The organism is Marinobacter sp. DS40M6, assembly GCF_028581595.1.
GTDB classification, from domain to species: domain Bacteria; phylum Pseudomonadota; class Gammaproteobacteria; order Pseudomonadales; family Oleiphilaceae; genus Marinobacter; species Marinobacter salarius.
Genome location: NZ_JAFCAE010000010.1, coordinates 18,430 through 76,100, shown reverse-complemented (window position 1 = coordinate 76,100; position 57,671 = coordinate 18,430). Strand labels below are relative to the sequence as shown.

51 protein-coding genes and 2 tRNA genes (1 of these 53 running past the window's edge) are annotated in these 57,671 nt (G+C 57.8%); 36 read left to right on the top strand and 17 right to left on the bottom strand.

Annotated features, from left to right (window positions below; translation table 11 throughout):
* From dnaE to JJO78_RS19975, 16 genes are all read left to right on the top strand, one after another.
* A protein-coding gene (gene dnaE, locus JJO78_RS20050) for a DNA polymerase III subunit alpha (RefSeq protein ID WP_127400938.1) crosses the window boundary here: on the top strand, positions 1–2,836 show its 3' portion. Its footprint begins 647 nt before the window's first position; the window shows 2,836 of its 3,483 coding nt (coding positions 648–3,483); its start codon lies off the left edge, out of view; its stop codon occupies positions 2,834–2,836.
* A gap of 176 nt (positions 2,837–3,012) precedes the next feature.
* A complete protein-coding gene (gene accA / locus JJO78_RS20045; protein ID WP_085681118.1) occupies positions 3,013–3,966 on the top strand; it encodes an acetyl-CoA carboxylase carboxyl transferase subunit alpha in 954 nt (317 codons plus the stop codon).
* Positions 3,950–5,314, top strand: a complete 1,365-nt coding sequence (gene tilS, locus JJO78_RS20040; protein WP_085681116.1) for a tRNA lysidine(34) synthetase TilS — start codon at positions 3,950–3,952, stop codon at positions 5,312–5,314. The genes accA and tilS overlap by 17 nt, the downstream gene beginning before the upstream one ends.
* Positions 5,315–5,402: 88 nt before the next feature.
* Positions 5,403–7,031 (top strand): CTP synthase, encoded by a 1,629-nt coding sequence (locus JJO78_RS20035; RefSeq protein ID WP_036206623.1) that lies wholly within the window; start codon positions 5,403–5,405, stop codon positions 7,029–7,031.
* Positions 7,032–7,033: 2 nt separating this feature from the next.
* Positions 7,034–7,879: a 3-deoxy-8-phosphooctulonate synthase gene (kdsA, locus tag JJO78_RS20030; protein ID WP_036206626.1), complete on the top strand. Its 846-nt coding sequence runs from the start codon at positions 7,034–7,036 to the stop codon at positions 7,877–7,879.
* Between the two features lie 182 nt (positions 7,880–8,061).
* A complete protein-coding gene (gene eno / locus JJO78_RS20025; RefSeq protein WP_127400940.1) occupies positions 8,062–9,357 on the top strand; it encodes a phosphopyruvate hydratase in 1,296 nt (431 codons plus the stop codon).
* A 183-nt stretch (positions 9,358–9,540) separates the two neighbouring features.
* On the top strand, positions 9,541–9,813 hold the full coding sequence (locus tag JJO78_RS20020) for a septum formation initiator family protein (protein WP_036206633.1): 273 nt from the start codon (positions 9,541–9,543) through the stop codon (positions 9,811–9,813).
* Positions 9,814–9,852: 39 nt separating this feature from the next.
* A complete protein-coding gene (ispD, locus tag JJO78_RS20015; protein ID WP_075195282.1) occupies positions 9,853–10,551 on the top strand; it encodes a 2-C-methyl-D-erythritol 4-phosphate cytidylyltransferase in 699 nt (232 codons plus the stop codon).
* A gap of 42 nt (positions 10,552–10,593) precedes the next feature.
* Positions 10,594–11,073, top strand: a complete 480-nt coding sequence (gene ispF / locus JJO78_RS20010; RefSeq protein ID WP_036206639.1) for a 2-C-methyl-D-erythritol 2,4-cyclodiphosphate synthase — start codon at positions 10,594–10,596, stop codon at positions 11,071–11,073.
* Positions 11,070–12,170 carry a tRNA pseudouridine(13) synthase TruD gene (gene truD, locus JJO78_RS20005; RefSeq protein ID WP_036206642.1) on the top strand — a complete coding sequence of 367 codons (1,101 nt, stop codon included), beginning with the start codon at positions 11,070–11,072 and terminating at the stop codon, positions 12,168–12,170. The genes ispF and truD overlap by 4 nt, the downstream gene beginning before the upstream one ends.
* Entirely contained in the window at positions 12,148–12,912 is a 765-nt protein-coding gene (surE, locus tag JJO78_RS20000) for a 5'/3'-nucleotidase SurE (protein WP_036206645.1), read from the top strand. The genes truD and surE overlap by 23 nt, the downstream gene beginning before the upstream one ends.
* Complete coding sequence (locus JJO78_RS19995) at positions 12,912–13,568, top strand: protein-L-isoaspartate(D-aspartate) O-methyltransferase (RefSeq protein WP_036206648.1); 657 nt, start codon at positions 12,912–12,914, stop codon at positions 13,566–13,568. The genes surE and JJO78_RS19995 overlap by 1 nt, the downstream gene beginning before the upstream one ends.
* Before the next feature lie 74 nt (positions 13,569–13,642).
* On the top strand, positions 13,643–14,545 hold the full coding sequence (locus JJO78_RS19990) for a DUF368 domain-containing protein (protein WP_227662402.1): 903 nt from the start codon (positions 13,643–13,645) through the stop codon (positions 14,543–14,545).
* Between the two features lie 352 nt (positions 14,546–14,897).
* A complete protein-coding gene (locus JJO78_RS19985; protein ID WP_185906434.1) occupies positions 14,898–15,653 on the top strand; it encodes a peptidoglycan DD-metalloendopeptidase family protein in 756 nt (251 codons plus the stop codon).
* 215 nt (positions 15,654–15,868) lie between these two features.
* The gene (rpoS, locus tag JJO78_RS19980; protein ID WP_036206655.1) at positions 15,869–16,870 is read left to right on the top strand and encodes an RNA polymerase sigma factor RpoS; all 1,002 of its coding nucleotides are present in this window, start codon (positions 15,869–15,871) and stop codon (positions 16,868–16,870) included.
* Positions 16,871–17,057: 187 nt separating this feature from the next.
* Positions 17,058–17,633: a chalcone isomerase family protein gene (locus JJO78_RS19975; RefSeq protein WP_127400946.1), complete on the top strand. Its 576-nt coding sequence runs from the start codon at positions 17,058–17,060 to the stop codon at positions 17,631–17,633.
* A gap of 42 nt (positions 17,634–17,675) precedes the next feature.
* Here JJO78_RS19975 and nth read toward each other — a convergent pair whose 3' ends face one another.
* Genes nth through metG form a run of 8 tightly spaced genes read right to left on the bottom strand, consistent with a single transcriptional unit; the run spans position 17,676 to position 25,906 of the window.
* Positions 17,676–18,317, bottom strand: a complete 642-nt coding sequence (gene nth, locus JJO78_RS19970) for an endonuclease III (protein ID WP_036206660.1) — start codon at positions 18,315–18,317, stop codon at positions 17,676–17,678.
* A 40-nt stretch (positions 18,318–18,357) separates the two neighbouring features.
* Entirely contained in the window at positions 18,358–19,068 is a 711-nt protein-coding gene (locus tag JJO78_RS19965) for an electron transport complex subunit E (RefSeq protein WP_036206662.1), read from the bottom strand.
* Position 19,069: 1 nt separating this feature from the next.
* Positions 19,070–19,771: an electron transport complex subunit RsxG gene (gene rsxG, locus JJO78_RS19960; RefSeq protein WP_091643944.1), complete on the bottom strand. Its 702-nt coding sequence runs from the start codon at positions 19,769–19,771 to the stop codon at positions 19,070–19,072.
* Positions 19,772–19,774: 3 nt separating this feature from the next.
* A complete protein-coding gene (rsxD, locus tag JJO78_RS19955; protein ID WP_075195278.1) occupies positions 19,775–20,827 on the bottom strand; it encodes an electron transport complex subunit RsxD in 1,053 nt (350 codons plus the stop codon).
* A gap of 19 nt (positions 20,828–20,846) precedes the next feature.
* Positions 20,847–22,685, bottom strand: a complete 1,839-nt coding sequence (gene rsxC / locus JJO78_RS19950; protein ID WP_151981853.1) for an electron transport complex subunit RsxC — start codon at positions 22,683–22,685, stop codon at positions 20,847–20,849.
* Positions 22,685–23,263 (bottom strand): electron transport complex subunit RsxB, encoded by a 579-nt coding sequence (gene rsxB, locus JJO78_RS19945; RefSeq protein ID WP_151981855.1) that lies wholly within the window; start codon positions 23,261–23,263, stop codon positions 22,685–22,687. Before rsxB ends, rsxC begins: the two co-directional genes overlap by 1 nt.
* Positions 23,264–23,278: 15 nt before the next feature.
* The gene (gene rsxA / locus JJO78_RS19940) at positions 23,279–23,860 is read right to left on the bottom strand and encodes an electron transport complex subunit RsxA (protein WP_007155451.1); all 582 of its coding nucleotides are present in this window, start codon (positions 23,858–23,860) and stop codon (positions 23,279–23,281) included.
* Positions 23,861–23,872: 12 nt separating this feature from the next.
* On the bottom strand, positions 23,873–25,906 hold the full coding sequence (metG, locus tag JJO78_RS19935; protein ID WP_041335010.1) for a methionine--tRNA ligase: 2,034 nt from the start codon (positions 25,904–25,906) through the stop codon (positions 23,873–23,875).
* A gap of 180 nt (positions 25,907–26,086) precedes the next feature.
* Between metG and apbC the strand changes: the two genes are divergently transcribed.
* The 4 genes from apbC (at position 26,087) to JJO78_RS19915 (ending at position 29,996) form a co-directional block, all read left to right on the top strand.
* Entirely contained in the window at positions 26,087–27,187 is a 1,101-nt protein-coding gene (gene apbC, locus JJO78_RS19930; RefSeq protein ID WP_269400215.1) for an iron-sulfur cluster carrier protein ApbC, read from the top strand.
* Positions 27,188–27,433: 246 nt separating this feature from the next.
* Entirely contained in the window at positions 27,434–28,000 is a 567-nt protein-coding gene (gene dcd, locus JJO78_RS19925) for a dCTP deaminase (protein WP_127400954.1), read from the top strand.
* Between the two features lie 55 nt (positions 28,001–28,055).
* The gene (locus JJO78_RS19920) at positions 28,056–28,655 is read left to right on the top strand and encodes a YjaG family protein (protein WP_091643931.1); all 600 of its coding nucleotides are present in this window, start codon (positions 28,056–28,058) and stop codon (positions 28,653–28,655) included.
* Positions 28,656–28,724: 69 nt separating this feature from the next.
* Entirely contained in the window at positions 28,725–29,996 is a 1,272-nt protein-coding gene (locus tag JJO78_RS19915; protein WP_151981859.1) for a valine--pyruvate transaminase, read from the top strand.
* 9 nt (positions 29,997–30,005) lie between these two features.
* Here the strand turns inward: JJO78_RS19915 and JJO78_RS19910 are convergent, their stop codons facing one another.
* From JJO78_RS19910 to purM, 3 genes are all read right to left on the bottom strand, one after another.
* The gene (locus tag JJO78_RS19910) at positions 30,006–30,746 is read right to left on the bottom strand and encodes a DUF3108 domain-containing protein (protein WP_151981861.1); all 741 of its coding nucleotides are present in this window, start codon (positions 30,744–30,746) and stop codon (positions 30,006–30,008) included.
* 83 nt (positions 30,747–30,829) lie between these two features.
* Positions 30,830–31,510, bottom strand: a complete 681-nt coding sequence (gene purN / locus JJO78_RS19905) for a phosphoribosylglycinamide formyltransferase (protein ID WP_085681091.1) — start codon at positions 31,508–31,510, stop codon at positions 30,830–30,832.
* Positions 31,507–32,571, bottom strand: coding sequence for a phosphoribosylformylglycinamidine cyclo-ligase (gene purM, locus JJO78_RS19900; RefSeq protein ID WP_151981863.1), 1,065 nt, complete (start codon positions 32,569–32,571; stop codon positions 31,507–31,509). Before purM ends, purN begins: the two co-directional genes overlap by 4 nt.
* 223 nt (positions 32,572–32,794) lie before the next feature.
* Between purM and JJO78_RS19895 the strand changes: the two genes are divergently transcribed.
* Genes JJO78_RS19895 through JJO78_RS19875 form a run of 5 tightly spaced genes read left to right on the top strand, consistent with a single transcriptional unit; the run spans position 32,795 to position 36,568 of the window.
* The gene (locus JJO78_RS19895; protein WP_151981865.1) at positions 32,795–34,093 is read left to right on the top strand and encodes a DUF2066 domain-containing protein; all 1,299 of its coding nucleotides are present in this window, start codon (positions 32,795–32,797) and stop codon (positions 34,091–34,093) included.
* 33 nt (positions 34,094–34,126) lie between these two features.
* A complete protein-coding gene (locus tag JJO78_RS19890) occupies positions 34,127–34,684 on the top strand; it encodes a CDP-alcohol phosphatidyltransferase family protein (protein WP_151981867.1) in 558 nt (185 codons plus the stop codon).
* Entirely contained in the window at positions 34,663–35,379 is a 717-nt protein-coding gene (hda, locus tag JJO78_RS19885) for a DnaA regulatory inactivator Hda (RefSeq protein WP_041335014.1), read from the top strand. Before JJO78_RS19890 ends, hda begins: the two co-directional genes overlap by 22 nt.
* A gap of 38 nt (positions 35,380–35,417) precedes the next feature.
* Positions 35,418–36,215 carry a ParA family protein gene (locus tag JJO78_RS19880; RefSeq protein WP_036206700.1) on the top strand — a complete coding sequence of 266 codons (798 nt, stop codon included), beginning with the start codon at positions 35,418–35,420 and terminating at the stop codon, positions 36,213–36,215.
* Positions 36,216–36,229: 14 nt separating this feature from the next.
* Positions 36,230–36,568 (top strand): YqcC family protein, encoded by a 339-nt coding sequence (locus tag JJO78_RS19875; RefSeq protein WP_036206702.1) that lies wholly within the window; start codon positions 36,230–36,232, stop codon positions 36,566–36,568.
* 62 nt (positions 36,569–36,630) lie between these two features.
* On the opposite strand, the gene nadC is transcribed toward JJO78_RS19875, so the two are convergent.
* Positions 36,631–37,479 (bottom strand): carboxylating nicotinate-nucleotide diphosphorylase, encoded by an 849-nt coding sequence (gene nadC / locus JJO78_RS19870; RefSeq protein ID WP_151981869.1) that lies wholly within the window; start codon positions 37,477–37,479, stop codon positions 36,631–36,633.
* A 224-nt stretch (positions 37,480–37,703) separates the two neighbouring features.
* On the opposite strand from nadC, the gene JJO78_RS19865 reads away from it, so the two are divergent.
* The 4 genes from JJO78_RS19865 (at position 37,704) to JJO78_RS19850 (ending at position 43,846) form a co-directional block, all read left to right on the top strand.
* Positions 37,704–40,070, top strand: a complete 2,367-nt coding sequence (locus tag JJO78_RS19865) for a DUF1631 domain-containing protein (RefSeq protein WP_151981871.1) — start codon at positions 37,704–37,706, stop codon at positions 40,068–40,070.
* Between the two features lie 106 nt (positions 40,071–40,176).
* Positions 40,177–40,803, top strand: a complete 627-nt coding sequence (gene ampD, locus JJO78_RS19860) for a 1,6-anhydro-N-acetylmuramyl-L-alanine amidase AmpD (protein ID WP_151981873.1) — start codon at positions 40,177–40,179, stop codon at positions 40,801–40,803.
* Positions 40,803–41,690 (top strand): regulatory signaling modulator protein AmpE, encoded by an 888-nt coding sequence (locus tag JJO78_RS19855; RefSeq protein ID WP_151981875.1) that lies wholly within the window; start codon positions 40,803–40,805, stop codon positions 41,688–41,690. The genes ampD and JJO78_RS19855 overlap by 1 nt, the downstream gene beginning before the upstream one ends.
* 104 nt (positions 41,691–41,794) lie before the next feature.
* Complete coding sequence (locus JJO78_RS19850) at positions 41,795–43,846, top strand: methyl-accepting chemotaxis protein (protein ID WP_178380774.1); 2,052 nt, start codon at positions 41,795–41,797, stop codon at positions 43,844–43,846.
* Between the two features lie 32 nt (positions 43,847–43,878).
* Here the strand turns inward: JJO78_RS19850 and JJO78_RS19845 are convergent, their stop codons facing one another.
* The 4 genes from JJO78_RS19845 to JJO78_RS19830 form a co-directional block, all read right to left on the bottom strand.
* On the bottom strand, positions 43,879–44,823 hold the full coding sequence (locus JJO78_RS19845) for a ketopantoate reductase family protein (RefSeq protein WP_226909904.1): 945 nt from the start codon (positions 44,821–44,823) through the stop codon (positions 43,879–43,881).
* 3 nt (positions 44,824–44,826) lie between these two features.
* A complete protein-coding gene (locus tag JJO78_RS19840) occupies positions 44,827–47,697 on the bottom strand; it encodes a valine--tRNA ligase (RefSeq protein WP_126810294.1) in 2,871 nt (956 codons plus the stop codon).
* A gap of 262 nt (positions 47,698–47,959) precedes the next feature.
* Positions 47,960–48,433 carry a DNA polymerase III subunit chi gene (locus tag JJO78_RS19835; protein WP_151981877.1) on the bottom strand — a complete coding sequence of 158 codons (474 nt, stop codon included), beginning with the start codon at positions 48,431–48,433 and terminating at the stop codon, positions 47,960–47,962.
* The gene (locus tag JJO78_RS19830) at positions 48,420–49,913 is read right to left on the bottom strand and encodes a leucyl aminopeptidase (RefSeq protein ID WP_151981879.1); all 1,494 of its coding nucleotides are present in this window, start codon (positions 49,911–49,913) and stop codon (positions 48,420–48,422) included. The genes JJO78_RS19835 and JJO78_RS19830 overlap by 14 nt, the downstream gene beginning before the upstream one ends.
* Positions 49,914–50,123: 210 nt before the next feature.
* Here JJO78_RS19830 and lptF point away from each other — a divergent pair, with 210 nt between their 5' ends.
* Together lptF and lptG are read left to right on the top strand one after the other, a co-directional pair.
* A complete protein-coding gene (gene lptF, locus JJO78_RS19825) occupies positions 50,124–51,227 on the top strand; it encodes an LPS export ABC transporter permease LptF (RefSeq protein WP_085681073.1) in 1,104 nt (367 codons plus the stop codon).
* Positions 51,220–52,281, top strand: a complete 1,062-nt coding sequence (gene lptG / locus JJO78_RS19820; RefSeq protein WP_126810291.1) for an LPS export ABC transporter permease LptG — start codon at positions 51,220–51,222, stop codon at positions 52,279–52,281. The genes lptF and lptG overlap by 8 nt, the downstream gene beginning before the upstream one ends.
* On the opposite strand, the gene JJO78_RS19815 is transcribed toward lptG, so the two are convergent.
* A complete protein-coding gene (locus JJO78_RS19815) occupies positions 52,282–52,821 on the bottom strand; it encodes an RDD family protein (protein ID WP_036206731.1) in 540 nt (179 codons plus the stop codon).
* 130 nt (positions 52,822–52,951) lie between these two features.
* Here JJO78_RS19815 and alaS point away from each other — a divergent pair, with 130 nt between their 5' ends.
* The 5 genes from alaS (at position 52,952) to JJO78_RS19790 (ending at position 57,671) form a co-directional block, all read left to right on the top strand.
* Positions 52,952–55,582 carry an alanine--tRNA ligase gene (gene alaS, locus JJO78_RS19810; protein ID WP_151981881.1) on the top strand — a complete coding sequence of 877 codons (2,631 nt, stop codon included), beginning with the start codon at positions 52,952–52,954 and terminating at the stop codon, positions 55,580–55,582.
* Positions 55,583–55,685: 103 nt separating this feature from the next.
* Positions 55,686–56,921 (top strand): aspartate kinase, encoded by a 1,236-nt coding sequence (locus JJO78_RS19805; protein WP_075195259.1) that lies wholly within the window; start codon positions 55,686–55,688, stop codon positions 56,919–56,921.
* A 184-nt stretch (positions 56,922–57,105) separates the two neighbouring features.
* Positions 57,106–57,303, top strand: a complete 198-nt coding sequence (csrA, locus tag JJO78_RS19800; RefSeq protein ID WP_007155535.1) for a carbon storage regulator CsrA — start codon at positions 57,106–57,108, stop codon at positions 57,301–57,303.
* Between the two features lie 149 nt (positions 57,304–57,452).
* Positions 57,453–57,543, top strand: a tRNA-Ser gene (locus tag JJO78_RS19795).
* 51 nt (positions 57,544–57,594) lie between these two features.
* Positions 57,595–57,671, top strand: a tRNA-Arg gene (locus tag JJO78_RS19790).

Here is a 57,671-nt window from a genome sequence, read left to right as displayed (position 1 = left end):
CTGCATTGGCGAGAGCCGGACCCTGGACGACCCCAGGCGGGAGCGTCGTTTCAGCGACCAGCAGTATCTGCGCAGCGCCGATGAAATGATTGAGCTGTTCTCTGATATCCCCGAGGCGGTCGAGAACACGGTGGAAATTGCCCGGCGCTGCTCAGTCCCGGTGCGTATGGGAGAGTATTTTCTGCCGAACTACCCCATTCCCGATGGCATGACCATGGATGACTACTTCCGAAAGGTGTCGGAAGAGGGACTGGAAGAGCGGCTGGCGAAAACCCTCAGCAAGAACGACCCCGAATACGATGCCAAGCGCGAGGCCTACTACAAGCGCCTGAACTTCGAGCTGGACATCATTATCCAGATGGGGTTCCCGGGGTACTTCCTGATCGTTATGGACTTCATCAAGTGGGCCAAGAATAACGGCGTGCCGGTAGGCCCTGGCCGGGGTTCCGGTGCTGGCTCCCTGGTGGCCTACGCCCAGTTGATTACCGATCTTGATCCTCTGGAATACGACCTGCTGTTCGAGCGCTTCCTGAACCCCGAACGGGTTTCGATGCCCGACTTCGACGTCGACTTCTGCATGGAAGGCCGTGATCGTGTTATCGCCTACGTGGCGGAAAAATACGGCCGCGAGGCGGTGTCCCAGATCATTACCTTCGGCACCATGGCTGCCAAGGCGGTTGTGCGGGACGTTGCCCGGGTTCAGGGCAAGTCGTACGGGCTGGCGGACAAACTCTCAAAGATGATTCCCTTTGAGCCGGGTATGACCCTGGAGAAGGCCCTGGAGCAGGAACCACAACTGGTCGAGTTCCTGGAAAATGACGAGGAAGCCCAGGAAATCTGGGAAATGGCCCTGAAACTCGAGGGTGTGTGTCGAAACGCCGGTAAGCACGCCGGCGGCGTGGTGATTGCACCCACCAAGATTACCGATTTCTCGCCGCTGTACTGTGATGACGAGGGCGGCAGCCTGGTGACCCAGTTCGACAAGGGCGATGTGGAAGATGCCGGCCTGGTGAAGTTTGACTTCCTGGGGCTGCGGACCCTGACCATCATCGACTGGGCCCTGAAGATGATTAACCCGCGCCTGGAGAAACAGGGCAAGCCGGCGCTGGACATTAACGAGATTCCGCTGGACGACGTGCCATCGTTCGACATGCTCAAGAAGGCGGAAACCACAGCGGTGTTCCAGCTTGAATCCCGTGGCATGAAAGACCTGATTCGTCGCCTGCAACCGGACTCCCTGGAGGATATGATCGCCCTGGTCGCCTTGTTCCGTCCGGGGCCACTGCAGTCGGGCATGGTGGATGACTTCATCGACCGGAAGCATGGCAGGCAGCCCATGTCATTCCCGCATCCTGATTATCAGTATGAGGGGTTGAAGCCCGTTCTCGAGCCCACCTATGGCGTTATCCTGTATCAGGAACAGGTTATGCAGATTGCCCAGGTGATGGCCGGCTACAGTCTTGGTAACGCCGACATGCTGCGCCGGGCTATGGGTAAGAAAAAGCCCGAGGAAATGGCCAAGCAGAAGCAGTTCTTTCTCGACGGCTGTGAAAACAATGACATCAACAAAACCCTGGCGGAGAACATTTTCGACCTGGTTGAAAAGTTTGCTGGCTATGGCTTCAACAAATCCCACTCGGCGGCCTACGCGCTGGTTTCCTACCAGACCCTGTGGCTGAAGGCTCATTATCCCGCTGAGTTTATGGCCGCGGTACTCACGGCGGATATGCAGAACACCGACAAGGTGGTCACGCTGGTGGAGGAGTGCCGCAGCATGGGGTTGGAGCTGCTGGTGCCCGACGTCAGCCGCTCTGAATACACTTTTACCGTCAACGATGACGGCGCCATTGTGTACGGTCTCGGCGCCATCAAGGGGCTTGGTGAGGGACCGATTGGCAGTATTCAGGCCGGCCGCGCCGACGGCGAGCCCTACCAGGATATTTTCGATTTCTGCCGCCGGGTGGATCTGAAAAAAGTAAACAAGAGGGCCATGGAGGCCCTGATCCGCTCCGGTGCCATGGATAAGCTGGGGGCAGGGCGCGCCCAGTTGATGGCCAGCATAGATAAGGCCATTCAGCAGGCCGGCCAGCAATCCCGCAACGAGTCCGTGGGCATGACCGACATGTTTGGCGACATGCTGATGGGCGGGGAAGATGGCGATCCTTATTCCGACGTGGCGAATGTGCGGGAATGGCCCAAGAAAGAGCGCCTCAAGGGGGAAAAAGACACCTTGGGCCTTTACCTGACGGGCCATCCGTTCGATGAATATGAGAAAGAAGTGCGTCGGTTCGTGCGTTCATCCATTGCTGATCTCAAACCGGCTCGCCAGCCCCAGCGTGTTGCCGGCCTTGTCGTTGCGCAACGTTCCATGAAGACCCGTACAGGGTCGACCATGGCGTTTATCACCCTGGATGATCGCAGTGCCCGCATTGAGGCCACTTTGTTTTCAGAGGCTTTTTTCGAGAATCGGGAGTTGCTTCAGTCCGACCAGGTCATTGTGGTGGAAGGCCAGGTCAGCCATGATGATTATTCTGGCCAGATGAAGATGCGCGTCAGCTCGGTGATGGATGTTGGTACGGCCCGGCAACAGTTCAGTCGTGGTCTCAAGCTCGCTATTCACGCGGATCAGCTTCAGAACGGCCTGCTGGATAAACTGGACTCCACGCTCAGGCCCTTCCGTTGTGAGGGCAGCCCGGTATGGATTGAATACAGTAGCGATAATGCCAGTACCCGTATCGAACTGGGTGAATCGTGGCGCGTACAGCCCGATGACGACCTGTTATTGGAGTTGAAATACCTCGTAGGCGACCAGTCGGTAGAACTGGTCTATGATTGATACTATCCGGCAAGGTTCATCCCGGGTATGGCGGACACGTTGAATAATTACGTTTTTGTCAGAAAGCGGACTCATACGAAGGTCCGCTTTAGCCAATGCTCAGGCGCTGCTATCTTTGTCCAAAATTCTGGTTTGGCGACTTACATTCTCGCCTTGCAAGCAAATGATGGAACATCATGAACCCTAATTATCTGGATTTCGAACAACCGATTGCCGACCTTGAAGCCAAGATTGAAGAGCTTCGCATGGTGGGAAATGATACCGATATCAACATCACCGATGAGATCAGCCGGCTGCGCAAGAAGAGTGTCAGCCTGACTGAAAGCATCTTCTCGAACCTCAAACCCTGGGACGTAGCCCGCCTGGCTCGTCATCCCCGCCGGCCCTATACCCTCGACTACGTTGACATGATCTTTGACGACTTCGACGAGTTGCACGGTGACCGTCGTTATGCGGATGATCAGGCCATCGTCGGTGGCACTGCCCGCCTGGATGGCAAGCCAGTCATGGTGATTGGTCACCAGAAAGGCCGGGAAGTACGCGACAAGGTAAAGCGGAATTTCGGTATGCCGCGCCCGGAAGGGTACCGTAAGGCTTTGCGGCTGATGGAGATGGCTGAGCGTTTTCGCATGCCGATCCTGACCTTTATTGATACCCCGGGTGCCTATCCAGGTATCGGAGCCGAAGAGCGTGGCCAGAGTGAAGCGATCGCCTTCAACCTGGCCGTCATGTCCCGCCTGAAGACGCCGATTATTTCCACGGTGGTAGGCGAGGGTGGCTCTGGCGGTGCTTTGGCCATCGGCGTGTGCGATCAGTTGAATATGCTTCAGTATTCCACCTATGCAGTCATTTCACCCGAAGGCTGTGCGTCAATCCTGTGGAAGAGTGCGGAATACGCTTCCCAGGCGGCAGAAGCGATGGGCGTGACCGCCGACCGACTGAAGGATCTTGGGCTGGCGGACAACGTTATTACAGAACCGCTGGGCGGGGCGCATCGCAGCCCGGAAGAAATGGCAGAATCCCTGCGTGAGACCCTGAGTAAGGGCATTGCCGAACTCGGTCGCCTGCCGGCCGACGAACTGGTGTCCCGCCGCTACGAGCGGTTGACCCGATATGACACCGGCCGGTAACCCCGGCTCCGGAAGAGACTGGCCGGAGGCGCTATGTACTCCGGTCAGGCACCTGCCTGATCATTCACACCTTCGCATTGCCCTCAGCGGTGGCATGGACTCCGTTCTGCTTCTTCATGTTGCCACCTGGCTGTACGCCCATAGCGGCCAGATTTCTGCGGTTCATATCAACCATCAGTTGCAGCCTAACGCCGATCAAACCGAGCGTTTCTGTCGATCGATTTGCCGGCAGCTTGGTGTGCCACTCGACAGTCACCGTGTCACCGTCAGCGGTCGCGAATCTTCGGATATTGGCGCTAGCGGTGGCGGTATTGAGGAGGCCGCCCGGAATGCGCGTTACCAGGTGTTTGAGGAGATTCTGGCGCCGGGAGAGTTACTGTTGATGGCCCATCATGGTGATGATCAGGCTGAAACAGTGCTGTTTCGGTTGTTGCGCGGGACTGGCATGGCGGGGCTGGGTGGTATGCCGGTGACACGCCCTCTGGGTGCTGGTCGGCTGTATCGACCACTGCTTGATTTCAGTCGCGCAGAGCTTCACGGATGGGCAGTTCAGCACGGTATCGAGTGGATGGAAGATCCCAGTAATATCGATGAGCGCTTTGATCGCAACTTTCTCCGTACGTCGATTTTTCCTCTCCTCAAGTCACGCTGGCCGTCGCTGATCAGTCGTATGGGGCATACCGCCCATTCGTGTCGAGAGGGGGACGAGTTGGCTGCAAAGCTGGCGGAAATCCACTTTAAACAATGTGCCGGGCCTTCTGGTGAGCTTTGTTTGAGTGCGCTCGGTGCACTGTCTCTGGCGGAGCAGAAAAACCTGCTGCGCTGGTGGGCAAGGTATTTTCGTTATCAGCCCCCCGCCATTGCAGACTGGCCGCAGGTTCTGGAAGATTTTCTGAGCTCGCCGGCGGACAGGGAGCCGGAGCTTCGGGGAACGGGGTTCGTGATTCGACGTTTTCGGGGGTGCCTGTACCTGGTTCCCGAGTTCACGAAATTGCCTGCCGGAAAGCCTGTCCTGGTTCCGGATCAGGCGCTATCGTGGGGTGGATGGCGATTGACGCTGGCGGCGTCAGGTAAGCCTAAAACACCGGCGCCGGAAATAAGGGTATCTACGAGGGCAGGGGGCGAACGCATCCGCCCAGCCCCTGGCGGCCCGTCGAAATTATTGAAGAACTGGCTTCAGGAAAAAAATGTTCCACCCTGGGAAAGAGCCCGGCTACCGCTGCTTCTTGAGGTGGTGGACGGCCATGAAGAAGTGGTCGGAGCTGGCGACTTGTGGGTTTCCGGCAAATACTGTGGAGAGGCCCCGGCCAGTGGCTGGCGGATTGTTGTGGAGCGGGAATGTAATTGAGAAGGTGGCGCCTTTCTGGTAGTCTGGCGTCCCATCTTGAGATGACAATCTCCCTCCTTCACCGAACCAGACAAATCACGGAATCTGCATGACGCGTTATATTTTCGTCACCGGCGGTGTCGTGTCCTCCTTGGGGAAAGGTATCGCATCGGCCTCTCTGGCTGCGATCCTAGAGGCACGCGGCCTGAAGGTCACTATTCTCAAGCTGGACCCGTACATCAACGTGGACCCCGGCACCATGAGTCCGTTCCAGCACGGTGAAGTTTTTGTCACCGAAGATGGCGCGGAAACCGATCTGGACCTGGGGCACTACGAGCGATTTATTCGCACGCCGATGTCACGCCGGAACAATTTCACCACCGGTCGCGTCTACGAGGAAGTGATTCGTAAGGAGCGCCGGGGTGATTACCTCGGTGGTACGGTTCAGGTGATTCCCCACATCACGGACGAGATCAAGCGTCGTGTGGTTGAAGGCGCTTCCGGCGCCGATGTGGCACTGATCGAAATCGGCGGCACGGTGGGCGATATTGAATCGCTGCCATTCCTTGAGGCCTGCCGCCAGTTGAAGGTGGAAGTTGGCCCGCAGCGTGCGTTGTTCATGCACCTGACCCTGGTTCCCTACATCGCCACGGCCGGTGAGATCAAGACCAAACCTACCCAGCACTCGGTAAAGGAAATGCGTTCCATCGGCCTGCAGCCGGATATTCTGCTGTGTCGTTCGGAGCACGAAGTGGACGCCAGTTCCCGTCGCAAGATCGCACTGTTCACCAACGTGGAAGAGCGGGCGGTCATTCCGTTGCAGGATGCCAAGTCCATCTACGCCATTCCGCGCATGCTGCACGAATTTGGTCTGGACCAGCTGGTTATTGAGCGTTTCAGTCTGGATGCCAGCCCGGCCAACCTGGGCGAATGGGATGCGGTCGTTGAGTCCCTGATGAATCCGGAAGGTGAAGTTACTATCGCCATGGTCGGCAAGTACATGGAGTTGCTGGACGCCTACAAATCGTTGATCGAGTCGCTCCTGCATGCCGGTATCAAGACCCGCACCAAAGTCCGTATGAACTACATTGACTCGGAAGACATCGAGCGCGATGGTACCGGTGCGCTGGCCAGTGCCGATGCCATTCTAGTTCCAGGTGGCTTTGGTGAACGCGGTGTCGAAGGCAAGATCCGCACGGTGCAGTACGCCCGCGAAAACAAGGTTCCGTACCTGGGTATCTGCCTGGGTATGCAGGTGGCCGTTATTGAATACGCCCGCAACGTGGCGGGCCTGAAAGATGCCCACAGCACCGAATTCCGCGAACACACCCCGGAGCCGGTTGTGGGGCTGATCACGGAGTGGCTGGATGCCAGCGGCGAGAAAGAGGAGCGCACCGAAGAGTCTGATCTGGGCGGCACCATGCGCCTGGGCGCTCAGGACTGCGTGGTCGCTGAAGGTTCCACCATCGCCAACTGTTACGGTCGTAAGACCATCCGTGAGCGCCACCGTCATCGTTTCGAAGTGAACAATCATTTCCTGCCACAGCTGGAAGGCGCCGGCCTGAGAATTTCCGGTCGCTCCACCGACGGCAAACTGGTTGAGGTTGTGGAAGTGCCTGATCACCCCTGGTTTGTGGCTTGCCAGTTCCACCCGGAATTTACCTCCACGCCGCGGGACGGCCATCCGCTGTTCAAGGGTTTTGTTGAGGCAGCTCTGGCCCGTAAAAAGGAATCCTGATCATGGCGCAGAGTACGGTGAACGTCTCGGGAATCGAGGTTGCCAACGATAAGCCGTTCGTGTTGTTCGGTGGCATGAACGTGCTGGAATCTGCCGAAATGGCGATGGAAGTGGCCGAGGCGTACGTCGAGGCCTCCAGAAAGCTCGGGATTCCCTACGTATTCAAAGCGTCGTTCGACAAGGCCAACCGCTCTTCCGTGCATTCCTTCCGCGGCCCCGGTCTTGAGAAGGGGCTGCAGATTCTGGCGGACATCAAGAGCAAGTTCGGTGTCCCTATCATTTCCGATGTTCACGAGCCTGAGCAGGCTGCACCTGCCGCAGAAGTTTGCGATATCATCCAATTGCCGGCTTTCCTGAGCCGACAGACGGATCTTGTTGTTGCCATGGCAGAAACCGGGGCGGTCATCAACATCAAGAAGGCCCAGTTCCTGGCGCCACAGGAAATGAAGCACATCATTGCGAAGTGCGGGGAAGCCGGTAACGACAAGGTGATCCTGTGTGAGCGCGGCACCAGCTTCGGGTACAACAACCTTGTGGTGGATATGTTGGGCTTCGGTATCATGAAGTCCATGAATGTGCCGGTGATGTTTGACGTCACTCACGCCTTGCAGATGCCCGGTGGTCGCGCGGATTCAGCCGGTGGCCGCCGAGCCCAAGTAACCGACCTGGCCCTGGCGGGCATGTCCCAGGGGCTTGCGGGTCTGTTCCTTGAGGCTCACCCCGACCCGGATCAAGCCAAGTGCGACGGGCCCTGTGCTCTCCGCCTGAGCCAGCTTGAGCCGTTCCTTGCCCGGGTGAAGGCCGTTGATGACCTTGTGAAGAGTTTCAAACCTATTGATACCGCCTGATTGGCGGTTTTTTTGCGTTCCAGAAGGACTATGGGAGTGAGCGGGAACGGCCCTACGAAAATGTGCGGAGCCATGGATGGCGGAGCCCAAGCGCACAGGGATGTGCTTGTAGCGTTTTTCGTAGGGCCGTTCCCGCTCGCTCTTACTCCCAATTTTGAAATCAAACTTGGAGACAGAGAAGAATGACCAAGATTGCCAACATTAAAGGCCGTGAAGTACTGGATTCTCGCGGGAACCCCACGGTTGAAGCGGACGTGATTCTTGAGGACGGCACCATCGGCAGTGCTTGCGCCCCCTCTGGTGCGTCGACGGGTTCACGCGAAGCTCTGGAGCTTCGTGACAAGGATACGAGCCGCTATCTGGGTAAGGGCGTTCTGAAAGCTGTTGAGGCGGTAAACGCCAAGATTCGCGATGCCCTGATTGGTAAAGACGCAGCTGATCAGCGTGCTCTCGACAACATCATGCTTGAGTTGGATGGCACGGAGAACAAAGCCAACCTGGGCGCCAACGCTATTCTGGCTGTCTCCCTGGCCGCTGCCAAAGCCGCTGCCGCTTCACTGGGCAAGCCGCTGTATGCTCACATTGCGGACCTGAACGGCACCTCCGGCAAGTACAGCATGCCGGTGCCGATGATGAATATCCTCAACGGTGGCGAGCACGCAGACAACAACGTTGATATCCAGGAATTTATGGTCCAGCCGGTGGCTGCGAAGTCATTTGCCGAAGCGCTGCGCATTGGTGCGGAAATTTTCCACGCGCTGAAGAAAGTGCTGAACAGCAAAGGCCTTAACACCGCCGTGGGTGACGAAGGTGGTTTTGCACCGGATCTGCCTTCCAACGAAGGCGCTCTGGGGGTGATCCAGGAAGCGGTGGAGAAGGCTGGCTACAAGCTGGGTACTGATGTGACCCTGGCGCTGGACTGTGCCTCTTCCGAGTTCTATAAGGATGGTCAGTACCAGCTTTCCGGTGAGGGCAAGTCCTTTGATTCCGCCGGTTTCGCCGACTATCTCGCTGGCCTGTGCGAGCGTTATCCGATTGTGTCTATCGAAGACGGTATGGATGAGAGCGACTGGGACGGCTGGAAAGTGCTGACTGAGAAGTTGGGTGACAAGGTTCAGCTAGTAGGTGACGACCTGTTCGTGACCAATACCAAAATCCTCAAGCAGGGTATCGACAAGAGCATTGGTAACTCCATCCTGATCAAGTTCAACCAGATTGGTAGCCTGAGCGAAACTCTGGACGCCATCAAGATGGCTCAGGATGCGGGTTACACGGCGGTGATTTCCCACCGTTCCGGTGAAACTGAAGACACCACCATCGCCGATCTGGCCGTGGCCACCTGTGCGGGTCAGATCAAGACCGGCTCCCTGTGCCGCTCTGACCGGGTTGCCAAGTACAACCAGTTGCTTCGCATTGAGGAAGCGTTGGATGGAAAGGCTCCCTATCGTGGCCTGAGCGAGATCAAAGGCCAGGGCTAATCGCCTGTGAAGGATACCCTGTCGGCGGGATGCTGACAGGTAACCGATCCGGAAAGGCCATCGTGATCCTCAAGATGTGAGGCATGATGGCCTTTTTGTACAACTGGTTAGCAGAACTTGTTGCTAAACTACACTAAGGTCTATACTTACTGTCCGGTTGATGCATCGTAAACGGAATTCGCAATGAAGTTACTCTGGTCCATCATGATTATTCTTATTCTCCTGCTGCAGGTGCGCCTGTGGGTTGGGGAAGGTAGTTTTGCCCAGGTATGGGGACTGGAGAACGCCATTGCCGAGCAGCGCGAGGAAAACGCCGAGCTTTCAGCCCGCAATGAGCGTCTCTATGCGGAAGTTCGTAACCTCCGCGGCGAGAAAGGGGCGGTTGAAGAACGTGCCCGCATGAACCTGGGGCTGATCCGCAACGATGAAACCTTCTTCCTGGTGGTCGAGCAGTAACCCAGCCGCAAGCCAGGCCGATCAAAGCTGACCACGTCCATGAGTAAACCCCGCTATTGGTTGATTGTTCCCGCCGCCGGTTCCGGCCAGCGAATGAAGGCAGACTGCCCGAAGCAGTATCTCAGGCTGGACCATCAATATATCCTTGATATCACTCTCTCCAGGTTATTGGACAATGCTGATTTTTCAGGTTGTGTGGTCGCTATTCGCGCGGACGATCCCTGGTGGCCGGAAACTGCAGCCAGTTCTAACGCACGTATAGAGTCCTGTGCCGGGGGCGCTGAGCGTGCGGATTCGGTATTGTCTGCACTTGAGGCACTGGCCTCTCGGGCGGATGACGACGATTGGGTGCTGGTACACGATGCCGCCCGGCCTTGCCTGCATCCCAATGACCTCGAACGATTGCTGACCCAACTTCAGGATCACCCTGTGGGTGGCTTGCTGGCGACGCCGGTGGCCGATACGCTCAAACTTGTGGCAAGTGACAGCAATCAGGTGGAGACAACCATCGACCGTCGTCATCTGTGGCGCGCCCTGACTCCTCAAATGTTCCGTTGTGGCGCCTTGAGGATGGCTCTGAAAGCTGCCATTGCGTCAGGTTACCCGGTGACCGATGAAGCCTCGGCCATGGAATACGCAGGCAATGTTCCCTGTATCGTTGAGGGGCGACCGGATAATATAAAGATTACGGTACCCGCTGATCTGGCACTGGCCGGTTTTATCCTCAGCCGTCTCTAGCGGCAAGCCTGCATCGTTACTGATTGAAAAGGAAACAGCACTATGCGAATCGGGCAGGGCTTTGATGTCCATGCTTTCTGTGAGGGAAATCAAGTCGTTATTGGCGGTGTGACCATTCCGCACACCCATGCCCTCAAGGCCCATTCCGACGGGGACGTGCTTTTGCACGCCCTTGCAGATGCCCTGTTGGGTGCCGTGGCCCTGGGCGACATCGGTCATCTGTTTCCCGATACCAGTGATGAGTGGGCGGGAGCGGACAGCCGGGACTTGCTGCGCCGCGTGATGGAGCGTGTTGCCGGTGAAGGGTTTGGTGTCGGTAACGTGGATGCCACCATTATTGCCCAGGCCCCGAAAATGGCGCCCCATATTGAGGCCATGCGGTTGACCATTGCCGAGGATCTTGCCATCCCGGCGAGCCGGGTCAGCGTCAAGGCGACCACCACCGAAAAGCTGGGCTTTGCCGGCCGCGGTGAGGGCATTGCGTGCCAGGCGGTTTGCCTGCTGGAGCCGGTTTCATCATGACGGATGCTCAGCACGCTTCCAACGGCTGGCGACTCGACTGGCCAACCTCCTCGGGCTCTCGGGTGGCTTCGGCGCGTATCAAATCGCTCCCCGGCGACTTTTTCGTGGATGAAGAGCTGTCTATGCCCGATGACAGTGGCGGCGGGGGAGAGCACCTGTGCCTGCGTCTGGAAAAAGTCGGGGACAACACCGACTACGTGGCGCGGCAGCTTGCTAATATCTGCGGCTGTCGGCATTTCGACGTGGGTTTTTGCGGGCTGAAGGACCGTCATGCGGTCACGCGTCAGTGGTTTAGCCTTTATCGGCCGGGACAGGAAGACGACGATGGGGCGTTCATCCAGGCGGTGGAGGAACACTGGCCGGTATTGGCTCAGTACCGCCAGGCTCGAAAACTGAGGCGGGGCGATCATCAGGGCAACCGGTTTGAGCTGGTGCTAAAGGACGTGGTCGGCGACACATCTGCTATCGATGCGGCTCTGGCCCGGTTGCGGGACCTCGGATGCCCGAATTATTTCGGTTCGCAACGGTTTGGCCATGGCGGTGCCAATCTGGATAGGGCGCTGACCATGGACCCGACAACACTGAACCGTCGGAGTGGTCGCAATGTCAAAAAGCGTGGGCGAGGGCGGTCAACCTCTGGCAGTCGCGACAGTAAGAACGTATTGTACTTTTCGGCGGCACGTTCGTGGTTATTCAACGAGGTGCTCGCCCATCGTGTTGAGACAGGCACCTGGCTGGAACCTCTGGAGGGAGAGCCTGGCGCATGTGAAAATCAGAACCTGATGGTGACAGGTCCTCTCTGGGGCGACGGTGGCACCGAGGCAGTGTCGGTCCAGGGCGAAATCGAGCGTTCCGTGGTTGCGGAGCACCCGCAACTGGCAGCGGTGTTTTCAACCACCCGCATGAAGCCTGAGCGTCGGCCGCTGAGCCTGAAACCGGAAGGTCTGGAGTGGCATTGGGACGGCAATGACCAGTTGCGGTTGTCGTTCCGGCTTGCGCCGGGGCAATACGCAACAACGTTGCTGGACGATGTGTTTGATATAACGGACGCAACCACGTTTATTGGAGAAAATTGTGCGAATTCTGTTGTCCAATGATGATGGCGTTCATTCGCCTGGTCTTCAGGCCCTACACGACGGGCTCCAGGGGCTGGGCCATCTTGAAGTTGTGGCGCCGGATAGGGACCATAGCGGTGCCAGCAATGCCTTGACGCTGAGCCGCCCGCTAACGGTGGAAGACCATCCCAATGGCTTCCGGTCCGTGGACGGGACCCCGACAGATTGCGTTCACCTTGCGGTTAACGGGCTGTTTGAAGAGCCGTTTGATCGAGTGGTCTCGGGCATCAATACCCACGCCAACCTTGGCGACGATATTATCTATTCGGGTACGGTGGCCGCTGCCACCGAGGGCAGAAACCTGGGGTTGCCAGCAATAGCGGTATCGCTGGTGAACGAAGGCCGTTTCCACTACGAAACGGCGGCCAGGGTTGTTCGCGCGTTGCTGGAAAGCGATCAGCCGTTAACTCTTGGTCCTCGATGCATTCTCAATGTGAACGTTCCCGATGTGCCATGGGAAGAGATTGCCGGCTTCCGCGTGACCCGGCTTGGCCATCGCGACCGGGCTGAAGGCGCGGTGCCGATGACCTGCCCCCGGGGCAAGTCCCGTTACTGGATCGGTGCCGCTGGCAAGGGCAGCGACGCCGGACCGGGGACCGATTTCAACGCAGTGCGCGAGAATTACGTTTCGATCACTCCCGTCCACGTGGATATGACGCGCCATGAGGTACTGTCGCCACTGCGAGAGTGGGTTGAGTTGCTGTCAGGACGGGAGGGACGTTAATGGTGGCAGCGATTGACGGTATTGGAATGACGTCCCGCCGAACCCGTATGCGACTGATACAAAGGCTCAGAGAGGCTGGTATAGCCGATGAGCAGGTGCTTACGGCCATGGCGGACGTGCCGCGTCACATATTCCTTGATGAAGCGCTTTCCCATAGGGCCTACGAAGATACTGCGCTGCCCATTGGCTACAGTCAGACCCTGTCTCAGCCTTACATTGTCGCGCGAATGACAGAATCCCTGATGCACCACAAACCCCGGAAAGTGCTGGAACTGGGAACCGGGTCGGGCTACCAGACCGCGATCCTTGCCGGGTTGGTGGATCAGGTTTTCAGCGTTGAGCGCATCAAGCCGCTCCAGGACCGGGCCCGTGACCGGCTTCGCCAGCTCGGCTACCGTAATACGATGCTCAAGCACGCAGACGGAGGTATGGGGTGGCCAGAACAGGGGCCGTTTGACGGCATCATCGTCACCGCGGCACCCCGTGAGATCCCGCCGGAACTGAAAGACCAACTGGCGGATGGAGGCGTTATTGTGGCGCCGATCGGCGAGGGCACACAGATGTTGGTGGAAATGGTACGCCAGGGCGACCGTTTCGAGACCAGGGATATTGAACCGGTGCGTTTTGTGCCCCTGTTGGGTGGGGTTGTACGGTGACCGCAGAACGCCCCTCTGAGTCTTCTGCCGACGTACCTCACTCCCATCATCCCTTTGCGGTATTCCTGAGGGGCATGGCCATGGGGGCGGCTGATATCGTACCCGGCGTGTCGGGTGGCACCATTGCATTCATTACCGGCATTTACTTCCGGTTGCTGGAAGCCATCAATGCCGTTCCACAAGCCTTCTTTCAGCATCTGATCCGTGGTCAGGTGAGGCAATTCTGGGCGGCGTGTGACGGCACCTTCCTACTGTGTCTGCTGGCGGGGATCCTGGGTAGTATTGCCACACTCGCGTCCGTGATCAGTCATGCCCTTGCCACTTATCCGATCCTTATCTGGAGTTTTTTCTTCGGCCTGATCGTCGCGTCAGTGTGGCACGTCGGCCGTCAGGTTCGTCGTTATGAGCCAATGTTGCTGTTGCCATTTTCGGTGGGAACCGTTTTTGCCTGGTGGGTAACGACTTTGTCTGGCAGCCCGTTGTCGCCCTCGATGCCGGTGTTCTTCGGTGCCGGGGCCCTGGCCATCTGCGCCATGATCCTGCCAGGAATTTCCGGCAGTTTTATCCTGGTGATTCTGGGTATGTACGTCCCGGTGCTGGACGCCATACGTTCCCTGGATCTGGGCATCCTCGGGATTTTCGCTGTTGGTTGTCTGGTCGGTTTACTGTCGGTTGCCCGGCTCATTACCTGGGCGTTCCATCGCTACCATGACCTTGTGCTGGCGTTGTTGACTGGCTTCATGGTGGGGGCGCTGAACAAGATCTGGCCCTGGAAAGAGACACTAAGCTGGCGCACCAACAGTGCCGGCCAGCAGGTGCCCCTGAATGAAGCAAGCGTCAGTCCGATGGGCTATGCTGAGTTGACCGGTGACGAGTCACAGTTACTGCTGGCGATAACCTGTGCGTTCGCCGGTCTGTTGCTGGTTTTGCTGGTGGAATGGGTGGGCAGGAAAAAACAGCCTGGCGCCGCCCGCTAGCCTGGTTTTCTGCTCGCTGTTGTGACGGCGTTCACGGGCGTATCGAGACTAAGTGTTACTTTTTGATCCGTACGGTTGTTTCGGGCAGTAACAAACGCAACAGATGGGTAACTTGGTTTCATGCCCAAAATGTGCAATAAATTAGCAAGTTACTTAAAACACTTTATAAACCGCCGAATTTTTTATACGAATTACTAATAACGGGCGTATTTTTATTCTTTTGAGATTAGTGCGTGGGTCCATCATTGCTGCGACGGCAGTCTTCCCGCGGCTCCCCTCCGGTGCCCCTGTCTCTCCGTGTTCAAAAAAACGGACGCGCCTCTACACCTTTCTGCTTGTGCTTTTTGGCGCCATGCTGCTGACTGGCTGCAACACGCAGGCAATCTACCGTGATGACCTCTACAACCCGCCAGTGTACTGGGGCCGCCACGTTGTCAAATCCGGGGAAACGCTCTATAGCATCGCCTGGCGGTACGGCCGTGACTACCGGGAATTAGGTAATGCCAATGGTATAAGCCCGCCTTACCACATCAAGGCAGGGCAGGTTCTCAGGCTGGACCTTCGCGGAAATGTAACATCCACAGCGCAGACTGGCGGAAGTAGTAAAACGTCGGTCTCGCGACCACCAACCCGCACCGCATCGCGACAGCCTGCTCCCAAACCGGAGCCAAAGCCGACGGTTTCGCGGCGGCCCGATAAGTCGTCACCATTAACGGGTCAAAGCCAGACAGTATCCAATGTCAACTGGCGCTGGCCCCACGTTGGCACCGTAATTGCAGGTTATTCTACATCCGGGAAAGTCAATAAAGGTATTGATATTGCTGGAAAAGCAGGTGACTCTGTGAGGGCAGCGGCAAGTGGTAATGTCGTTTATGCTGGAAGTGGGTTGCTCGGTTATGGCAACTTGATCATAGTGAACCACAACGAGCACTATTTGAGTGCTTATGCTCACAACCGGAAGATTCTGGTGCAGGAAGGGGAGGACGTTAAAGCCGGACAGGTCATCGCTGAACTGGGAAACAGCGGCACGGACAGGCCCAAGTTGCATTTTGAAATCCGGAAAAATGGCAACCCGGTCGACCCCGCCCACTACCTCCCGGGCCGATGAAACGGATTGGCAGAACAAAACCTGGCGTCCGGCACCGAAAATCAGAGGCAACGAAAGATAATAGTCGAGACAAACAATAAAAAAACGACGGTTCCGGCAACCGTCAACAGCTAGCAATAAATGTCCTGAACAAGAACACGAAGAAAGCAGGCGCTCGCAATAACAAAAAGACGTGAGCGAATTTCCAGGATCATTGAAAGGCGGGGCAAAGAGTTATGTCAGCAGAGCATGAAGAACTCATCATTGATCGTGTATCAGATGTTGAAGACGCAGACGATCAGCTGTTAGCAGAGGACAAAGTAGAAGAAAAAGAAACGGCCGAAGTGGAAGCCGTTGAAACAGAAGAAGACATCCCGGCCCAGGGTCGATACTTCACCAGCCAGAAACAACTGGACGCCACCCAGCTTTATCTCAACGAAATCGGTTTCTCTCCTCTCTTAACACCCGAAGAAGAAGTGTACTTTGCACGGCTCGCCCGTAAGGGAGAGGAGTCCGGTCGCAAACGTATGATCGAGAGCAATCTACGCCTGGTGGTCAAGATTGCCCGGCGTTACGTGAACCGTGGTCTGACACTGTTGGACCTGATAGAAGAGGGTAACCTTGGGCTTATCCGTGCGGTAGAGAAATTTGACCCCGAGAGGGGCTTCCGTTTCTCCACCTACGCGACCTGGTGGATCCGCCAGACCATTGAGCGGGCCATCATGAACCAGACCCGCACCATCCGCCTTCCCATCCACGTCGTTAAGGAACTCAACCTGTACCTGCGCGCGGCACGGGAGCTTACCCAGAAGCTGGACCACGAGCCGTCGGCGGAAGAAATCGCGCGCATGGTCGACAAGCCGGTAGCAGACGTTAAGCGGATGCTGGGCCTGAACGAGCGCGTTGCGTCCATGGACACCCCCATTGGTACCGGCGGTGAAAAATCCCTTCTGGATACCGTCGCAGACGAAGGCGCCTCTGATCCCGCCGACCTGCTGCAGGACAACAACATGTGCTCCTGTGTCGAAAAGTGGATCGATCAGCTCAGTGACAAACAGCAGGAAGTGTTGTCCCGCCGCTTTGGCTTGAGGGGTTACCCCATCAGCACGCTTGAGGAAGTGGGCCAGGAGATTGGACTGACCCGTGAGAGGGTTCGCCAGATCCAGGTGGAGGCGCTACGTCGCCTTCGCGAAATCTTGGAGAAGGAAGGCCTGTCGGGAACCATGCTGTTCAAGTAATCGGTTCTGTACCACCAAAAACCGGCCCGCTGTCTGCAGGCCGGTTTTTTTTGCGTTGCCAAATGAGAACCAGCCGGCGTAAGCGTTCGTTTGCTCCCTGTTAAACTTGGATGGCCGGAGGGGGATATGGGTGTCGAACTCCGGTGCAATCAGACATTCAATAATAACGATCAATAAGGAAAGGACGATGAAGAAGGCCCTATCAACAGGATTTGCATCACTGCTGCTGACAGCAGCCCTTACAACACCAGCCGCCGCTCTGACGGTGGAGGGCGTTGATGTGCCGGATACCTACTCGGCGATGGATATCGAGCTTAAGCTCAATGGTGCGGGTACCCGTTCCAAGTGGTTCATGGACCTTTATATCGGCGGTCTGTATGTGCCCGAGACCATCGACGATGGCCAGGCCATTATCAACGCGGACGAGCCCCAGGCCATCACCCTGCACATTATTTCCGGGATGATCACCAGCGACAAAATGAAATCCGCCACAATGGAAGGGTTTGAGAATTCCACAGGGGGAGACCTGGCCGCGATCAAGGACGATGTGGATGCGTTCCTGGATGTGTTTTCAGAAGAGATCAAGGACGGTGACGTTTTTGATCTTGTTTACCTGCCGGGTGAAGGCGTGCGCGTCCTTAAGAATGGCAAGGAACGCGCTACCATTGGCGACCTGGAGTTCAAGAAGGCCCTGTTCGGCATCTGGTTGTCAGACGAGCCTGCCCAGGAAGATCTGAAAGAGAAGATGCTGGGCCAGCGGTAAGCGCCCGGTAAGGGCACCGGTTCCGGTTGTCCGGGGCCGGTGTCAGTCCATGTAATCCCGTTTCTGCTTGAATTCGCACAGATCTTCGATGATGCAGGCGCCGCATTTGGGCTTCCTGGCGGTACAGGTGTAGCGCCCGTGAAGGATCAGCCAGTGATGGGCATCCAGCAGGAACTCCCTGGGCACCAGCCGCATCAGGCGCTTCTCCACTTCCAGCACGTTCTTGCCCGGCGCAATCCCCGTTCTGTTCGATACCCGGAAGATGTGGGTATCCACCGCCATTGCCGGTTGCCCGAACGCGGTGTTCAGAACCACGTTGGCGGTCTTGCGGCCCACACCCGGAAGGGCTTCCAGGTCTTCCCGGTTGTCCGGAACCTCCCCGCCGTGTTTTTCAATCAGCGCACGACAGGTCTTGATCACGTTCTCGGCCTTGCTGTTAAACAGCCCGATGGTCTTGATGTATTCCTTCAGGCCATCCACTCCCAGCGCGAGGATTTTTTCGGGTGTGTTGGCTACGGGGTATAGTTTTGCTGTTGCCTTGTTCACACCGACGTCCGTGGCCTGGGCCGAGAGGATCACCGCGATCAGAAGTTCGAACGGGTTGGTATAGTTCAACTCGGTTGTGGGTGTCGGATTGGCTTCCCGCAAACGGGTAAAGATTTCCGTACGTTTTGCCTTGTTCATGGGTTATCCGCTGGCTGAGAAAGTAATGGTCATTGGATGTTCAGGATACATGGCCTGTTACCCGCACACGCTTGCTACCGGCCACGATGGGCTCCGCCGCCGTACGGCGGGCCTTGAGATGATTGTCGATGCCATTCTTCAGCGCGATAAGCAGCCCCAGCCCCACAAAGGCGCCTGGCGGCAGCACCATGAAGAGCACGTCCGGGTATTGCTCCAGCGGACGGATTCCCCAGTCTGCCGCCATGGGGCCCAGCAGGAGATCCATATCGGTAAACAGGGTGCCCTGTCCCACGAGTTCCCGCATGGCGCCGAGTGCAATCAGCACTACCAGAAAACCGATACCCATCATGACACCGTCCAGCAGGGCGGGTAGGGGCGGGTTCTTGGAGGCAAACGCGTCCGCACGGCCCAGAATGGCACAGTTGGTCACAATCAACGGAATGAAAATGCCCAGGATCTGGTAGAGCTCATAGGTATAGGCCTGCATCAACAGTTCAGCGCAGGTGACGAAAGAGGCGATGATCATCACGAAGGCAGGCAGGCGCACCGACTCGCTAACAAAGTTGCGGATCAGTGACACTGCCAGGTTCGAGCCCATCAGCACCATCAGCGTTGCCAGGCCCAGGCCGATGGCATTAACGACGGTACTGGTCACCGCTAGCAGGGGGCAAAGCCCCAACACCTGAACCAGGGCAGGGTTGTTGGTCCAAAGCCCGTCACGGATGATCTCTGAGCTGGATTTGGTCGCCATGCTACGAATGCTCCCGTTCTGGTGTCTGGCCAGCGATTTCCTCGGGCGTCAGAGGCGTGCTTCGGGGTGACGCGGGTTCATTGAGGATGTCGCGAATGTCGCTGCGATGCTCACGGAAATAGATGAGTGTTTTTTGCACCGCATTAACCACGGCTTTCGGGGTGATGGTCGCACCGGTGAACTGGTCAAATACCCCGCCATTCTTCCTGACAGTCCAGCGTTCTGGTTCCGGGTTGCCAAGAGAGCGGCCGGTGAACGAGTGGATCCAGTCTGACTTCTTGGTTTCAATGCGGTCGCCCAGGCCAGGGGTTTCCCGGTGGCTGGTCACCCGAACTCCCAGCACCGTGCCTTTCATATCCAGACCCACCAATAGGTGAATGTTGCCAGAATAACCGTCAGGGGCCACCACCGGCATGATCAATCCGGTAGGGCGGCCATTGCGACGTGCCACCCAGGCCGTGACGGGGTCGTTAGCATTCATTCCGTTATCCGCCGGAAGCTGCACCGTGTCGGTCAGCAGATGATTGTCGTGCCGGTTCTCCGGAATGATCTCAAACAGCGCCTGTGCTTCCGCCCTGGCGGCCTGTTCCTGTATGCGCTCGGCCGTCATGACCTGGGTGATGGCGATGGTGCCGCCTGTAATGATGGCGAACAGGCCCAGGCCAATGGCGTTGCGACGGATGGACTTCGCGAGTGCTGCCATGGTTTACCCCTGACCCTTGCCGGGAATGCCGCGCCGGGGCTTATGATGCCCGTAGGTACGGGGCGGCGTGTAATGGTCGATAAACGGCACCGCGAAGTTCATCAGCAGAACGCTGAAGGCCACCGCATCGGGGTAGGCGCCCCAGGTGCGGATCAGGTAGATCAGGATACCAATACCCGCTCCGTAGATAAGCTTGCCCTGATGACTGGACGCGGCGGACACCGGATCCGTGGCAATGAAGAACGCGCCCAACATGGTGCCCCCGGCCAGCAGGTGCATGGACAGCGGCGCATACAGGTCCGCGTTGCTGCCAAAGGCAAGGCTCATAAGTGCGAGGCCCGCCAGCATGCTGACTGGAATGTGCCAGGTGATGATCTTCAGGCCGACAAGAACCAGACCACCCACTAGGAACGCGGCGTTGACCCATTCCCAGCCCCGGGCAACACCGTCACCGAAGGTGGGGTGAGCAAGCACTTCCGCTGCGGTGTGGGTGGTAATCTTGTGTTTGTACTCATCCAGCGGCGTGGCCATGGTGAAGGCGTCTACCGCTGTCTGTTGGCCAGAGGCGATCATGCTCAGGGTGTCACCAAACCCCGGAGCGGTCTCCCATAGGAGGCCGGGCTGCGCCCAATTCGTGGTCATGGCCACGGGGAACGAGATCAACACCAGAGCGTAACCCACCATGGCAGGATTGAACGGGTTGGAGCCCAAACCACCATAGAGCTGCTTGGCCATGACGATGGCGGCGATGACGGCAACCGCCGACACCCACCAGGGCGCAAACTGTGGCAGGGAAAGGCCCAGCAAAAGGCCAGTGACCGCAGCAGTGTTGTCTTTCAGGAAGAAAGCCACCGGGCGCTTGCGAAGCTTGAGGATAGAAGCCTCGGCCGCGAGTGCCACCGTGATGCACCAGACCACGTTGATCAGATTGCCCCAGCCAAAGAACAGGGTCAGCGCCAGCAGGCCGGGCAGGGCCGCCAGAATCACCCACAGCATGACCTGTGACGTGGAGCGGGCGTTACGGGCGTGGGGCGAGGACTGTTGCGCAAGTGCCATTAGCGTTGGAGCCTGTTCATCATGAGTCTGTCGTTTGGGTATCGGTGGCCGCCACAGATTGCCGGGCCTCTGCCAGAGCCTCTTCCGCCCGCTTCACCCGGTCGTGGTTCTTGGTGACGGCTCTCTCGAGTTTTTCGACATTGTCCGCATTCTCGGCCCTGGCGTCCTCCAGCATGCTTTGCATGGTGTTCAGCTTTGCGGTGGCCTGGGCAAGCTGCTTCTCCAGGGCGTCAATATCGGGCGCCGGTTCGCTGGCGGCTTTGGTTTCAGATGTCTCAGCTTTCGTTTCGGCCTGTTGTTGGCCCTTGGCCTTTTTACGGGCAAGGGCTTCCTGCACCAGGGCGGCTTTGGCGGCACGGTCATCGGCGGGCTGGCCTTCTGCGTCCGCCTTTTCAGCCTCGGCCTGCTTCCTGGCCTGGGCTTCGGCAGCCGCCTTCGCTCGTTCTTTGCGGCGCTGTTCTTTCTCCTGCTGTTCCCGTTCGAGTCTCGCCTGACGGGCTTCAAAACGTTCACGGGCGCGATCCGCTTTCAGCTGTTCAGCCTGTTGTACCCGTATCTCGCCTTTGGCCGCCCGGTAATACTGCACCAGCGGAATGGAGCTGGGGCAGACGTAAGAACAGGCACCACATTCGATGCAGTCGAACAGGTTCAGGTGCTCGGCTTTGTCGAACTCCCCGGCTTTGGAGTACCAGAACAGTTGCTGGGGCAGCAACTCCATTGGGCAGGCTTCGGCGCACATGCTGCAGCGAATACAGGGTTGTTCCGGAGCCGGGTCCGGTAATTCCGTGGCAGTGGCGGCAATGACGCAGTTGGTGGTCTTGACCACCGGTACGGCTGGCGTTTCCAGGGTATAGCCCATCATCGGCCCACCCAGAACAAGGCGGTGGAGCTTGCTGTTTTCCTGCCCGGCCTGCGCGAGCAGGTAGTCGATAGGTGTGCCGATCAGGACCTCGAAATTACCGGGATCGGTAACTGCATACCCAGTGACCGTTGTGACACGGGAAATCAACGGCTCGCCCCGATGAATGGCGGCGGATACGGCGATGGCTGTGCCCACGTTCTGGCACATCACTCCAATATCCGCTGGAATCCCGCCACTGGGCACTTCCATGCCTGTCAGGATCTGTATCAGCTGTTTTTCACCGCCAGAGGGATATTTGGTGGGGATGACCGCGATCTCTGTCTGGGTGCCCTCCGCGGCTTTCCTGAGCGCTGAGATGGCCTCTGGCTTGTTGTCCTCAATGCCGATCACAACCCGCTCCGGGCGCAGTATCCACGCCATGATGCGCAACCCGGCAATGATTTCGCCTGCGTTCTCCCGCATCGACATATCGTCGGCCGTGATGTAGGGCTCACACTCCGCGCCATTCAGGATCAGCGTGTTTACCTTCCGATCCCTCGGTGGGCGTAGCTTGATGTTTGTGGGGAAGCCGGCGCCTCCCATGCCGGAAATGCCGGCGTCGCGGATTCGTTCGAGCACCGTTTCCCGGTCCAGATCCCGGTAGTTCGTTACCGGGTTGAGAGGCGCCCACTCATCTTTTCCGTCGGGCTTGAGGGTAATGCACCAGTCGCTCATTCCAGAGGGATGGGGAACGGGCTGAAGGCTGACGGATTCAATGGTGCCGGACGTCGGCGCGTGAACGGGTACGCCCATGCCGCCGGTCACGTCGGCAACTTTCTGGCCTTTGAGAACTCGATCACCGACTGCAATACAGGCTTCAGCCGGATCGCCTATGTGCTGCTGCAACGGCAATACCAGAACCTCTGGCAGGCCGGCGCCAGCGATAGGGCGTGATGTGGACTGGTGTTTGTTTTCGGCAGGATGGATGCCGCCGGAAAAGTCCCAGAGCTGTGTCATCAGGCGTTGGCCTCCTGACGATCGGTGGCAATCACACCGGATTTGGGCGGTGTCCAGGTCCAGGAGCGAATGTCGGGCTCTACCGTAATCATGTCGATACAGTCCACCGGGCAGGGTTCCACACACAGATCACAGCCGGTGCATTCGCTCTCGATTACGGTATGCATGTGTTTTGCGGCGCCGAGGATGGCGTCCACCGGGCAGGCCTGGATACACTTGGTGCAACCAATGCACTCGTCCTCGCGAATCACCGCAACACGCTTGGCCTGTTCCACCCCGTGTTCCGCGTCCAGCGGTTGTGGCTCCACGTCCAGCAGGTCTGCCAGTGCCTTGATGGTGGTTTCACCGCCCGGAGGGCATTTGTTGATGGCATCGCCGTTGGCAATGGATTCGGCGTAGGGACGGCAGCCGGGAAAACCACACTGGCCGCACTGGGTTTGGGGAAGCATGGAGTCAATCTGGTCCACCAGTGGGTTGCCTTCCACCCGAAAGCGCTCTGCGGCAAAGCCCAGCAGGCCGCCGAACACAACCGCCAGCGCGAGCAGAACCAGTACGGCAATCAGTATGCTCGTCCACATAATACAAACGCTCCGTCAGACGCTGACCAGACCAGTAAAGCCCAGGAAAGCCAGAGACATCAACCCGGCGGTGACCATGCCAATGGCGGCGCCCCGGAAGGCAACCGGAACATCGGCCACGGCGATGCGTTCACGCATGGCAGCAAACAGCACCAGCACCAGCGAAAAGCCGGCGGCTGCGCCGAATCCGTACAGGACAGACTCCACGAAGTTATTGTTCTTGTTGAGGTTGAGCAGGGCAACACCCAGAACCGCACAGTTGGTGGTGATCAACGGCAGGAAAATGCCCAATACCCGATAGAGCAGGGGGCTGGTCTTGCGCACCACCATCTCCGTGAACTGCACCACAACGGCGATGACCAGGATGAACGTGATGGTTTTCAGGAACGCCAGGTCCAGCGGCTCCAGCAGGTAGGTATACGCCAGGTAGCTGCACACCGAGGCCAGGGTCAGCACAAACGTGGTGGCCAATGACATGCCCATGGCGGTTTCCAGCTTCCCGGATACGCCCATGAACGGGCACAGTCCAAGAAACTGAACCAGCACAAAATTGTTCACCAGTATGGTGCTGACCAGGATCAGCAGATACTCAGTCATCAGAGCGCGCCATTACATAATCCGCATGCCGGGCGTGGCGCCCGAATCCGGTGACAGGATGAAAATGTCTTTTCCGCCGGGGCCGGCCGCCAGCACCATGCCCTCTGACATCCCGAATTTCATCTTTCGGGGCTTGAGGTTGGCCACCATCACCGTCAGGCGTCCTTCGAGGTCCTCAGGTTTGTACGCCGATTTGATGCCGGCAAAAACGTTGCGCTCGCCCTCTCCAACGTCAAGGGTAAGGCGAAGCAGCTTGTCGGCGCCGTCCACGTGTTCGGCTTTGACAATTCTGACGACCCGAAGATCCACCTTCGCGAAATCCCCGAATTCTATTTCATCCGCAATCGGCTCGAGATTGGCTTCCGGGGCCTTCTGTCCTGTCGCTGCGGGCATTTCTTCCTTGGACGCGTCCAGCATTTTTTCGATCTGAGCCATATCCACGCGGTTCATCAGCGGCTTGAACTTGTTGATGCCGTGATTCTCAAGCCGTTGCTCGCGCTTGTTCCAGTCCAGCGGCGCATTCAGGAACGCCTCGGAAGCCTTGGCGGTTTCCGGCAGAACCGGCGCCAGGTAAGTCATCAGCAGGTGGAACATGTTGATGGCGTTGGTGCAGATGGCCTGCAGGTTGTCGTCCTGGCCGTCCTGCTTGGCAATGACCCAGGGCTGCTCGTCATTCACGTACTGGTTGGCGATGTCAGCCAGTTCCATGATTCGACGCATGGCGCGGCCGAACTCCCGGGCCTCGAAAAAGTCCGCGATCTCATCGCCGGCCTCGATAAACTCTTTCAGCTTTTCATGTTCGGTGACGGTACCGAGCTGGCCATCAAAGCGCTTGGTGATGAACCCGGCGCTGCGACTGGCAATGTTGACGACCTTGCCCACCAGGTCCGAGTTCACCCGCGCGGCGAAGTCTTCCAGGTTCAGGTCCATATCGTCGACGCTGCCGGTGAGTTTGGCGGCGAAGTAGTAGCGCAGGTATTCCGGATTCAGATGGTCCAGATAGGTCCGGGCCATGATGAACGTGCCCCGGGACTTGGACATTTTCTTGCCATTTACCGTCACGAAACCATGGGCCCAGACGGCACTGGGTGTGCGGAACCCGGCGCTGTGCAGCATGGATGGCCAGAACAGGGCGTGGAAATTGATAATGTCCTTGCCGATAAAGTGGTACACCTCGGCGGTGGAATCCGCCTTCCAGAAATGCTCGAAATCAATGCCTTCCCGGTTGCACAGGTTCTTGAAACTGGCGAGGTAACCAATGGGCGCGTCGAGCCAGACGTAGAAGTACTTGCCGGGTGCATCCGGAATCTCGAAGCCGAAGTATGGCGCATCGCGGCTGATGTCCCATTCCTGCAGACCCGCATCCAGCCACTCGGCCAGTTTATTGGCCACCTGGGGTTGCAGCGTACCGCTGCGGGTCCAGTTCGCGAGGAAGTCCGCAAATTCCGGCAGGCGGAAGAAGTAGTGCTCGGATTCCTTGTCCACCGGCGTGGCACCGGAGACCGCCGAGCGGGGATTGATCAGCTCAGCCGGGGTATAGGTGGCGCCACAGGCTTCGCAGTTGTCGCCGTACTGGTCTTCGGTCTTGCACTTGGGGCAGGTGCCCTTGATGAACCGGTCCGCCAGGAACATGTTCTTTTCAGGATCGAACGCCTGGGTAATCTTGCGGGTGGCGATGTGGCCGTTTTCCTGCAACTGGCGATAAATGTATTCCGAGAACTGGCGGTTCTCCTCGGAATGAGTGGTGTAATAGTTGTCGAAGCGGATGTGGAAGCCGCCGAAATCCTGCTGGTGCTCGTCCCGGATACGGTCGATCAGGCTCTCGGAGGAGATGCCTTCCCGCTCGGCACGGAGCATAATAGCAGTACCATGAGCATCGTCCGCACAAACGTAGTAGCAGTTCTGGCCACGCATTTTCTGATAGCGCACCCAGATATCCGTCTGAATGTATTCCAGCAGATGGCCTAGGTGGATGGGGCCATTGGCGTACGGCAGGGCGCTGGTTACCAGAATATCGCGCTGTTGCTTTGAACTCGCTTGCGTCATGTTGTGGTCCGAACCTTCATTCGTCAGGAGTTGGGCGTTCGCGTTTGCCGGCCTTGCTCCGGGTAAAGAACCCTTATGGCCAGAAACGGGCACAAATGATACCTTCCGAGCAGATAATTTTCACCCGAAACACCTGTTTCCGCGCTAATAAATGCGCGTGACGTTAGACCGGAGATTCCGATGGCACAGATTTCACAGCAGGCACTGGAAACCGCCGTACAGCAGTACCGCGACCCCTACCTGGGCAAGGACCTGTATGAATTGGGTGCGGTGAAATCCCTGACCGCGGACGACGGCGGCAAGGTCACCGTGATGATCGAATTGCCATACCCGTCCAAAGGCATCGCCGGCGCCCTGAAAGAGCTGCTCACCAACGCCCTCGACGACGTTGATGGAGTTGAGAGTGTTGATGTCCACGTGGGACAGAAAATCCACTCCCACAAAGGCCAGAAAGACATCCAGTCCGTTCCCGGCGTCAAGAACATCATTGCCGTGGCCTCCGGCAAGGGTGGTGTGGGCAAATCCACCACCGCCGTCAACCTCGCCCTGGCGCTACAAGCCGAAGGCGCCCGCGTCGGCATCCTTGACGCGGACATTTACGGCCCCAGCATCGGCATGATGCTGGGCGTCCCCGAAGGCAAACGCCCCGACACCCGGGAAAACAAGTACTTCGTCCCCATGGAAGCTCACGGCCTGCAGGCCAACTCCATGGCCTTCGTCGTCACCGATAAAACCCCCATGGTCTGGCGCGGCCCCATGGTCAGTGGCGCCGTCATGCAACTGCTGCAACAGACCCTGTGGAACGAACTGGACTACCTCATCCTCGACATGCCCCCGGGCACGGGCGACATCCAGCTCACTATCGCCCAGAAAGTCCCGGTAAACGGCGCCGTCATCGTCACTACACCCCAGGACATCGCCCTGCTGGACGGCAAAAAAGGCATCGAAATGTTCCGCAAGGTGGACATATCCGTGCTGGGCGTGGTGGAAAACATGAGCGTCCACATCTGCAGCAACTGCGGCCACGAAGAACCCCTCTTCGGCCACGGCGGCGGCGAACGCATCGCCGAGGAATACGGCACCACGCTGCTTGGCCAGCTCCCGCTGCACATGACCATCCGCGAACAGACCGACGGCGGCATCCCCTCGGTAGTGGCAGAGCCGGACTCGGAAGTTGCAAGGCGCTACAAGGACATCGCAAGGCGGGTAGGGGCGGAGCTCTCTACTCGGGAGAGAAACCTCACCGGTTCCATTTCTAGCGTTTCCGTTACGGAGCATTGAGCGGACACGACAAAAGCTGAGTCGCGGCTGCGGAGAGGACCGGTTTGAAACTGTGAAAAACATGGATGTTTTTCTCAAGCCTACATGGACGTATTAACGGCGTGTTTCAAGCCGGTCCTCTCTGTGGCCGCAGCCCCCGTTGTAGCAATCCTGTGCACTGTCAAAATTAGCGGGCAAGCCTTCGACAGTCATTAAGTGAACAGGTAAACTACCGCCTCTCTTTTTTATGGATACGAGACGTCACCCATGAGCATCAAATCCGACCACTGGATTCGCCGGATGTCCCGGGATCACGGTATGATCGAACCCTTTGAATACGATCAGGTCCGCGAAACCGGAAAAGGCCGCGTAATCTCCTACGGCACATCCAGCTACGGCTACGATGTCCGTTGCAGCAACGAATTCAAAATCTTCACCAACGTCCACTCCGCCACCGTGGACCCGAAGAACTTCGACGACAACAGCTTCGTCAACTACACCGGCGACGTCTGCATCATCCCGCCCAACTCCTTTGCCCTGGCGCGCACCGTGGAATACTTCCGTATCCCCCGCAGTGTGCTGACCATCTGCCTGGGCAAATCCACCTACGCGCGGTGTGGCATCATCGTCAACGTCACACCACTGGAACCCGAGTGGGAAGGGCAGGTCACCCTGGAATTTTCCAACACCACCAATTTGCCGGCCAAAATCTACGCCAACGAAGGCGTCGCCCAGATGCTGTTCTTTGAGTCCGATGAAATCTGCGACACCAGCTACAAAGACCGGGGCGGAAAGTACCTGGGGCAAACAGGCGTGACCCTGCCGCGAACATGAGTGGCAGTGCCGCAGGGGCGATTCCGGTAAGCGACATCGTCAGGAGAGAGCCACAGTGAACGCCAATCAGTTTCTGAAAGCTGTCTCACAACTGCAGGGCTGGCGGGAATTTACCTTCCTGATGGCCCTCGCTGAGCGCTCCTTCCCCAATTACGCCCTGTTTGCGGACGCCGTTGGGCTCAAAACCGGTGCGAAAATGCGCCACTTGCTCGATCTTGGCTGGGAAATGCTGCAAAAGGACGTTTCCGAAGCGGCCATTCCCCAATTGCTGGCGAAACTCGAATCGCTGTCGCCAGATGTGAGCGCCTATGACGCTTACGGTGTCTATCCCGCCTTTGATTTTTGCCAGTTGCTGGAACAGGCGTTGCTGAACCGGCTCAATCCGGGCAAGCACCGTGCAACCGACGCCTCCCAGATGGCCACCGCGACCGTCATGAACTTTGTTGAGCTTTCTGAAGGTGAAGATCTGGAAGAAGATGAGCTGGTCAGGCTATTGGACCAGCACCCGCTGATGAAAGAAGACAAGGTATTCCAGCGCGACCTGATCCTGGCCCTCAAACGCCAGCGCACGCCCACCAGCCAGTTTGTTGAACGCATCCACGGCGATGCCGCCAACGACGGTGTGAGCAACCTGGGCATCTCGCTGAGCGACTGACCGGCAGCGCTGCTGGCTCTGGCCTACACTTGGGTGACAATCCGTTCTAATCCGGTACAGAAAAGCATCATGAAACTCTCTTCCTTTGGTCGGAAATTTACCGCGGATGCGGGCATCACCTCCCTGATGGATGACCTTGGCAACGCCCTGGCGTCCGGCGACGACATGATCATGATGGGTGGGGGCAATCCCGGCCATATTCCCAAGATCCAGGCTCGGGTCCAGCAGATACTGGCCGACATGGCCCAAAGTGATGGTGATACGCGCAGGCTGGTTGGTATTTATGACCCGCCCCAGGGTGAGAAGCAGTTCATTGCCTCTTTGGCCGAGCTCCTGAATCGTGAGTATGGCTGGGGATTGAAGCCGGAAAATATTGCCCTGACCAATGGCAGTCAGGCCGCGTTTTTCATGCTGTTCAATATGTTTGGTGGTAACTATGGTGATGGGGTGCACAAGCATGTCCTGTTGCCACTGGCGCCAGAGTACATAGGCTATGCCGATGCCGGTATTGAGCCCGGGTTGTTCCACGCCGTGCAGCCGGATATCTCATTCACCGACGCCCATGAGTTCAAATACCGGGTGGATTTCGATGCGGTTGAGGTAACGGCTGAAACCGGCGCGATCTGCGTTTCCCGGCCCACGAACCCCACTGGAAATGTGGTCACCGACGAAGAGCTGGCCCGGTTGGAAGCCATGGCCCGCCAGCACGACATCCCGCTGATTGTGGATGGAGCCTACGGTACACCGTTTCCAAGCCTGCTGTTTGTGGATGCGAAACCCCACTGGAACGACCAGGTGATCCTGTGCCTGAGCCTGTCTAAGTTCGGCCTGCCGGCCGTGCGTACGGGCATCGTTATTGCGGCGGAGCCGGTGATCAAGGCCTTGTCGGGCATTAATGCCATCATGAATCTGGCCACCGGCAGTTTTGGCGCCATGCTGGCGGAGCCTCTGGTGCGCTCAGGAGAGATTCTGTCGCTCAGCCGGGATGTGGTCTGCCCGTTCTACAAGGCGAAAATGGAGCGGGCGGTGGCGGTGTTCCGGGATGCCATGGGCGAGGACAGCTGTCGCTGGTACGTCCATAAACCCGAAGGCGCCATGTTTCTCTGGCTCTGGTTTCCGGGGCTGCCGATCAGCAGTCTGGAGTTGTATCAGCGGCTGAAAGCGCGGGGCGTGCTGGTGGTGTCGGGGCACTACTTCTTCCCCGGTTTGCCGGAAGACGGCTGGAAGCACCGCCACGAATGCCTGCGGGTGACCTACTCACAGGACGATGAGCGCGTGGCGGAGGGGCTGCGAATCATCGCGGATGAAGTGAAGGCTGTCTGGGCGACGGCCAGCCCGTAACTCACCGCTCTAGCGGCCCACCTTGGCGTCGCTGATGGTCAGTTCGTACTCGCTGCCGTCAGGTTCCACCTGGAGGAAGCGGATCAGCAGGTAGTCACGCTCCGGCGCGAACCACATCAGGGACTCGCGTTTACTGTCGCTGTCGCGAACCTTCTCGGCCTTAAGTGTGCGGATGTCGTCGCCGTTGATGCGCACGGTTTCCTCGTCAACGACGGCGAATTTGTCGGTGTCGTAGTCGCCCTTGTCGATGACGCGGTATTCCATCTCGCGCTTGCCGGCCTTGATGTCCTGGCTTAGCTGCAGTTGATAGCCCATGGGGTCCATGGCGCCTTTCTCCAGCTTCATCGAAAACTTATCGCCTTCGTGATGCCCACTGACCACGTTATTTTCCCAGTCAAAATCGATCGCTTCCTCACGGTCCCGGATGAAGAGGCCGGAGAGCTTGTAGCGGTAACGCAGGGGAACCACCTGATTGTCTTCCCAGCGGAAGATCAGCGATTCGTCAATGTCTGCAACAAAGGAATCCACGTCGGTTCTGAAATGCCAGGTGCCATCGTCCCATTGTTCCAGGATGCGGAGGGCGTCACCATTGAGGGAGATGCCCTTGTCCAGGGAGGCGTTGTAGCTGAGCTTCATGGGTTGGAGGGTAACGTCCTCCTGCTCGTCCGAGGCGTGTGCGAGCGAGGCTCCGAGAAGCAGCGCCCCGGTTAACAGGGCGGGCAACGCTGTGAGGCTGAATTTCAGGGGCATGCGACTCCTCCGGTTGCAATGGCAGATCTGTCACTGAACAGTCTAGCGCGACTGGTTGCTTCCGGAGATGACGATAAGTTTACTCAGGCCGAGGCTGCTGAGTTCTCGTCCGGAAGTACCACCGGTCGATTCAGTGGCTGACCGTCGAACACTACATAGTCGGTGCCCAGTTGAATGCGCCCCTCACAGAACCAGCGCACTACGATCGGGTAAAGCACGTGTTCTTTCTCCTGGACTTTCTCGGCGAGGGATTCCGGGGTGTCGTCCGGGGATATGCTCACTTCTGCCTGTGCAATCACCGGCCCGCCATCCAGTTCTTCGGTGACAAAATGAATGGACACGCCGTGGGTTGTTTCGCCAGCGTCCAGTGCACGCTGATGGGTCTTCAGCCCGGTGTACTTGGGCAGAAGGGAAGGGTGCACGTTCAGCATGGTGCCACGCAGTGCCCGCACGAAATCCGTGGTCAGGATGCGCATGAAGCCCGCCAGGACGATCAGGTCCGGGTTGTGACGGCGAATCTCCGCCATCAGTGCGCCGTCGAACTCCTCGCGGGAACCGTAATGGGTGTGATCCACGGTGAAGGTGTCGATGTTGGCCTGGGCTGCCCTCTCCAGAGCGAAGGCGCCAGGGCGGTTGCACCCTACCGCAACGATCTGGCCGGGAAAGTCCCGCTCCCGGCTGGCGTTGATGAGAGCCTGAAGGTTGGTGCCGCTGCCGGAAGCCAGGACCAGGATGCGTGGGGCGGTTACGGAATCTGCCTTCATGCCGACAACAGCCCTGGCGCATAACGTACTGATGCAGAGGCCGTGGCGTCGTCAGAGGCTTCAATGATGCCGACCTGCCAGACTTTTTCACCCAGAGCGTTCAGCGTATCAAGGGCCAGTTCGCGCTGGTTTGCAGGGATGCATACAACCATACCGACGCCACAGTTGAAGGTGCGGTACATTTCTTCGCTGGCAACGCCGCCGGCATCCTTCAGCCATTGGAACACCGGGGGTAGCTGCCAGCTGTCCGTATCGATGGCTGCAACCATGCCATTAGGCAGAACCCGGGGAATGTTCTCCGGAAGGCCGCCGCCAGTGATGTGGGACAGCGCACGAACGTCCACTTCGCGGACGAGCTGGAGCAGGTTTTTCACGTAAATGCGGGTGGGCGCCATCAGGGCATCCGCGAGGGTAACGTCGGCAACCGTCTGGTTCAGGTCAGCGTTACTGACTTCCAGAATCTTGCGGATCAGGGAGTAACCATTGGAATGCGGGCCGGAAGAACCCAGGGCGAGCAGAACGTCGCCAGCCTGCACGTGGCTGCCATCAATGATCTCGCTGCGCTCCGCCACACCGACACAGAAACCGGCCAGATCGTAGTCGTCCCCTTCGTACATGCCCGGCATTTCCGCCGTCTCGCCGCCCACCAGGGAGCAGCCGGCCTGTTCACAGCCAGCGCCAATGCCGTCGACAACCTGGGCGGCCACGTCGACATTCAGCTTGCCGGTAGCGTAATAGTCCAGGAAGAACAGGGGTTCGGCCCCGCCTACCACCAGGTCGTTGACGCACATGGCCACAAGGTCAATGCCAATGGTGTCGTGCTTCTGAAGTTGCATGGCAAGTCGGAGTTTGGTGCCGACACCGTCGGTGCCTGATACCAGCACGGGCTCATTATAGCCGGGAGGAATAGCCACCATGGCGCCAAAGCCACCGAGGCCGCCAAGGACTTCCGGGCGACGTGTGCGCGCCGCGGTATTCTTGATGCGGTCGACGAGTTCGTTACCGGCATCAATATCAACGCCGGCATCACGATAGGTGAGGGAGGGCTTCTGTTCGCTCATGGTGTGCTTAACCGTTTGGACAGTGGGACAGGCGGCGGATTTTAACAGGTGCGGAACGGCGCTCCAAATGCAATTGCCCCGTTTGTCACCCTTAAAGGCAGTGTGGCACCGGATTGACTTTCTGCAATCCCGGTTAGCTACTCACACCAGGGGGCTTGGTGTATCCTATGCGCCATTAAGACGAATCGCAGGGTGTTTCATGCCAGACTCAGGAAAAATCTCGATGCAGGCAGTGCGGATAGTCCGTCAGTCACTCCGGTTGTTTGGAGTATTGGCGCTGATGGCCGCGCCAGCGGCAGCTGTTACCGTTACCGGCCTTTACTCGGTAGAAGTGCCCGTCGCTGGCTCGCAGCCTCAGGAACTTGAGCAGGGCTATGCGGACGGCCTGAGCCGGGTGTTTGTGCGCGTTTCCGGCACCCGCGACGTGCTGCGCAACGAAGGCGTTGAAGAACTCCTGGCGAACGCCGAATCGCTGCTTCAGTCCTACCAGTTCTTACGCTCCGATACGGGAAATCACAGGCTACGGATGAGCTTCGGCGCGGTCGGCGTCAACCGTGCGCTGGCGTCCGCGGATGCACCGGTATGGGGCGCGAATCGGCCGCTGACGCTGGCCTGGATCGCGGTCGAAGAAGGCGGGCGCCGTACCCTGGTCCATCAGGGAAACGACAGTACCGGGACGGGCGCCGATGAACAGTGGCGTCGCGTTTTTCAGGACGCGGCGGTTGACCGGGGTTTGCCGGTGGGGCTTCCTCCCGCAAGATACCGGGACGACCGTGAACTGTTGTCGGACATATGGGGACAGTTTTCATCCAGTGTTCGCAGATCGTCCGAGGATATGGAGCATGACCTGATGTCGTTGGTACGGGTCAGCCGTTCCGGATCACAGTGGCGTGCCGGATGGGTGTTTGACGGTATGGGGCTGGATAGTACGGAGCAATCGGTGACCGCCGACACGCCGCAAGCTCTGGCTGCTGCCGTTGTCGGGCGCTGGGCGGAAATGTTTGCCGATCGTTATGCGGTTGCTGGCAGTGATGTCGGCGAGTCTCCACAGGTGGATATCGTTGTGCATGGAGTCAGCAATCTGAAGGATTACGCCCGTGTGAATGGGGTTCTCAAAAACCTGTCGCCCGTGGTCGATGCGGGTGCCACCAGAGCGCGGAAGGACCAACTGACGCTCAGGGTTGCCTTTTCAGGGGAGATGGAGCAGCTGAAGCAGTACATTGCCCTGGATCCGCGGCTGGTTCCGCTTTCAGACGCCGAGGTCTCACGCATGCCCACAGGTGATGAGCGTCAACCCGGTGGTCAGGCGCAGGCCCAATCGGTGCAGCAGGCCCCGCAAGGCGGTATTGCACTGGCGGAACAGAGCACGGAGAGCGCTGCGGCCTCCGCCAACCCGCTGTTCGTTTACCAGCCTCTACTGGCAAACGATGAAGAGTCAGAACAGGCGTTCGAGTCACTCTATCAGGTGCTTCATTACCGCTGGCAGCCTGCCTCCATCGTCGAGTCGGAAGACGGGGAATAATATCGCGGTGTTCGGTATTAGGGGAGTCATGTCATGACGCACCGCTGGCGCTGGATTCCAAATGCGCTGACGTTTTTGCGCATTTTGCTGATTGCTCCTTTTGCGGCAGCCCTTATGGCCAAGGAATATCGTTTTGCCCTGGTGATATTTTTTCTGGCATCCGCAACGGATGCCTTTGATGGTTTCCTGGCTCGTCACTACAACTGGCGAACCCGGCTTGGCGCCATTGCCGACCCATTGGCGGACAAGGCACTGCTGATCACCACCTATCTGATGCTGGCTATAACTGGCGTACTCCCGGCCTGGCTGTTCTGGTTGGTGCTGGGCCGGGATCTCCTGATCGTGTGTGGTGGGCTGGCGTTTCATTACGGTGTCGGTCGCTTTGAAATGCAGCCGAGCCTGCCCGGCAAACTTAACACCCTGATCCAGGTTCTGGTGGCCCTCGCGATCATCATTCTGCTGGCGGATTTGCCGATGCAACCGTGGGTTATGGACGTTGGCATTCTGCTGGTGGCGGCCTCAGCCATTTTCAGCGGTGCGCACTATATCGGCGTATGGAGTCTGAGGGCATGGAGGGCAAAGAGGCAGTGAGTGCGTCACAGCTGGTGTTGGGGGTCAAGCTTCGAGACGACGCCCGTTTTGATAATTTTCATGGTGGCCGGAACGCCGATGCCGCGGCAAGACTTAAGTCTGCCTGCGAGCAGGTTGGTGTTGTACCCGTCATCGCCGTTTGTGGCGACGCAGACACTGGCAAAAGCCATCTGTTGCAGGCGGTCTGTCATCTGGCGGAGCAAAACCAACAGAGTGCGGTTTGTGTCAGCATGGAGGAGTTGTTGCCCTTGGGGCCCGACTCGCTCTCAGGGCTGGAAGGCCAGTCAGTGATCTGCCTGGATGACCTGGATCTCATTGCGGGCCAGGAAAACTGGGAAGAGGCCATCTTCCATCTGTACAATCGGGTGAATGACCATGGGCACCTGATGGTCGTCAGCCTGTCGGAGCTCCCGGCGTCACTGCCATTCGGGTTGCAGGATCTGGTGTCCCGGTTGAGTCATGGCCTGACCATTCAATTGGGCATCTATCGCGACGATGATCGCCTGAGGATACTGATGGCGAGGGCGGAGCAGCGCGGCCTTGTCCTCAGTGATGATGTGGCCGTATTCATACTCAGGCGAGCACCCCGGAAACTGGCCGATCTGCTGGCCATTCTGGATCGCCTGGATGAAAACTCATTACGCGCCCAGCGACGACTGACGATCCCGTTCGTTAAGTCGGTGTTGGGCTGGTAAGGCGTTATATTCGCAGGGAAACTGTCAGAGGAAGCAGCATGAGACGAGTAGTGTTTAACCAGAAAGGTGGCGTCGGCAAGTCCAGTATCACCTGTAACCTGGCCGCGATCAGCGCCGCCCGGGGCAAACGAACACTGGTTGTCGATCTTGATCCCCAGGGTAATTCCACCCACTACCTGCTGGGTAGGCCCGCGGGCGAGCTCAAGGATACCATTGCCGACTACCTTGAGCAGACGGTAGCGTTTACCGTGTTTAATCGGCGCGCTGACGAGTTTGTCCACGCCTCTCCCTTCGACAACCTGTTTGTTATGCCTTCCAGCCCGGAACTGGATTTTCTGGAGCGCAAACTGGAAGCCAAGCACAAGATTTACAAGCTGAGAGAAGCACTGAAGAAGCTCGGTGAGTCGTTTGACGAAATCTACATTGATACGGCGCCGGCGCTCAATTTCTACACTCGATCCGCATTGATTGCGGCGCAGCGATGCCTGATCCCTTTCGATTGCGATGATTTTTCCCGTCAGGCTCTCTACAGCATCCTTCACGAGATTCAGGAGCTGCAGGAAGACCACAACGAAGACCTCGTGGTCGAAGGTATTGTCGCAAACCAGTTCCAGCCCCGCGCCAGCCTGCCAAAGAAGCTGGTGCGTGAGCTGATGGACGAGGGCCTGCCCGTATTGCCGGTGAGGTTGTCCAGCTCGGTGAAGATGAAGGAGTCGCACCAGAGCCGGCAACCGTTGATTCATATGGCACCGAAACATCCGCTGACTCGGCAGTATGAAGACCTGTACCGAGTGCTTCATGGCGAAACCGTTGAACTGGAACCCCTGGCAGATTGAGAGTGAGCGTATCTATGGCGAATTCGTCCGACCATACCACCCGTGTCGCGGACAGCCTGCTTCAGATAGAGATTGAGTTGCGGCGAATTGATGCGTGGGAGAGTGAGCCGCCATCGCCAGAGGCGCTGCAGAGTGCCCAGCCGTTTGCCGTGGACACGCTGGAGTTTACCCAGTGGTTGCAGTTCGTCTTTGTCAGCCGCATGAAAGTGTTGATTGAGGGCGGTCAGCCCCTGCCTCAGGTGTCAGGTATGGCACCGATGGCGGAAGAGCACTTCCGGGGCAGGGAAGAGTCCGGGGCCGCCCTGATTAGCAAGCTGGAAGAAATGGACCGCCTGCTGTCCGGACAGCCCTGAGCGTGTAATTAGCCCTGAGCGTATAATCAACCCTGAGCGTGTGAACCGGGCCTCCGGCCGAATCAGTCGTGGGTGTCCAGGCGCATGGACAGATCCACCGCCCTGACATCCTTGGTCAGTGCTCCGATAGAGATATAGTCGACACCGGTCTCGGCAATCGGCACCAGTGTCTCGCTGTTGACGCCGCCGGACGCTTCCAGCTTTGCGGCGCCAGCCGTGTGAATAACCGCCTGGCGCATATCCTCCAGTGAGAATTCATCCAGCATGATGATGTCCGCGCCTGCGGCCAGGGCCTGATCCAGTTCTTCCAGATTTTCGGTTTCCACTTCCACCGGCCGGCCAGGGGCAAGTCGGCGGGCCTCTCTGGCGGCATCCGCAATGGAGCCACAGGCGGCAATGTGGTTTTCCTTGATCAGGAAGGCATCCCACAGACCAATGCGGTGGTTATGGCAGCCACCGCAGGTGACCGCGTATTTCTGCGCCAGTCGCAGGCCAGGCAAGGTCTTGCGGGTATCCAGTAGCTGAACACCGGTATGGGCGACACGGCGGGCATGGCCGGCACATGTGGTGGCAACGCCGGACAGCAACTGCAGCCAGTTCAGGGCTGAGCGCTCGGCGGTGAGCAGGCTGCGAGCCGGGCCTTCCATGGAAAACAGCGATTGGCCGGGGCTTGCCTCGTCTCCGTCCTGCACCTGCCAGCTCAGGGTGACCCCCGGGTCCACCTGCCGGAACACCTCCTCAACCCATGCGCGTCCGGCAATGGTTGCGGCATCCCGGGTAATGACATGTCCGCGACTGATGCGCGCTTGTGGAATCAGCATGGCAGTAATGTCGCCATCTCCAATGTCTTCACGCAGGCTTTGTGCAACGGTTTCAATGCGGGACTGGCGGAGCAGTTCGGCTGGAATCATGGCAGAATTTCCGGTTGTTCAGTGGCGGTTTGGAGGCACGTTGGGTGTGCGGTTGTGATTCTATAGGCCACAGCCAGATTCGCCAAACGTGGAAAGGTGGGGGTGCTAAACTGTGACAACCATCACTTAGACACAAAAGGTGACAAATTCTGACACAAGGTGACGTGGGTAAGGCCTAAGATGTGCAATAACACATTTCTCCAGCTATCACCCGGAGCAGCCGAATGGCGCAGGATAACAAGGTTGTAAGTCTCAAAGGCCAGAAGCTTCCTGACAGGTTTTCCCTGCCGGGCTCTCTGGTGCGCCTGCGTGACGTATCGGGTCAGTCACTGAAGTCTGTACTGTCTGGTTTTTTCGACAAGGCGGACGACGCGCTTTTTGAGCTGGCGGACAAGGCTGGAACCAACCAGGATCAGACCGCGTACTTTGACGCCATGCGTGAGTTGAGGCTGCGGCGCAAGAACATGACCGTGTCGGTGCTGCAGTACGTCAGCCGCGCGTTCAATGACATCGGCTCGTTCAAGCCGGGTGGTGGCAGTGGCACCCTGGATGAGGTGGACCAGGACTCGCTGGCGTTGCTGGACCATTCCGATCTGGAGCAGCAGGTCGCCATCGACAACCTGATCAACAAACTGCGCAACCAACACGCGGAGGTTATACGCCTGCTGAATGTGCGGGTTGCTCACCTGCTGCCCTCGGTGCGTCTGGAAGATAGCCAGATGCCCCTGAGCCCGGAGGTGATCTGCGGAGGGGTTGCGGAAGCCTGTTCCGATCTGGATATCGATATCCGTGCCAAGCTGGTGGTGCTTAAACTGTTCGACCGCTTGCTGGTGGGGGTTCTGGGTGATTTCTACAAGGATGCCAACAAAACCCTGATCGCCGAAGGGGTGCTGCCCGACATGCGTCGCCCGCCGGTCGGTGGCCAGGGCGCGTCTGGCAAATCCGCCCCGGCTGGGGGGCGGACTGCTGGGACGCTGTCAGCGAGCTCGGAGTCAGATGCGTCGGGGCCGCTCACGACGCCGTCCGACGATGTGCGGGCAACGTTTTCTGAACTGAGTGCTCTGTTGCACCAGGGGCAGAGTTCGAGCGAGTACGGCACAGAAAACAGTGGTGTGCCCAGCGCCGGCGCGCTCGATACCCGTACACTGATGACACGGCTTCACGAAATCCAGTCTCAGTCAGTCCATTGGGGGCAGGGTGAGGTTGTGCCTCTGTCAGAGCAACTACAGCAGGTGTTCCGGTCGGAAACCGGGAAGAAACATGATGTCGGCCAAGTGGACAGCGACGTCATCAATCTCGTGTCGATGTTGTTTGATTTTATCCTGGAAGACCGTCAGCTCCATCCGGTGATGAAGTCCGTGATCGGGCGCCTTCAGATTCCCGTACTCAAGGTGGCGCTGAGCGACAACAATTTCTTTAACCGGGGCGGACATCCGGTACGGAAGCTGCTGAATGAACTGGCCATGTCTGCTATCGGTTGGACCGAGAAAAAGGCCGGCCAGCGTGATCCGCTACGAGACAAGATCGAGTCGGTGGTTGATCGCGTGCTTAACGAATTCACCGACAACGTCGATATTTTCAGTGAGCTGCTCAGAGATTTCGGCCATTTCATGGATTTGGACCGGCGTCGCAGGGAGCTCGTGGAGCAGCGTCTGCGTGATGCTGAGGAAGGCAGGGCCAAGCAGGAGCGGGCATCCAAAGCGTCTGAGAACCTGCTGAACGAACAGATTACCGGTCGGGATCTGTCTCCTCCGGTCGTCACACTGTTGAATGAGGCGTGGGCAAAGTATCTACAGTGGATCGTGCTGCGTGAGGGTGAAGACAGTGAGCGCTGGGATGAGGCATGTGACCTTACCCGGCAGCTCGTATGGAGTGTTGATCCCAGGCCCATCAACGACAACACTCGCAGCGAGCTGCTGCGGTCGATTCCGGGAATCGTGGACGGTCTGAGAAACGCCCTGCAGGAAATTTCGTGGGACCCGTTTGCCACCGACGCCGCCATAAGAGACCTTGAACTTGCCCACGTGGACGTGTTCCAGCGCCTTGTCACCACAACCCGCCCTGCTGTGGCGCCCGAACCTGAACCTCAGGCTGCGCCCCAAAAGGTGGAGGCGGAACCGTCTGTGGTCTCCAGGGATATGTCGGATACCGCGCCCAAAGCTCCAGAGAAAGTGGAGCGAACGACTGAGGGCGTAATGGCAGGCGCCTCCGAGCCCTCGGATGCCACCACGTCTGTATCTGCTAGCCCCGTGCCAAGCCCTGAAGAGCCGGCCGCAGAGGAATTGGCCGAGAGCTCCGGGGCAAATGTCGAGCTTCAATGGCTGGAGCGGGCTGATGGCCTTCGTGTTGGCTCCTGGGTTGAGCTGACCCGTGATGGCAACAAAACACGCTGCAAGCTGGCCGCGTTTATCAAGGCGACGGGCAAGTACATCTTCGTTAATCGCAGTGGTGCCAAAGTGGCGGAATATCAGCGTGAAAACCTTGCACTGGCGCTCGCTGCGGATGAGATCTCCATGTTGGACGACGGCCTGATATTCGACCGGGCGCTGGAATCCATCATCGACAACCTTCGCAGTAGCCGCAAGGACTGATCGTATAGCAAGACCGGAGACTTTGTGCTTCAATCAGGGGCATCAAAGCAACAACGGCGAACGCATCGGTGGTCCGGTCTGTTCGCCCCGGCCTGTTGGAACCACATTGTCTGAAACCATCCCTTCGCGCAACACCATTGACCTGTCGCCACCGGCTGTCGCCGGATTACGGACGACCGGTCGGGTAGCCGGCGCCCGTTGGTGCCCGTCTCCAAATTTTGGCAAACGCCCCGAAGGGGCGGCAATATCCCTGTTGGTTGTTCATAATATCAGCCTTCCTCCCGGGCAGTTCGGAGGCGATGCCATCGAACGGTTTTTCTGCAACCAACTGTCCCCCTCAGAGCACCCCTATTTCGAGACCATCGCCGATATGAAGGTTTCGTCACACCTGTTGATCCGCCGGGATGGCGAATGCCTTCAGTTCGTCAGCTTGTTGGGGCGCGCGTGGCATGCCGGGCGGTCCTGCTTTCAGGGCCTGGAAGAGTGCAACGATTATTCAATCGGCATTGAGCTGGAGGGTGCGGATGACATTCCATACACCGCAGCTCAGTATGAGGTGCTTGCTGACGTGTCAGCATTGATCATGAAGTCGTGGCCGGCCATCACGCCAGAGAGGATCACCGGGCACAGCGATATCGCACCCGGTCGCAAAACCGATCCAGGCCCGGCTTTTGACTGGCCCCGATATCGGCAACTGCTTGGTACAGGGCATGGCAACGGAGCGGATAACTGATGGTATTGGTGGTGTTTCTGCTCGCTTACCTGGTGAGACGCAAGCTGGATGCGGCCAACGCCTGGTCTTCTGAGCCGTTGTGGCGTTCCGCGTTTAACCGGGGAGGCGCTGAAAGGTCTGGTAACGAGGCAGGCCTATGGAAGGGGCTGGTTATTATTCTTGTGCCCTCGCTGATTCTGGCCGCCGGGGAGTACTATCTGCACACCATTGGCTGGCGCATGGCCGCGTATCCATTGGAGTTTTTGTTGATGGTGTTGTTGATGGGTGCGCCGGGTTGGCGGGCGCGCCTGGAGGTTTACAGTGAATCCTGGGCCAGGGGCGACATGCAGTCCGCTTGGCATCACGTTATGGATATTTTACCGGCTGACGAACGGGGCGCGGCAACGTCGCCCGATGAGATGCATCTGGCTTTGTCACGAACGCTGATGGTCAGCGTCTTCGAGCGTTTTTTTCTGGTCGCTTTCTGGTATGCCGTTGGCGGTATTGCGGCTGCCTTCTTTGCGAGGGGAGTTGTCGCGTTAAGGGATCACTGGCCGCAGGTGGCAGCGAGACCAGGGTTTGCCGCGCTGGCGGAGATACTCAATTGGCTTCCCTCACGACTACTGTCCTTCACGTTTGGAGTCGCAGGTGATCTTGCCGGCTGGATGAAAGAAGGAAAACGAAGACTGTTTGATTTTAGCCTCAGAACCAACCAGCTATTGATGGGCGCCGCGAGCGCGGCATTGACGGGCTACGCACTGGACCCGGAACGGTTCTCAAAGATCCATCCGGACGAATGGGCGGGCTTTGGTGGCCGCAGCCTGGAGGCCATCCGGGGTTTGCTGAACCGAAGCATGCTGGTCTGGATCTGCATCCTTGCGCTGCTGGTTATTGCCGGTGTGCGCTGATCACGACATTTTGACAAAAATTACATTTTTACGCCGAAAAACACTCAAGTTTGTAGTACTTTAGTCGACAATATAAACAAATAGAATAAAGTTCCATCCTTTCGATGCTTTCTGTGGGGGTACACGTGAACCAGCTTATCAAGCCTGCAGTAGCGCTGATGAATCGGCTGCCGATGTTCTACAAATTCAGCCTGATCAGTGTGTTGTTCCTGCTTCCCATTATTGCCCTTTCCTGGTTGGTTATCAGTGAACTGAACCGGTCGGTTGATACCATGACCCGGGGCGTGGAGGGATTGGAGCAGCTCGAAAAGGTGGATACGCTGCTGGCAGAGTCCATGGCATACCGGGATTTTCGTGCCCCCGGCAAGATCAAGGATGACAATGAACTGCTCTCACAGTCCGCAGAGTCGTCAGAAACGATTGATAGAATTCTTGAGGAACTGGTTAACGCAGAGGCTCGTTTTGATGAGTCCGGTAACTGGTCCCAGCAGGTGGCGATGCTGGTGGAAGAGTGGCAAACACTCAAATCGACTGACAGCTATCAGGGCAATATCGACCCCCAGTTCAAGTATTATCAAGAGTTCGTCCAGAAAGTGCGGGCGCTCTTGTCCGCGACCATTGAAATTTCCGGCCTGGGGCAGGACGCATCCCGGGAAAACCTGCTGCTTCTGGGGCTTTTGCGTGAGTCACTGCCGGATGCCCGCAGCATCATTGGCAGGGCCAGGACGTTCGGGACCTTTGCGCTCATCGACGGGCAGGTGGGTTACAACCTCAGTGACGCTCTTAATGAAATCTATGACGAACTGACCAACCGCGCATCGCTGCTCGGGCCTGCACTGACCGTATCGATGGATGCATCGCCGAACCTGGAGAAAACGACAGGTGATGCTGTCGAGGGCATTCTCGAGAGTCTGGTGGTTGTGCGTGACGAGCTGGATGCCAACATCATCACGCCCATGCGCCTCGAGTTACCCTGGCGGGATTTCAACCGCACCATCGAAAACCAGCTTGCCCATTACGATGCGCTCAAGGCTGGAATTTTTGACGTCGTTGGCGCAAACCTGAACTCACGCCTGGAGGGCGAGCTGCAGCAACGGCAGTTGATTATTGCCGCATTGGTAATTGTCCTGTTGGTGGTGGTTTACCTCTACGTCGGCTTCTTTATGTCGGTACGCACGGCTATTAATCGTTTCAGCACGGCAGCAAGGTCCGTGGCTGAGGGCGATATGACGACTCACATCCAATTGGATAATCGTGATGAATTGGGTGAACTGACTACCGAGTTCAACAACATGACGGACCGGATTGCCGAATTGATCCGCTCAGTGAGCAGCACTACATCGGACGTCGATCGCCAGGCCACTCGTGTCAACGATACCGCGGCTGCGAACAGTGAGGCCGTTGCGCGGCAGATGGAGGAGTCTGGCCAGATCAACGAAGCCATGAACCAGATGGTGGAAGCGGTCAATGAGGTCACTGAGAGTGCTCATCGCGTGTCTGATAGCGCTGGCGCGGCTGAAGAGGATACCGAGAGAGGCCGTGGAGTGGTTGCGGATACCGTCGCCACCATCAACCGTCTTGCCACCGAAATCTCCGGCGCGGTTGATGTCATCAACCGGGTAAACGCCGACAGCGATAACATCAGCCAGGTTCTGGTCGAAATAAAGGCGATTGCGGAGCAGACCAATCTCCTGGCATTGAATGCGGCCATCGAGGCTGCGCGCGCCGGTGAGCAGGGCCGTGGTTTTGCGGTTGTGGCAGACGAAGTACGTTCACTGTCACAGCGTACCCACAAATCGACTGAAGAAATCGAGGGTATGATCACCCGGTTGCAGAGCGGCGTGAAGGAAGCCGTTGCGGCCATGACCAACAGCCATGACGTGACTGAAACCACGGTGAAGAAATCGGCGGAAGTGACGGAAGCGCTGGACCGGATTGCCCAGGGGATTTCGACCATTGTTGATATGAGCCACCAGATCGCACAGGCGGCTGAGGAGCAGTCTGCCGTGGCGAAGAACGTCAATACCAACGTTGAACAAATCAGTGTCCTGGGTGAGAAAACGGCAGATAACGCCGAGGAAACCCTGGCATCGTCACGGGAAATGTCACAACTGACTGCATCCCTGCAGCGTCTCGTGGAAGCGTTCAGGGTCTGACATTCGGGATCTGAAGGGTATGCTCCTGACATCTATGGCGATAGCTGTTTAATACGGTTTGTCAGCATCTGGTTTGTCGGAACATCAACGCCCAGCGCATGCCCGCGCCCGACGATATACCCATTGATAAAGTCAATTTCGGTAGGGCGGCCCCGCCGCCTGTCGCTGCGCATGGATGAGGTATTCCGCGCCGTTTTGCGGGCAACCGTTTCGATGCGTTCGCGAATTGTGATTGATGGCAGGGCTTTTCCGATATCCTCCTTCATCACCTTCGAGATTTCGTCGCACAACTCATCGATGTGTTCCCGGTAGAACGGGTCGGCGAGGATGTCACCGTTCGGGCAGTCGAGGATTGCCGTAAAGGCATTGATACCCGCATTGATGATCAGTTTGTCCCACAGCCGCCTCTGAATGTCTTGCTCTGCGTGAACCGTTAACCCGCTGGTGCCAAGCGCCGTTACTACCTGCGTCAGATGCGTCGTCACACTCTTGGTTAATGGGCCAACCCAGGTTTCGCCTTTGCCGGCGTGGACTGTGCAGCCTGGTGCTGGGCGGTTCGCTCCTTCGGTGGTGCTGGCGGCCAGGATCGGTCGTTGTGGCCAACGCTCGGCGACCGCTTGCTGGCAGCCCATGCCGTTCTGGAACAGGACAATGGGGGTGTCCGGAGAAACATAATGGAGGTTGGATTCAATGGCATCGAGCGTATCGCCCGCTTTCGTGGTGACCATCAACAGTGAAGGGCGTGCTGCTGTGGCGAGCAGGTAGGGAACTGTGACGACTTCCTCTGGGCCTTCGAACGGCTGAAACGTGTAAGTCAGCGCGGGTTGATCTGTTTCCGGGGAAACCTCGTGACGAGGGATAAACGTTGCCGTCCCGGTGGCCAGGTAGCCCGCCCAGAGTTGGCCCATGGAGCCTGCTCCGAGAATGGCAATGCGGCCATTCCCGGACAGACCCTGATTCTTCCCTGCCTCGGCCACGGGTTACATGGCCTCGATGGCGGCCCGCTGCTCGCTGAGCCGGCTCATGCTGCCCTGGGCATCGCTGAGCTTTTCCTTCTCTTTTTCTACCACCTCTGCGGGCGCCTTGGCAGTGAATTTCTCGTTGCCAAGCTTTCCTTCCAGTCGGCCAACTTCTTTTTGCAGTCGCTCCAGTTCCTTGTCCAGTCGCTTGAGTTCGGCATCCTTGTCAATCAGACCGGCCATGGGCACCAGCACTTCCATCTCGCCAACCAATTGGGTGGCTGACATGGGGGCTTCGCCTTCGGTAAACCATTCCAGGCTGTCCAGGCGCGCCAGTGATGACAGGAACTGGCGGTTCTCGTCCAAGCGGCGTTTGTCGTCTGGGTTTTTACCACGCAGAAGCACCGGGATGGCTTTTGCAGGGGAGATGTTCATCTCGCCGCGGATATTCCGAACAGCGACAATCACGCCTTTCAGCCATTCAATATCGGCGGCAACCGCAGAGTCCTGCTTGTTGGCATCTGGCTGGGGGAAGGGTTGCAGCATAATGCTGTCACCACTCTTACCGGCCAGAGGTGCGATGCGCTGCCAGATTTCTTCGGTGATGAACGGCATCATCGGGTGCGCCAGGCGAAGGACCGCTTCCAGCACCCGTACCAGGGTGCGGCGGGTGCCACGTTTGGCTTCCGCACTGGCGTTGTCGTCGTTCAACGCCGGCTTGGAGAGTTCCAGGTACCAGTCGCAGTATTCGTTCCAGATGAACTCATACAGGGCGTACGCGGCCAGGTCGAACCGGTACTGGTCAAGATGGCGGATCACGTCCTGCTCGCAGGTTTGCAGCTCGCTGATGATCCAGCGGTCTGCCAGCGACAATTCCACGGCCTCACCGTTGACGCCGCAATCCTCGCCCTCGGTGTTCATCAGCACGTAACGGGCAGCGTTCCACAGCTTGTTGCAGAAGTTACGATAGCCTTCAAGGCGCTTCATGTCCCAGTTGATGTCGCGGCCGGTGGTCGCCATAGCGGAGAGAGTGAAGCGCAGGGCATCCGTACCATGAGCGGTAATGCCTTCCGGGAACTCCTTCCGGGTGCGCTTCCCGATCTTCTCGGCCAGTTTGGGCTGCATCAGGTTGCCAGTGCGTTTCTCCAGCAGGTCATCGAGCTCGATGCCGTCGATCATGTCCAGTGGGTCAATCACGTTGCCCTTGGACTTGGACATCTTGTCGCCGTGCTCGTCGCGGATCAGGCCGGTCACATACACGGTCTTGAACGGTACCTGTGGGGTGCCGTCCTCGTTTTTCATGAAGTGCATCGTCATCATGATCATCCGGGCCACCCAGAAGAAAATGATGTCAAAACCGGTCACGAGAACGTTGGTGGGGTGGAAGGTTTTCAGCCGCTCGGTGATTTCCGGCCAGCCCAGGGTGCCGAAGGTCCACAGGGCGGAGCTGAACCAGGTGTCGAGCACGTCGTCGTCCTGGTTCAGCTGCAGGTCGGCGGCAAGGTTGTGTTTCTGGCGCACTTCCTCTTCACTACGACCGACGTAGATATTGCCCTCGGCGTCGTACCAGGCGGGAATACGGTGGCCCCACCACAGTTGGCGGGAGATGCACCAGTCCTGGATATCCCGCATCCAGGCGAAGTACATGTTTTCGTACTGCTTGGGCACGAACTGGATACGACCGTCTTCGACCGCTTCGATCGCCGGCTTTGCCAGGGTTTTGGCATCGGCAAACCATTGGTCGGTCAGCATGGGTTCGATGATCAGACCGGAGCGGTCGCCCCTTGGCACGCTCAGCACGTGGTCTTCCACTTCCTGTACCAGGCCTTCGGCGTCCATATCCGCCACGATCTGCTTGCGGGCCTGTTCGCGGGTAAGGCCGGCGTACGCAGCCGGCAGGCTGCCGTCCACATCGGTGTTTTCAGTGCCATCGGCGTTAACCACTTCGGCTACATCGCGGATGCAGGCGTCCTGGGTCATGACGTTGATCATTACCAGGTTGTTGCGCTTGCCCACGGCGTAGTCGTTAAAGTCGTGGGCGGGGGTGATCTTGACGCAGCCACTGCCTTTTTCAGGGTCGGCGTGGGTGTCGGCGAGAATGGGAATGCGTCGGCCTACCAGCGGGAGGTCAACGAATTTGCCAATCAGGTGCTGGTAGCGCTCATCGTCCGGGTGCACGGCCACGGCAGTATCGCCAAGCATGGTTTCCGGGCGAGTGGTCGCCACCACTAGATAGCTCTTGCCATCCTGCGTCTTTTCGCCGTCGGCCAGCGGGTAGCGAAGGTGCCAGAAAAAGCCTTTCTCTTCCTTGTTCTCGACCTCAAGGTCGGAAATGGCTGTATGCAGCTTCGGGTCCCAGTTGACCAGGCGCTTGCCACGGTAGACCAGGCCTTCGTCGTACAGGCGGATAAACACTTCCTGCACGGCTTTGTAGAAACCGTCGTCCATGGTGAAACGCTCATGGTCCCAGTCCACCGAGTTACCCAGACGGCGGATTTGGCCGGTGATGGTGCCACCGGAATGTGCCTTCCAGTCCCAGATGCGCTTGATGAATTCTTCCCGGCCAAGGTCATGACGGGTTTTGTCTTCTTCCGCCGCGAGCTTGCGTTCAACCACCATCTGGGTGGCGATACCGGCGTGGTCGGTGCCTACCTGCCAAAGGGCGTTGCGGCCCTGCATGCGTTTGAAGCGGGTGAGCGTGTCCATAATGGTGTGCTGGAACGCATGGCCCATGTGGAGGCTGCCGGTGACGTTGGGCGGTGGGATAGCGATGCTGAAGGATTCGCCTTCGCCCCCCTCCGCCTTTTCTGAACGGGGGCGGAAGTACCCTTTGGATTCCCAGTTTTCGTACCACTGGCGCTCGATGTTTTCTGGCTGGTAGGTTTTTTCCATGGGTTTCTGCTGGTGACCGTTTGGTTGATTCACAAGGGAAATTCAAGGCGTCTGATTATACATGCTCACTTGGGTTGCGGCGAACCTTGGGGTGCAGGGGCATGGGGGTAGTTTGAATTTCGGAAAGAAAAAGAACTCGCTGCGCTCAGACACCTTTTTGCTGTCCGAAATTCAAACTACCCCCATGCCCTTATGGAGTCCGAGTTGTCTCAGCTGTGTTCAATGGTTTTGCCTGGGTTTGATTGTGAGCCTGTTTTACGTCTCACCGCTTCCTTTGGTCATGCACTCGAGGCTCAATTCCCAATGCCCGTAACTGCTTGAAATGCGATCGTGCCTGACTCAACACCGTTTCGTCGTTATGGGCAATCAGCGCCAATCGTTTAAACCGGTCTGCGTCCGCAGGCAGGGTGGATGAGAGGATGATCACCGTGTCCCAGTCTTCCGCGACCGGTTGGCAAAGCAATATCCCAACGGGATCAGTGCAGGTCGTGGCGGAGTCCGGCACGATGCTGTGGGGTATAAAAGCCTCGGGGCTGAAGTTCCAGAGCAGGTCGTCCAGTTCCTGAGCCTGTTGCATGGTGTCACAGACGACGCCCACGCGGTCTCCCTGCTGGCGCGCCTTGTCCACCAGTTTGGCGGTATGGAGATTGCGAGCCGCAGGGGTGTTCTGGGCGAGGATGTGGAACCAGTAGGACTGGTTCCGTTCATCCTGTGAGCCCGGATTACTTTCCTGCATGTGACATCAGGTAGTCGACCAGCATGGGTACCGGGCGGCCAGTCGAGCCTTTGGCTTTGCCGGAGAGCCAGGCAGTACCTGCAATGTCCAGGTGGGCCCAGGGGTAGTCCTTGGTGAACCGGGACAGGAAGCAGGCAGCGGTGATGGTGCCGGCCGGGCGGCCACCGATGTTCTGCATGTCAGCAAAGTTGCTGTCGAGCTGGCTCTGGTATTCGTCCCACAGAGGCAGGCGCCAGGCGCGGTCACCAGCGCGTTCACCAGCGGCCAGCAGTTCGTTGGCCAGGGTGTCGTTGTTGCTCAGCAGGCCGGTGGCATGGCTGCCCAGGGCGATGATGCAGGCGCCAGTCAGTGTGGCCATGTCGACGACCACTTCCGGGTCGAATTTCTTGACGTAGGTGAGGGCGTCGCACAGTACGAGGCGGCCTTCTGCGTCGGTGTTCAGGATTTCGATGGTCTGGCCAGACATGGAAGTAACAATGTCACCCGGGCGTGTCGCAGTGCCGCTGGGCATGTTCTCGGCGGCGGCGATTACGGCAACCACGTTGATTTTCGGTTTGGTCTCGGCAATGGTTTTCATGGCGCCGAACACGGCGGCGGCGCCACCCATGTCGTACTTCATTTCATCCATGCCTTCGCCGGGCTTGAGGCTGATGCCGCCGGTGTCAAAGGTAATGCCTTTGCCCACGAGGACGTAAGGCTTGTCTTTCGCCTTGCCGCCACGGTATTCCATTACGATCAGTTTGGCGGGTTGGGCGCTGCCGGCAGACACGGACAGTAAGCTGTGCATGCCGAGCTTTTGCATCTGCTTTTCGTCCAGCACGTCGGTCTTGATGACGTCGTTGTCTTTGGCCAGTTTCTCAGCCTGCTCAGCCAGCCAGGTGGGATGGCAGATATTCGGCGGTGTGTTGCCCAAGTCCCGGGTGAAATTCATGCCGCGGCCGGTTGCCAGGCCAAGATTGAAGGCGTCCTTCAGGGCTTTTCCGGCGGAGGAGGCAGCAACAGTCACCTTCGTCAGTTTGCGTTGTGATGGTTTCTCGCTCTTGAATTCGCTGAACCGGTAGAGCTGCTCTTCCAGGGTGCGGCCGATCAGGTTCAGGCGTGCCGTCTCCGAACTGGTGGCGTCGTCACCGGTGACAAGGGTGTCGCTCAGGCCGACCAGTACGTGTTTGGACGGGCCATCCTTGATCTGGCTGGCCATGGCGATCAGCGACTTGCGGTAGTTGGCGGGGGAGCGATCCTTGTCGGCGCCGGTGCCAACGACCAGCAGGCGAGCCCAGGGCTGGCCTTCGAGTGGAACGAGCAGGGTGGTTGCATTTTTACCGGTAGCATCCCCGTTCTTCTGCAGGGTCTTGATCAGTCCGCCCAGGGCTTCGTTTGCTTGGGTCGTGGAAGCAGGCCAGTCACCTTTTTCCGGCAGGGCAACAACCAGGCAATCCGCTTTGGTATCCGAAATGGGCTTACTGCTCAGAGTAAAATTCATAGCAACTCCCGTTGGTTATTCTGATGGAGGACAGGCCCGGCATCGGGCTTGAATGTCCGAATGCCTATAGCATTGGGGTTTGGGGGTAAATTATCAAGCGCTGACAGGTTGTTAACGCCTGTGCTCTGTCATTCGGCACGAAGGTTACTTAGAATACGGCGAATCCCGATTTCCATCGACTCCGGTCGCATCCGGCTCTGAGAGACCGATTTGAGCATCGTTTTCCGATACCTAACCCGCCAGGTGATCATCAGCATGCTTGCCGTATCCGGCATTCTGTTGCTGGTGTTCATGAGCGGCCGGTTTATCAAGTATCTGGCGGAAGCCGCTGCCGGTGAGCTGGCGGGCGATGTGTTGTTCCAGATTATGGCTTACCGTTTTCCCGGTTTCCTGGAGCTGATCCTGCCCCTGGGCTTTTTCATTGGCATCCTGCTGGCATACGGGCGCATGTACCTGGAAAGTGAAATGACGGTGCTGTTTGCCTGTGGTGTGAGCGACAAGCAGCTGCTGATGAAAACACTTCTTGGCAGTATTCCGGTGATGTTGGTGGTGGGGGCCATGAGCCTCTATGTGTCTCCCTGGGGCATGAAGAAAGTCGAGGGGATATTCAACGAGCAACGCCAGGCGACGGAGTTTGAGATGTTGGCACCGGGGCGCTTCCAGTCGTTGTCGTCTGGCGAACGTGTGACTTACACGGAAGCGCTGAGTGAAGACAAGCGTCGGCTTGAGGGTGTGTTCATTGCCGAGCACAGTGAAGACGGCAAGGGGCTTACCATCATTACCGCCCGGGAAGGGTCCCAGTTTATTGACGAGCAAACCGGCAGCCGCTTCCTGGTGCTCGAAGATGGTGCCCGTTTTGAAGGCTTGCCGGGGCAACTGGCGTACGACGTCACCGGGTTCGAAGCCTACGGGCTCAAGATCCGCAGTGGCAGTGCGGGTGAGAAAGAGCTGGAGGAAGGGCTTGCGACCTCCGCCTTGATGGCGTCGGATGATCCGGAGCACCGAGCCATGCTGCACTGGCGGTTCACACTGCCGCTCATCGTGCCGATTGTCACCCTTCTGGCTGTGCGCCTTAGTCGGGTGAATCCCCGGCAGGGGCGATTCTTCCACTTGTTGCCGGCCATGCTGGTCTATATCACTTACCTTGGTTTGCTCATCGTGGCCCGTGATGCCCTTGAAGGTGGCAAGGTGCCCGAATGGATCGGGTTGCTATGGGTGCACGCCCTGTTTCTGGCCCTCGGGTTATGGCTGCAGTTCGGGCCTGCCTGGCTCTACCGCCGGCGCCTGCTGAAGGAGGCGCGGCAACATGCGTAAGATCGATCGCTATGTGATGAGCACGGTGGGTGGCGCCATGTTCCTGGTGATGCTGGTGGTGCTGTCCCTGGACCTGATCTTCGCATTTATCGCCGAGTTGGACGACGCGGAAAACGATTACCAGACGCTCCAGGCGTTGCTGTATGTGCTCATGACGTTGCCGCGGCGCATCTATGACTACCTCCCGCTTGGCGCCTTTATGGGGTGCCTGGTCGGCCTCGGCACTATGGCGAGTTCGTCGGAGCTCACGGTTATCCGGGCCGCGGGCGTTTCTCTCAAACGGATTGTCTGGTCTGCCATGAAGCCGACCTTGGTGGTGGTGGTTCTTGGTGTGCTGATTGGCGAGTACATCGCGCCACCGGCTGAGCGGATGGCTCAGAGCCAAAAGACCGTGGCCCAGGGCGCGGGTGAAAATATTGCTTCTGCCTCGGGCATCTGGCACCGGGAGGGTGATGTGTTCATGCATCTGAATGCGGTTCAGCCCAACGGCGTCTTGCACGGGGTGTCGCTGTTCAGATTTGATGAGGAACGTTGGCTGGTGTCCGCCAGTTTCGCTGAAAGAGGGATCTATCAGGGCGATCACTGGCTGTTGGAAAACGTGGCCACTACCAGGCTAAGCGATGAAAAAACCACCCAGGAAACCCATCGGGCCCTGCGATGGGAAACCGGTCTGTCGCCCAGCGTTCTCAGTGTGCTGATTGTAAAGCCGGAGGACCTTGCGATCTCCGGTCTCTATACCTACGCGAGCTATCTGGGAGAGCAGGGCCTGAATGCCGCCAACTACTGGCTGGCGTTCTGGAAAAAAGTGCTTATGCCACTGGGCACCGCAGTCATGGTGCTGGTCGCGATTTCTTTCGTTTTCGGCCCGCTCCGGTCCGTTACCATGGGGTTCCGGGTTTTTACGGGCCTGATTGTGGGGCTATTGTTCAAGTACATGCAGGACCTGCTGGGCCCCATGAGCCTGGTGTTTGGCTTTAACCCGGTGCTGGCAATCGTCCTGCCAATCGCGATTAATGCGGTGGTTGGTGCGGTACTGATGAAAAGGGCCGGATAGCTACTTCTTTTTAGTCTCTTTGGGGACAGTGGCAACGATACTGCCAGAAGCGCGGTCAGTCAGCGACAACCCATTGATCGGGTAGAACAGCGCCAGGATCGCCGGGATAGTCACGAAGAGAGTCGCTGCGTTCAGGTAATAGGCACCCAGCAGCGCGACGAACAGGATAGCCGCCGCGGCCACGTATCGCTTCAGGGCCTGTGTCCAGGACACGGACGTGCCGTCCAGGTTTTCAATGCGAATACGCCACACCTGCATGCCGAGTGTCTGGCCGTTTTTGGTCCAGAAGTATCCAAAGAACAGATACAGCGCCAGGAACAGCACAAATGTGAGCAGTGGGTCTGCCTTCAGAGTCCCCGCTTCCGCCATGGCTTCATATTGGTCCCACCCGGTGACCCAACCCGCTACAAGGGTGTACATCCAGGTAGTTACCAGTAGCACCGCTATGCTGATCAACGAATCGTAAATCACCGCCATCAGTCGCTTGATGAATGCAGCGGGAGGAAGGAGTTCCTCAGCGGTATGAAAGCGGCGGGGCATGGCTTCTCCTGTGATGTTTCACGTTTTTCCTGTTCTCGGCGTGTGCTAGAGTAGCGGATTTGCAAGCGCATGTAAGTATGTGTCTTTAAACGCGGACCCGCACGGGTTTATAGAAGGGTATCAAAGGGCTATGAAAACCGCAGAGTTGCGACAGGCGTTTCTCGATTACTTCAAACAGCAGGGCCACACTATTGTGCCGAGCAGTTCACTGGTGCCGGCGGACGACCCGACCCTGTTGTTTACCAACGCGGGAATGAACCAGTTCAAAGACGTGTTCCTGGGTCGCGAAGCCCGCGATTACAGCCGGGCGACAACCACGCAGAAGTGCGTGCGTGCAGGTGGTAAACACAATGACCTTGAGAACGTAGGCTATACAGCGCGCCACCATACCTTTTTCGAAATGTTGGGTAACTTTAGCTTTGGCGACTACTTCAAGCGTGAAGCCATCAATTTTGCCTGGACCTTCCTGACCGGCGACGACTGGCTGAAGCTGCCAAAGGAAAAACTGTGGGTCACCGTTTACGCGTCCGACGACGAAGCCTTTGATATCTGGAATCAGGAAGTTGGTGTTCCGGCAGATCGAATCGTGCGGATTGGCGACAACAAGGGCGCCCCATACGCATCTGACAACTTCTGGCAAATGGGCGATACCGGTCCCTGTGGTCCCTGTACCGAAATCTTTTACGACCACGGTCCCGATGTGGATGGTGGTCCTCCCGGTAGCCCGGAAGAAGACGGTGACCGCTACATCGAAATCTGGAACGTGGTGTTCATGCAGTACAACCGCCAGGCGGACGGTGAGATGCTGCCCCTGCCCAAGCCCTCGGTGGATACCGGTATGGGTCTGGAACGCATCACCGCGGTGCTGCAGGGCGTTCACAGCAACTACGAAATTGACCTGATGCAGGACCTGCTCAATGCAGCCTCCGACATCCTTGGCGGCGTTGAAACCACAGAAGCGTCGCTACGCGTGGTGGCGGATCACATCCGCTCCTGTGCCTTCCTGATCTCCGACGGTGTCATGCCGTCCAACGAAGGGCGTGGTTTCGTACTGCGCCGTATCATTCGCCGGGCTGCGCGCCATGGCAACAAACTGGGTGCCACGCAGCCTTTCTTCCACAAGCTGACTGGCGCTTTGGTTGAGCTGATGGGCGGTGCCTTCCCGCAACTGGTCAGCAGCCGCAAGCAGATTGAAAAGGTGCTGCTGCAGGAAGAGGAACAGTTTGCCAAGACTCTGGACAAAGGCCTGCGCCTGCTTGAACAGGACATTGCGGCGCTCAAGAGTTCCGAAATTCCGGGCGAAACCATCTTTACCCTGTACGACACCTACGGTTTCCCGGTTGACCTGACCAACGACATTGCCCGTGAGCGTGGCCTGACCCTGGACTACGATGGCTACGAGAAAGCCATGGAGCGCCAGCGCGAGCGTGCCCGCGCGGCGAGCAAATTCGGCATGGATTACAATGCAGCCGGTTTGAACATTGAAGGGTCTACCGAGTTTACCGGTTACGAACATATCGACGGCCACGAAACCATTCGCACCGTGATAGTGGGTGGTGAAAAGAAAGCGGCCCAAGCCGGCGATGAAGCGATTCTGGTGCTGGAACGCACGCCGTTTTACGCGGAGTCAGGCGGTCAGGTGGGCGATACCGGCCTGCTGACCTGGAGCGGTGGCCGCTTCAAGGTGACCGACACCCAGAAAGAGGGCAGCAATCACCTGCATATCGGTACCGTGATTGAAGGCGAATTGTTCCCGGGGCTGGAAGTGGATGCCCGCATCGACCACGCTCGTCGTGAACGGACCAAGAAGAACCACTCCGCAACCCACCTGATGCATGCCGCGCTCCGTAATGTGCTGGGCGAGCACGTTACACAGAAAGGCTCGTTGGTAGATCCTGACAAACTGCGGTTCGACTTCTCCCACTTTGAGTCGGTAACACCGGAACAGTTGCGGGAAATCGAGCGTCAGGTTAATGAGCAAATATTGGGTAACACCCCGGTTGAGACCGAAATTACCGATATGGAACAGGCCCAGGCCAAAGGTGCCATGGCGCTGTTCGGTGAAAAGTATGGTGATACCGTCAGAGTCCTGAGCATGGGCTCTGACGCATACTCCGTGGAGCTGTGCGGTGGCACCCATGTGGCGCGTACCGGCGACATCGGGCTGTTCCGTATTACATCGGAGAGCGGTATTTCATCGGGCGTTCGCCGTATCGAAGCCGTCACTGGGTTTGGCGCTCTGGAATGGGTTGAGGAAACCGAGCAAACCCTGCGGGAAGCTGCAAAGCTGGTCAAAGGCTCGCGTGAGTCCCTGGTCGAGAAAGTTCAGCAGACGCTGGATCGCAATCGACAGCTGGAGAAAGACATCAATGCTCTCCAGGCGAAGCTGGCAAGCTCTGCTGGTAGCGATCTGGCCAGTTCTGCCGTGGATGTGGCTGGCCTTAAAGTGGTGGCCTCTGAAATGGAAGGCGCGGATCGCAAAGCGCTGATGGAAACCGCCGACCAACTCAAGAACAAGCTGGGCGAGGGTGTTGTGGTGCTGGCCAGTGTTGAAGACGGCAAAGTGACACTGGTGGCCGGTGTCACCAAATCGGCGACTGGCAGGATCAAGGCCGGAGATTTGATGAAGCATCTGGCGGCTCAGGTTGACGGTAAAGGTGGCGGTCGTCCAGATATGGCCCAGGGTGGCGGAAACGACCCATCAAAACTGGCGGATGCCCTGGCAGGTGTTCCTGCCTGGGTTGAGAAAAATATTGCATAGATAACTGTATCCAAAATGGGCAGGTGTATATAATCTCGCCCATTTGGTCGTCTGAGGTGGGGCGCTGCCCCGCTGTCTGTCCACGTTTGGTATCGGGAAAGAAATGGCGCTCTTGGTTCAAAAATTCGGTGGCACTTCGGTGGGCACCACAGAACGGATTGAAGCGGTTGCAGAAAAGGTATGCCGCTTCCGCAAGGAAGGTCATGACGTGGTGGTTGTGGTATCTGCCATGAGTGGGGAAACCAACCGTCTTATTGGTCTGGCCAACGACATCATGGAAGAACCCACGCCCCGGGAAATGGACGTGCTGGTCTCGACCGGGGAGCAGGTGACCATTGCTCTGTTGTCCATGGCGTTGCAAAAGCGCGGCTGTGATGCGCGCTCTTATACCGGTGCCCAGGTTCGAATTCTGACCGACAGCAGCCATACCAAGGCGCGCATCAAGCAGATTGACGAGCAGCGCATGCGGGAAGACCTCAACGCCGGTCGTGTGGTTGTGGTTGCCGGTTTCCAGGGCATTGACGAGAACGGCAGCATCACCACCCTTGGTCGTGGCGGGTCCGATACTACTGCTGTTGCTCTCGCTGCGGCATTGAAGGCTGACGAGTGTCAGATCTACACTGATGTAGACGGTGTCTATACCACTGACCCACGGGTAGTGGACAGCGCGCGCCGGCTGGAGCGAATTACGTTTGAAGAAATGATTGAGATGGCCAGCCTGGGCTCCAAGATTCTTCAGATTCGCTCGGTGGAATTTGCAGGCAAATACAATGTTCCTTTAAGGGTGCTCTCCAGCTTTGAGGAAGGCGAGGGTACCCTGATTACACTTGAGGATGAAAACGCCATGGAACAACCGGTTGTCTCCGGCATAGCCTTTAACCGTGATGAAGCGAAACTGACGATCGCCGGTGTACCGGATACCCCGGGCAGTGCCCTGCGTATACTTCAGCCGATCAGCGATGCCAACATTGAAGTCGACATGATCGTACAGAACGTGGGTGCGGATAACCGCACGGATTTCACCTTCACCGTGCATCGCAACGACTTCAAGCGTGGCCAGGCCATTCTGCAGCGGGTGTCCGACGAACTGGGTGCCCGTGAAGTTAGCGGCGACAGCAAGATTGCGAAGGTCAGTATTGTGGGTGTGGGTATGCGGTCTCATGCCGGCGTTGCAACTAAAATGTTTGCAGCACTGTCTAATGAAGGAATCAATATCCTGATGATCTCCACGTCTGAGATTAAAATCTCCGTGGTGATTGACGAAAAATATCTTGAGCTGGCCGTTCGGGCACTGCATAGTGCGTTCGAACTGGACAAGCCCGGGGTAGAGGAAGCCTGAAAATACGCGAACATAAAAGCCGGTTCGCATTGGTTTTCCGAAAAAAGGGCATCATTTGCAGGCTTTTGCTTTTATAAGTACGTATAAGTGATTGTGCGGCTTTTGATTGGCAAGTGATCCCACTATAAAAGTAAGCAGTATACATTTGTCGGAACAGGTAGCTCTGGATAAGGGAGTAAAGGACATGTTGATATTGACCCGCCGTGTTGGCGAAACCCTGATGGTCGGTGATGAAATCACCGTAACCGTCCTTGGGGTGAAGGGGAACCAGGTTCGCATTGGTGTAAACGCCCCTAAAGAAGTGGCGGTTCACCGCGAAGAAATCTATCAGCGAATTCAGAGCGAGAAAGGCTCTGAAGAGCCGGAGCCCGGCAACAGCTGAGAGTGACAAAAAGCCGTTCGAGGGAAACCCGAACGGCTTTTTTGTGTCTCCCGAACGGCTTTTCTGAACCTATGGGAGCGCGGTTCGAAAAAACTCGTGTCAACCCTATGAAATCAGAAAAATTATGGTAGTATACGCCCCGTTCTCAAGGAGAGGTGGGTGAGTGGCTGAAACCAGCTCCCTGCTAAGGAGCCATACGCATTGCGCGTATCGAGGGTTCGAATCCCTCCCTCTCCGCCATTTCTTTTCGGAGAAGAAAGAGAACATTGCTGAATCTGGAAGTATGAATGCGCGGCTGTAGCTCAGCTGGATAGAGTACCTGGCTACGAACCAGGCGGTCGGAGGTTCGAATCCTCCCAGCCGCGCCA

Bases quoted from the DNA above. Each gene is read 5' to 3' on its own strand.
- metG (WP_041335010.1), bottom strand. From the start codon at position 25,906: ATGACGCAAGCGAGTTCAAAGCAACAGCGCGATATTCTGGTAACCAGC.
- JJO78_RS19880 (WP_036206700.1), top strand. From the start codon at position 35,418: ATGAGACGAGTAGTGTTTAACCAGAAAGGTGGCGTCGGCAAGTCCAGT.
- JJO78_RS19865 (WP_151981871.1), top strand. From the start codon at position 37,704: ATGGCGCAGGATAACAAGGTTGTAAGTCTCAAAGGCCAGAAGCTTCCT.
- dcd (WP_127400954.1), top strand. From the start codon at position 27,434: ATGAGCATCAAATCCGACCACTGGATTCGCCGGATGTCCCGGGATCAC.
- csrA (WP_007155535.1), top strand. From the start codon at position 57,106: ATGTTGATATTGACCCGCCGTGTTGGCGAAACCCTGATGGTCGGTGAT.
- rpoS (WP_036206655.1), top strand. From the start codon at position 15,869: ATGTCAGCAGAGCATGAAGAACTCATCATTGATCGTGTATCAGATGTT.
- JJO78_RS19840 (WP_126810294.1), bottom strand. From the start codon at position 47,697: ATGGAAAAAACCTACCAGCCAGAAAACATCGAGCGCCAGTGGTACGAA.
- JJO78_RS19815 (WP_036206731.1), bottom strand. From the start codon at position 52,821: ATGCCCCGCCGCTTTCATACCGCTGAGGAACTCCTTCCTCCCGCTGCA.
- rsxD (WP_075195278.1), bottom strand. From the start codon at position 20,827: ATGGCACTTGCGCAACAGTCCTCGCCCCACGCCCGTAACGCCCGCTCC.
- JJO78_RS19805 (WP_075195259.1), top strand. From the start codon at position 55,686: ATGGCGCTCTTGGTTCAAAAATTCGGTGGCACTTCGGTGGGCACCACA.
- nadC (WP_151981869.1), bottom strand. From the start codon at position 37,479: ATGATTCCAGCCGAACTGCTCCGCCAGTCCCGCATTGAAACCGTTGCA.
- JJO78_RS19850 (WP_178380774.1), top strand. From the start codon at position 41,795: ATGCTTTCTGTGGGGGTACACGTGAACCAGCTTATCAAGCCTGCAGTA.
- eno (WP_127400940.1), top strand. From the start codon at position 8,062: ATGACCAAGATTGCCAACATTAAAGGCCGTGAAGTACTGGATTCTCGC.
- JJO78_RS19855 (WP_151981875.1), top strand. From the start codon at position 40,803: ATGGTATTGGTGGTGTTTCTGCTCGCTTACCTGGTGAGACGCAAGCTG.
- JJO78_RS19975 (WP_127400946.1), top strand. From the start codon at position 17,058: ATGAAGAAGGCCCTATCAACAGGATTTGCATCACTGCTGCTGACAGCA.
- alaS (WP_151981881.1), top strand. From the start codon at position 52,952: ATGAAAACCGCAGAGTTGCGACAGGCGTTTCTCGATTACTTCAAACAG.
- JJO78_RS19890 (WP_151981867.1), top strand. From the start codon at position 34,127: ATGACGCACCGCTGGCGCTGGATTCCAAATGCGCTGACGTTTTTGCGC.
- hda (WP_041335014.1), top strand. From the start codon at position 34,663: ATGGAGGGCAAAGAGGCAGTGAGTGCGTCACAGCTGGTGTTGGGGGTC.
- rsxC (WP_151981853.1), bottom strand. From the start codon at position 22,685: ATGACACAGCTCTGGGACTTTTCCGGCGGCATCCATCCTGCCGAAAAC.
- ispF (WP_036206639.1), top strand. From the start codon at position 10,594: ATGCGAATCGGGCAGGGCTTTGATGTCCATGCTTTCTGTGAGGGAAAT.
- apbC (WP_269400215.1), top strand. From the start codon at position 26,087: ATGGCACAGATTTCACAGCAGGCACTGGAAACCGCCGTACAGCAGTAC.
- JJO78_RS19835 (WP_151981877.1), bottom strand. From the start codon at position 48,433: ATGCAGGAAAGTAATCCGGGCTCACAGGATGAACGGAACCAGTCCTAC.
- JJO78_RS19875 (WP_036206702.1), top strand. From the start codon at position 36,230: ATGGCGAATTCGTCCGACCATACCACCCGTGTCGCGGACAGCCTGCTT.
- JJO78_RS19995 (WP_036206648.1), top strand. From the start codon at position 12,912: ATGGTGGCAGCGATTGACGGTATTGGAATGACGTCCCGCCGAACCCGT.
- JJO78_RS20035 (WP_036206623.1), top strand. From the start codon at position 5,403: ATGACGCGTTATATTTTCGTCACCGGCGGTGTCGTGTCCTCCTTGGGG.
- JJO78_RS19965 (WP_036206662.1), bottom strand. From the start codon at position 19,068: ATGGCGACCAAATCCAGCTCAGAGATCATCCGTGACGGGCTTTGGACC.
- ispD (WP_075195282.1), top strand. From the start codon at position 9,853: ATGAGTAAACCCCGCTATTGGTTGATTGTTCCCGCCGCCGGTTCCGGC.
- rsxA (WP_007155451.1), bottom strand. From the start codon at position 23,860: ATGACTGAGTATCTGCTGATCCTGGTCAGCACCATACTGGTGAACAAT.
- JJO78_RS19990 (WP_227662402.1), top strand. From the start codon at position 13,643: ATGGCCATGGGGGCGGCTGATATCGTACCCGGCGTGTCGGGTGGCACC.
- purM (WP_151981863.1), bottom strand. From the start codon at position 32,571: ATGAGCGAACAGAAGCCCTCCCTCACCTATCGTGATGCCGGCGTTGAT.
- accA (WP_085681118.1), top strand. From the start codon at position 3,013: ATGAACCCTAATTATCTGGATTTCGAACAACCGATTGCCGACCTTGAA.
- JJO78_RS19895 (WP_151981865.1), top strand. From the start codon at position 32,795: ATGCAGGCAGTGCGGATAGTCCGTCAGTCACTCCGGTTGTTTGGAGTA.
- JJO78_RS20020 (WP_036206633.1), top strand. From the start codon at position 9,541: ATGAAGTTACTCTGGTCCATCATGATTATTCTTATTCTCCTGCTGCAG.
- kdsA (WP_036206626.1), top strand. From the start codon at position 7,034: ATGGCGCAGAGTACGGTGAACGTCTCGGGAATCGAGGTTGCCAACGAT.
- lptG (WP_126810291.1), top strand. From the start codon at position 51,220: ATGCGTAAGATCGATCGCTATGTGATGAGCACGGTGGGTGGCGCCATG.
- JJO78_RS19830 (WP_151981879.1), bottom strand. From the start codon at position 49,913: ATGAATTTTACTCTGAGCAGTAAGCCCATTTCGGATACCAAAGCGGAT.
- purN (WP_085681091.1), bottom strand. From the start codon at position 31,510: ATGAAGGCAGATTCCGTAACCGCCCCACGCATCCTGGTCCTGGCTTCC.
- truD (WP_036206642.1), top strand. From the start codon at position 11,070: ATGACGGATGCTCAGCACGCTTCCAACGGCTGGCGACTCGACTGGCCA.
- JJO78_RS19910 (WP_151981861.1), bottom strand. From the start codon at position 30,746: ATGCCCCTGAAATTCAGCCTCACAGCGTTGCCCGCCCTGTTAACCGGG.
- JJO78_RS19985 (WP_185906434.1), top strand. From the start codon at position 14,898: ATGCTGCTGACTGGCTGCAACACGCAGGCAATCTACCGTGATGACCTC.
- rsxG (WP_091643944.1), bottom strand. From the start codon at position 19,771: ATGGCAGCACTCGCGAAGTCCATCCGTCGCAACGCCATTGGCCTGGGC.
- nth (WP_036206660.1), bottom strand. From the start codon at position 18,317: ATGAACAAGGCAAAACGTACGGAAATCTTTACCCGTTTGCGGGAAGCC.
- tilS (WP_085681116.1), top strand. From the start codon at position 3,950: ATGACACCGGCCGGTAACCCCGGCTCCGGAAGAGACTGGCCGGAGGCG.
- rsxB (WP_151981855.1), bottom strand. From the start codon at position 23,263: ATGTGGACGAGCATACTGATTGCCGTACTGGTTCTGCTCGCGCTGGCG.
- JJO78_RS19915 (WP_151981859.1), top strand. From the start codon at position 28,725: ATGAAACTCTCTTCCTTTGGTCGGAAATTTACCGCGGATGCGGGCATC.